General features: G+C 64.1%; 52 protein-coding genes and 1 pseudogene (1 of these 53 cut by a window edge). 23 read left to right on the top strand and 30 right to left on the bottom strand.

The features are described 5' to 3' along the window. The 8 genes from HBA54_RS02420 to otnK form a co-directional block, all read right to left on the bottom strand. Window positions 1-2331, bottom strand: partial view of a GcvT family protein gene (locus tag HBA54_RS02420; RefSeq protein ID WP_167221012.1) — the 5' portion only. Its footprint begins 93 nt before the window's first position; 2331 of the gene's 2424 nt are visible here — the first part of the coding sequence; its start codon is at window positions 2329-2331; its stop codon lies off the left edge, out of view. A 204-nt stretch (window positions 2332-2535) separates the two neighbouring features. Continuing rightward, window positions 2536-3675: a sulfotransferase gene (locus HBA54_RS02415; RefSeq protein WP_205944370.1), complete on the bottom strand. Its 1140-nt coding sequence runs from the start codon at window positions 3673-3675 to the stop codon at window positions 2536-2538. A gap of 3 nt (window positions 3676-3678) precedes the next feature. Continuing rightward, complete coding sequence (locus tag HBA54_RS02410; protein ID WP_167221010.1) at window positions 3679-4440, bottom strand: hypothetical protein; 762 nt, start codon at window positions 4438-4440, stop codon at window positions 3679-3681. Window positions 4441-4492: 52 nt separating this feature from the next. Next, window positions 4493-4765, bottom strand: coding sequence for a hypothetical protein (locus HBA54_RS02405; RefSeq protein ID WP_167221008.1), 273 nt, complete (start codon window positions 4763-4765; stop codon window positions 4493-4495). Further along, a complete protein-coding gene (locus tag HBA54_RS02400) occupies window positions 4762-6192 on the bottom strand; it encodes an arylsulfotransferase family protein (RefSeq protein ID WP_167221006.1) in 1431 nt (476 codons plus the stop codon). Before HBA54_RS02400 ends, HBA54_RS02405 begins: the two co-directional genes overlap by 4 nt. Window positions 6193-6377: 185 nt before the next feature. Continuing rightward, window positions 6378-6662: a putative quinol monooxygenase gene (locus tag HBA54_RS02395; protein ID WP_167221004.1), complete on the bottom strand. Its 285-nt coding sequence runs from the start codon at window positions 6660-6662 to the stop codon at window positions 6378-6380. Between the two features lie 11 nt (window positions 6663-6673). Further along, window positions 6674-7186, bottom strand: coding sequence for a 3-oxo-tetronate 4-phosphate decarboxylase (gene otnC, locus HBA54_RS02390; RefSeq protein ID WP_322095963.1), 513 nt, complete (start codon window positions 7184-7186; stop codon window positions 6674-6676). Between the two features lie 120 nt (window positions 7187-7306). Continuing rightward, window positions 7307-8572: a 3-oxo-tetronate kinase gene (gene otnK, locus HBA54_RS02385; RefSeq protein WP_167221002.1), complete on the bottom strand. Its 1266-nt coding sequence runs from the start codon at window positions 8570-8572 to the stop codon at window positions 7307-7309. 351 nt (window positions 8573-8923) lie between these two features. Between otnK and HBA54_RS02380 the strand changes: the two genes are divergently transcribed. The 3 genes from HBA54_RS02380 (at window position 8924) to HBA54_RS02370 (ending at window position 11968) form a co-directional block, all read left to right on the top strand. Further along, on the top strand, window positions 8924-10045 hold the full coding sequence (locus tag HBA54_RS02380; RefSeq protein ID WP_167221000.1) for an isocitrate/isopropylmalate dehydrogenase family protein: 1122 nt from the start codon (window positions 8924-8926) through the stop codon (window positions 10043-10045). Window positions 10046-10088: 43 nt separating this feature from the next. Further along, entirely contained in the window at window positions 10089-11105 is a 1017-nt protein-coding gene (locus HBA54_RS02375; RefSeq protein ID WP_167220998.1) for a Gfo/Idh/MocA family protein, read from the top strand. A 125-nt stretch (window positions 11106-11230) separates the two neighbouring features. Next, the gene (locus HBA54_RS02370) at window positions 11231-11968 is read left to right on the top strand and encodes a GntR family transcriptional regulator (RefSeq protein WP_322095962.1); all 738 of its coding nucleotides are present in this window, start codon (window positions 11231-11233) and stop codon (window positions 11966-11968) included. Between the two features lie 11 nt (window positions 11969-11979). Here the strand turns inward: HBA54_RS02370 and tdh are convergent, their stop codons facing one another. From tdh to HBA54_RS02335, 7 genes are all read right to left on the bottom strand, one after another. Beyond that, window positions 11980-13011: an L-threonine 3-dehydrogenase gene (tdh, locus tag HBA54_RS02365; RefSeq protein WP_167220995.1), complete on the bottom strand. Its 1032-nt coding sequence runs from the start codon at window positions 13009-13011 to the stop codon at window positions 11980-11982. A gap of 46 nt (window positions 13012-13057) precedes the next feature. Further along, entirely contained in the window at window positions 13058-14242 is a 1185-nt protein-coding gene (kbl, locus tag HBA54_RS02360) for a glycine C-acetyltransferase (RefSeq protein WP_167220993.1), read from the bottom strand. Between the two features lie 114 nt (window positions 14243-14356). Beyond that, entirely contained in the window at window positions 14357-14950 is a 594-nt protein-coding gene (locus HBA54_RS02355; protein ID WP_167220991.1) for a helix-turn-helix domain-containing protein, read from the bottom strand. A 27-nt stretch (window positions 14951-14977) separates the two neighbouring features. Then, window positions 14978-16105: a Gfo/Idh/MocA family protein gene (locus HBA54_RS02350; protein WP_167220989.1), complete on the bottom strand. Its 1128-nt coding sequence runs from the start codon at window positions 16103-16105 to the stop codon at window positions 14978-14980. Window positions 16106-16184: 79 nt separating this feature from the next. After that, window positions 16185-17012, bottom strand: a complete 828-nt coding sequence (locus tag HBA54_RS02345; protein WP_167220987.1) for an ATP-binding cassette domain-containing protein — start codon at window positions 17010-17012, stop codon at window positions 16185-16187. A gap of 1 nt (window position 17013) precedes the next feature. Continuing rightward, on the bottom strand, window positions 17014-18165 hold the full coding sequence (locus HBA54_RS02340; RefSeq protein ID WP_167220985.1) for an ABC transporter permease: 1152 nt from the start codon (window positions 18163-18165) through the stop codon (window positions 17014-17016). A gap of 191 nt (window positions 18166-18356) precedes the next feature. Continuing rightward, window positions 18357-19289: a sugar ABC transporter substrate-binding protein gene (locus HBA54_RS02335; protein ID WP_167220983.1), complete on the bottom strand. Its 933-nt coding sequence runs from the start codon at window positions 19287-19289 to the stop codon at window positions 18357-18359. Between the two features lie 452 nt (window positions 19290-19741). On the opposite strand from HBA54_RS02335, the gene HBA54_RS02330 reads away from it, so the two are divergent. Then, entirely contained in the window at window positions 19742-20587 is an 846-nt protein-coding gene (locus tag HBA54_RS02330; RefSeq protein WP_167220981.1) for a MurR/RpiR family transcriptional regulator, read from the top strand. Here HBA54_RS02330 and iolG read toward each other — a convergent pair. Further along, window positions 20584-21570, bottom strand: a complete 987-nt coding sequence (gene iolG, locus HBA54_RS02325) for an inositol 2-dehydrogenase (RefSeq protein ID WP_167220979.1) — start codon at window positions 21568-21570, stop codon at window positions 20584-20586. The genes HBA54_RS02330 and iolG overlap by 4 nt on opposite strands. A 150-nt stretch (window positions 21571-21720) precedes the next feature. Here iolG and HBA54_RS02320 point away from each other — a divergent pair, with 150 nt between their 5' ends. From HBA54_RS02320 to iolB, 5 genes are read left to right on the top strand one after another with little or no spacing between them, the layout of a single operon-like run. Continuing rightward, window positions 21721-23637, top strand: coding sequence for a bifunctional 5-dehydro-2-deoxygluconokinase/5-dehydro-2-deoxyphosphogluconate aldolase (locus HBA54_RS02320; RefSeq protein WP_167220977.1), 1917 nt, complete (start codon window positions 21721-21723; stop codon window positions 23635-23637). 44 nt (window positions 23638-23681) lie between these two features. After that, window positions 23682-25529, top strand: a complete 1848-nt coding sequence (iolD, locus tag HBA54_RS02315; RefSeq protein ID WP_167220975.1) for a 3D-(3,5/4)-trihydroxycyclohexane-1,2-dione acylhydrolase (decyclizing) — start codon at window positions 23682-23684, stop codon at window positions 25527-25529. Between the two features lie 21 nt (window positions 25530-25550). Then, the gene (gene iolE, locus HBA54_RS02310; protein ID WP_167220973.1) at window positions 25551-26441 is read left to right on the top strand and encodes a myo-inosose-2 dehydratase; all 891 of its coding nucleotides are present in this window, start codon (window positions 25551-25553) and stop codon (window positions 26439-26441) included. Beyond that, a complete protein-coding gene (locus HBA54_RS02305) occupies window positions 26441-26644 on the top strand; it encodes an ATP synthase F0 subunit B (protein WP_167220971.1) in 204 nt (67 codons plus the stop codon). Before iolE ends, HBA54_RS02305 begins: the two co-directional genes overlap by 1 nt. 37 nt (window positions 26645-26681) lie before the next feature. Further along, window positions 26682-27485 (top strand): 5-deoxy-glucuronate isomerase, encoded by an 804-nt coding sequence (iolB, locus tag HBA54_RS02300; protein ID WP_167220969.1) that lies wholly within the window; start codon window positions 26682-26684, stop codon window positions 27483-27485. On the opposite strand, the gene HBA54_RS02295 is transcribed toward iolB, so the two are convergent. Next, on the bottom strand, window positions 27445-29163 hold the full coding sequence (locus HBA54_RS02295; RefSeq protein WP_167220966.1) for a cation:proton antiporter: 1719 nt from the start codon (window positions 29161-29163) through the stop codon (window positions 27445-27447). The genes iolB and HBA54_RS02295 overlap by 41 nt on opposite strands. Before the next feature lie 248 nt (window positions 29164-29411). After that, window positions 29412-29609, bottom strand: a complete 198-nt coding sequence (locus HBA54_RS02290; RefSeq protein ID WP_167220964.1) for a helix-turn-helix domain-containing protein — start codon at window positions 29607-29609, stop codon at window positions 29412-29414. 226 nt (window positions 29610-29835) lie between these two features. Between HBA54_RS02290 and HBA54_RS02285 the strand changes: the two genes are divergently transcribed. Beyond that, window positions 29836-30804 carry a universal stress protein gene (locus HBA54_RS02285; protein ID WP_167220962.1) on the top strand — a complete coding sequence of 323 codons (969 nt, stop codon included), beginning with the start codon at window positions 29836-29838 and terminating at the stop codon, window positions 30802-30804. Between the two features lie 62 nt (window positions 30805-30866). Then, a pseudogene (locus tag HBA54_RS02280) lies at window positions 30867-31043 on the top strand (5-deoxy-glucuronate isomerase); the annotation flags it as partial. Between the two features lie 56 nt (window positions 31044-31099). Here the strand turns inward: HBA54_RS02280 and HBA54_RS02275 are convergent. Beyond that, window positions 31100-31459: an MmcQ/YjbR family DNA-binding protein gene (locus tag HBA54_RS02275; RefSeq protein WP_167220960.1), complete on the bottom strand. Its 360-nt coding sequence runs from the start codon at window positions 31457-31459 to the stop codon at window positions 31100-31102. Window positions 31460-31686: 227 nt separating this feature from the next. Between HBA54_RS02275 and HBA54_RS02270 the strand changes: the two genes are divergently transcribed. From HBA54_RS02270 to HBA54_RS02245, 6 genes are read left to right on the top strand one after another with little or no spacing between them, the layout of a single operon-like run. Further along, entirely contained in the window at window positions 31687-32946 is a 1260-nt protein-coding gene (locus HBA54_RS02270; protein ID WP_167220958.1) for a sarcosine oxidase subunit beta family protein, read from the top strand. Window positions 32947-32965: 19 nt separating this feature from the next. Further along, on the top strand, window positions 32966-33274 hold the full coding sequence (locus HBA54_RS02265) for a sarcosine oxidase subunit delta (RefSeq protein WP_167220956.1): 309 nt from the start codon (window positions 32966-32968) through the stop codon (window positions 33272-33274). Further along, a complete protein-coding gene (locus tag HBA54_RS02260) occupies window positions 33271-36264 on the top strand; it encodes a sarcosine oxidase subunit alpha family protein (protein WP_167220954.1) in 2994 nt (997 codons plus the stop codon). The genes HBA54_RS02265 and HBA54_RS02260 overlap by 4 nt, the downstream gene beginning before the upstream one ends. After that, window positions 36257-36859: a sarcosine oxidase subunit gamma gene (locus HBA54_RS02255; protein ID WP_167220952.1), complete on the top strand. Its 603-nt coding sequence runs from the start codon at window positions 36257-36259 to the stop codon at window positions 36857-36859. The genes HBA54_RS02260 and HBA54_RS02255 overlap by 8 nt, the downstream gene beginning before the upstream one ends. Window positions 36860-36879: 20 nt before the next feature. Next, window positions 36880-37635: an SDR family NAD(P)-dependent oxidoreductase gene (locus tag HBA54_RS02250; RefSeq protein ID WP_167220950.1), complete on the top strand. Its 756-nt coding sequence runs from the start codon at window positions 36880-36882 to the stop codon at window positions 37633-37635. A 24-nt stretch (window positions 37636-37659) separates the two neighbouring features. Continuing rightward, window positions 37660-38031: a glyoxalase superfamily protein gene (locus tag HBA54_RS02245; RefSeq protein ID WP_240932473.1), complete on the top strand. Its 372-nt coding sequence runs from the start codon at window positions 37660-37662 to the stop codon at window positions 38029-38031. Between the two features lie 150 nt (window positions 38032-38181). On the opposite strand, the gene pgi is transcribed toward HBA54_RS02245, so the two are convergent. From pgi to zwf, 5 genes are read right to left on the bottom strand one after another with little or no spacing between them, the layout of a single operon-like run. Continuing rightward, window positions 38182-39822 carry a glucose-6-phosphate isomerase gene (gene pgi, locus HBA54_RS02240; RefSeq protein ID WP_167220948.1) on the bottom strand — a complete coding sequence of 547 codons (1641 nt, stop codon included), beginning with the start codon at window positions 39820-39822 and terminating at the stop codon, window positions 38182-38184. Between the two features lie 14 nt (window positions 39823-39836). Beyond that, a complete protein-coding gene (locus tag HBA54_RS02235) occupies window positions 39837-40475 on the bottom strand; it encodes a bifunctional 4-hydroxy-2-oxoglutarate aldolase/2-dehydro-3-deoxy-phosphogluconate aldolase (protein WP_167220946.1) in 639 nt (212 codons plus the stop codon). Continuing rightward, window positions 40472-42301 carry a phosphogluconate dehydratase gene (gene edd, locus HBA54_RS02230; protein WP_167220944.1) on the bottom strand — a complete coding sequence of 610 codons (1830 nt, stop codon included), beginning with the start codon at window positions 42299-42301 and terminating at the stop codon, window positions 40472-40474. Before edd ends, HBA54_RS02235 begins: the two co-directional genes overlap by 4 nt. 43 nt (window positions 42302-42344) lie before the next feature. Beyond that, on the bottom strand, window positions 42345-43064 hold the full coding sequence (pgl, locus tag HBA54_RS02225; protein ID WP_167220942.1) for a 6-phosphogluconolactonase: 720 nt from the start codon (window positions 43062-43064) through the stop codon (window positions 42345-42347). Beyond that, window positions 43061-44539 carry a glucose-6-phosphate dehydrogenase gene (gene zwf / locus HBA54_RS02220; RefSeq protein WP_167220940.1) on the bottom strand — a complete coding sequence of 493 codons (1479 nt, stop codon included), beginning with the start codon at window positions 44537-44539 and terminating at the stop codon, window positions 43061-43063. Before zwf ends, pgl begins: the two co-directional genes overlap by 4 nt. A gap of 271 nt (window positions 44540-44810) precedes the next feature. Between zwf and HBA54_RS02215 the strand changes: the two genes are divergently transcribed. From HBA54_RS02215 to HBA54_RS02205, 3 genes are all read left to right on the top strand, one after another. Next, window positions 44811-45971: a PQQ-dependent sugar dehydrogenase gene (locus tag HBA54_RS02215; protein WP_240932472.1), complete on the top strand. Its 1161-nt coding sequence runs from the start codon at window positions 44811-44813 to the stop codon at window positions 45969-45971. 178 nt (window positions 45972-46149) lie between these two features. After that, window positions 46150-47400 carry a hypothetical protein gene (locus tag HBA54_RS02210; protein ID WP_167220938.1) on the top strand — a complete coding sequence of 417 codons (1251 nt, stop codon included), beginning with the start codon at window positions 46150-46152 and terminating at the stop codon, window positions 47398-47400. A 176-nt stretch (window positions 47401-47576) separates the two neighbouring features. After that, entirely contained in the window at window positions 47577-48806 is a 1230-nt protein-coding gene (locus HBA54_RS02205; protein WP_322095973.1) for a Bcr/CflA family efflux MFS transporter, read from the top strand. Between the two features lie 249 nt (window positions 48807-49055). On the opposite strand, the gene HBA54_RS02200 is transcribed toward HBA54_RS02205, so the two are convergent. From HBA54_RS02200 to HBA54_RS02180, 5 genes are all read right to left on the bottom strand, one after another. After that, window positions 49056-49412 (bottom strand): hypothetical protein, encoded by a 357-nt coding sequence (locus HBA54_RS02200; RefSeq protein ID WP_167220934.1) that lies wholly within the window; start codon window positions 49410-49412, stop codon window positions 49056-49058. Between the two features lie 20 nt (window positions 49413-49432). Further along, on the bottom strand, window positions 49433-49564 hold the full coding sequence (locus HBA54_RS29810; RefSeq protein WP_167220932.1) for a hypothetical protein: 132 nt from the start codon (window positions 49562-49564) through the stop codon (window positions 49433-49435). 88 nt (window positions 49565-49652) lie between these two features. Next, on the bottom strand, window positions 49653-50204 hold the full coding sequence (locus HBA54_RS02190; RefSeq protein ID WP_167220930.1) for a hypothetical protein: 552 nt from the start codon (window positions 50202-50204) through the stop codon (window positions 49653-49655). Between the two features lie 212 nt (window positions 50205-50416). Beyond that, on the bottom strand, window positions 50417-50842 hold the full coding sequence (locus tag HBA54_RS02185; RefSeq protein ID WP_167220928.1) for a hypothetical protein: 426 nt from the start codon (window positions 50840-50842) through the stop codon (window positions 50417-50419). 120 nt (window positions 50843-50962) lie between these two features. Beyond that, complete coding sequence (locus HBA54_RS02180) at window positions 50963-51982, bottom strand: histone deacetylase family protein (RefSeq protein ID WP_167220926.1); 1020 nt, start codon at window positions 51980-51982, stop codon at window positions 50963-50965. Window positions 51983-52124: 142 nt separating this feature from the next. Between HBA54_RS02180 and HBA54_RS02175 the strand changes: the two genes are divergently transcribed. The 3 genes from HBA54_RS02175 to HBA54_RS02165 all read left to right on the top strand — a co-directional run bounded on the left by HBA54_RS02175 (window position 52125) and on the right by HBA54_RS02165 (window position 55452). Next, window positions 52125-52973: a GNAT family N-acetyltransferase gene (locus HBA54_RS02175; RefSeq protein WP_205944369.1), complete on the top strand. Its 849-nt coding sequence runs from the start codon at window positions 52125-52127 to the stop codon at window positions 52971-52973. 139 nt (window positions 52974-53112) lie between these two features. Further along, the gene (locus HBA54_RS02170) at window positions 53113-54306 is read left to right on the top strand and encodes an iron-containing alcohol dehydrogenase (protein WP_167220924.1); all 1194 of its coding nucleotides are present in this window, start codon (window positions 53113-53115) and stop codon (window positions 54304-54306) included. 36 nt (window positions 54307-54342) lie between these two features. Next, entirely contained in the window at window positions 54343-55452 is a 1110-nt protein-coding gene (locus HBA54_RS02165) for a mandelate racemase/muconate lactonizing enzyme family protein (protein ID WP_167220922.1), read from the top strand. On the opposite strand, the gene HBA54_RS02160 is transcribed toward HBA54_RS02165, so the two are convergent. Beyond that, entirely contained in the window at window positions 55444-56280 is an 837-nt protein-coding gene (locus tag HBA54_RS02160) for an AraC family transcriptional regulator (RefSeq protein WP_167220920.1), read from the bottom strand. The genes HBA54_RS02165 and HBA54_RS02160 overlap by 9 nt on opposite strands. Window positions 56281-56638: the final 358 nt, after the last annotated feature.

Raw genomic sequence — 56638 nt, 5'->3', positions numbered from 1 at the left:
GCCGTTGCCGCCGTTCCGGCCGGCAAGCTCGCTCGGGACATAGGCCAGGGCAACCGACCGCTCCGCGAAGTGGGCATAACCGCCGGAGGTGACCCAGCCGATGACCTCACCGTCGTGCCAGACCGTCTCGTCGCCGCTGACATCGGCACCCTTGGCGTCGACAGTCAGCGTCACAAGACGCACCTTGGGGCCGTTCTCCCGGTCCTGCAGGACCGCGTCGCGGCCGACGAAGGCGTTCTTGCGCAGATCGACGAAGCGATCGAGCCCCGCTTCGACCGGCGTATAGATCGGCCGGAATTCGCGCGCCCAGGTCCCGAAGCCCTTTTCCAGGCGCAGGGAATCGAGGGCGCGGAGCCCGAACTGGCGCAGACCCAAGTCACCACCGGCCGCCAGGATTTGGTCGTAGAGCCCGATCTGGTAGTCCGGCGAAATCCAGATCTCATAGCCCAGATCGCCGGTGAAGGAGATCCGCCCGACCCAGGCCGGCACCATTCCCAGGTCCATCCGGCGGAAAGACATGAAGGGAAAAGCAGCATTCGATACGTCATCGTCGGTCAGCCGGGCCAGCAATTCGCGGGATCGGGGGCCAGCGATTGAGAAACCGACCATCTCGTTGCGCAGCGACCTCAGGCTCACGCCGCTGTCCGGCAGATACTGTTCAAACCAGCGCAGGTGATAATCTTCGGCAATACCGGAGCCGAAGATGAAAAAGTGCTCAGGCCCGGCCTTGGCCACGGTGAAGTCGCCGATCAGCTTGCCGAAGTGGTTCAACATGGGCGAGAGCACGATGCGCCCCTGACGCGGCATGCGATTGGCCAGGATCTCACCCAGCCAGGCCTCGGCACCCGCACCGGTCACCTCATACTTGGCAAAGCCCGAAGTCTCTATGAGACCAACGGCTTCGCGCACCGCCTTGCATTCCGCCTTCACCGGCGCGAAGGCATTGGAGCGGCGATAGCTCGGCTCCTCGACCGGCTCCGCCCCTTCCGGCGCGAACCACAGCGCGGACTCCAGGCCATAACCGGCACCGAAGACCGCATTCTCCGCCTTCAGCCGCTCATAAACAGGTGTCGTGCGCAGCGGCCGGGCGGCGGGCAGTTCCTCATTGGGAAAGGTGATCTTGAAGCGCCGGCCATAGTTCTCGCGCACCTTGGCATTGGTGTAAGCCATGGTGGCGAAGTCGCCATAGCGCGCCACATCCATCGCGAAGATGTCCAGGCCCGGATCGCCGTCCGTCATCCAGCTCGTCAGGGCCAGGCCCACACCGCCGCCCTGGCTGAAGCCCGCCATCACGCCGCAGGCGACCCAGAAGTTCTTCAGGCCGCGCACCGGGCCCACCAGGGGGTTGCCGTCGGGCGCGAAGGTGAAGGGGCCGTTGATCACCTGCTTGATGCCGGCGCTCTCCAGCGCCGGGAAGTGATCGAAGGCGACCGCCAGGTTGTCGGAAATGCGGTCGAGATCCGGCTGCAGCAGTTCATGCCCGAAATTCCAGGGCGTCTGCTTTTCCGACCAAGGCACGCCGCCCTGCTCGTAGGTGCCCATGACCAGGCCGCCGCGCTCCTGGCGCATATAGATCTCGCCGCCGAAATCGATGCAGTGCGGCAGCTCGGTTTCGCGGCTCGCCACCTCCGGCATCTCGTCGGTCACCAGATACTGGTGTTCCATCGCCAGGATCGGCAGTTCCAGGCCGACCATGCGGCCCACCTCCCGCGCCCAGAGCCCGCCGGCATTCACCACGTGTTCGGCCTGAATATTGCCCTTGTCGGTGATCACGTCCCAGCCGCCGTCTGGCCGTGGCTGCAGGTCGGTAACCCGGGTAAAGCGCTCGATCTCCGCACCGCCGATGCGGGCCGATTTGGCGTAGGCGTGGGTGACGCCGGAGGGGTCGATATGCCCCTCCAGGGGGTCATAGAGCGCGCCGACGAAACATTTCTCATTCAGCAGCGGGTGTTTTTCCTTGGCTTCGGCGACGGACACGAACTCGCTGTGCAGCCCCAGCACCCGGGAGCGCCCCTGGGCAACCTTCAGGTAGTCCAGCCAACCCTGGGAATCCGCCAGCATGAAGCCGCCGGTCATGTGGACGCCGCAGGACTGGCCGGAGATCTCCTCGATCTCTTTATAAAGATCGATGGTGTAGCGCTGCAGCTTGGCGACGTTCGGATCGCCGTTCAGGGTGTGCATCCCGCCCGCGGCGTGCCAGGTGGAACCGGAGGTAAGCTCATCGCGCTCCAGCAGGACGACGTCTTTCCAGCCCGCCTTCGTCAGGTGATAGAGCACGCTGCAACCGACAACGCCGCCGCCGATCACGACGACCTGAGCATGAGATTTCATCAGCTTGTCCCTGTACCAAGAAAACCGTCTAAGCACCGTGGGCTCTTGCGGCCCTTCCGCGATACTGGTTTGAGACTTAGCGGGCTAAGCGGTGAGTTTCAGGCCCGCCAGCGACAAGCAATGACGCCGGGTGACCGATTCACCGGCAGACGGGGACCGGACTGGGATGCTGGCTGGGATTTTGGGCGGAGATCAGCGCCGTGACTAGAGCCCCACCGCATCGGCATAGCCGAAACGCCGGGCCACCGGGGCGGCAAGCGTGTCGATCCGGGCAAGTTCGGCCTCGGTGAAATCCGGGCGGTAGTAGCTGGGCATACGCATCAGCTCCGCTGCCTCAGCCACGAGATGGGCGGAGTCCGGCAGGCGGCAGTGGGCACAGACCTCCCCCAGCACCTCGAAAGGGCTGTTGCAGAGGTCTTCGAAGCGCACGACCTTAACCGCAGCCGCCAATGCCGGATTGGCCGCGAGGCGATCTGCCAGATAGCCATGCAGGCTCGCCCAATAGATTGCCCAGCCTTCCGCTTCCGCACCACGGTCCCAGGCCGCGAGCACCTGGTCCATCGCACCGTCGCCCACGTTCACCGGCCGCCGGTCGAGGCCGAATTCGAAATGGCCGATGCGGCGCATATGGTCGAGCGCGCGCGGATGCCGCCGCTCGCCCTCGCAGAACAAGCGGTGCTGCTTGACCAGCGAAGCAATCTGCCCGACCGGTGCGCGCAGGGGCAGGACGAAGCGCGCGTCCGGAAACACCTTCAGCAGATACTCAAGCCGCGTCACGTTGTAGTTGGCTTTCGCCAGGTAGCGGGCGCGGCTGCGCACCGTGAGCAGCTTGCGAATGTGATCACCGTAGAAGCGCTCAAAGGCGGGATTGTCAGTCGCGGCATCCAGAACGTTGCGAACTGCGGGGTCGTGCAGCCCTTCGAAGAAAGCCATCCAGAGCACCTCCTCAAAGGCCTCCGGGCTGTCGGGGGAAACGGCGATACCGTCGGCATGACTGCGCTCGACGGCGACCCCGCGTTTCTGCGGCATGTACTTTAAAAAGCGGTTCCACAGAAAGGGCGTAAAGAGGAACGGATAGTCCTTGTAGCGGTGGCTGGCCACGTCCCGGTGCCGGGCCAGAACCTCCAGAAGGATGGTGGTGCCGGACCGCGCCAGACCGGAAACGAAGATCGGCCGGTCGATCGTCGTTTCGGCGATGTCGTCCGCTCTGAGGCGCGTTTCCCCTTCGCCCAGCCGGATCCAGAAGTCACGGTGCCGGGCCACGAAACGTCCGCAGTGATGGACCCAGGGGGTCACCCGGAAGCCGGCATAGCGATCCTCTGTCGCCGCGCTTCTCATGCTCATGATCTAAACCAACCGGAAGATAAACTTGATCGCCAGGGAGGCGGCAAGCAGGGCGGCGAAGAAAACAGCTTCCCAACCGCGCATCCAGCCGGGCAACCAATCGGACCCGAGGCTCAACACCTCCTGGCGTGGCAGATCGATGTCGATCCGCTCCAACACGCCCTCCGCCGGCAGGTAGCCGAGCGGGTTGGCGATGAGGCTGTTCCACCACTGCCGCTTGTGAAGACTGGTAACCGCCGCATCGATCTCGACCGTCTCAATCACCTGATCGGCCGCATCGATGACCTGAATACGCGGCGCCGTGGACGGCGGGTTACCAACTTCGCCACCCTCCTCCGGCAGCCAGCGTGCCGCAAGGCCACTCGGCTCGACACGAAGATCGACAGCGGTGATGCTGTCAGGAAGAAAATGGCCGTAAGTGCCGCTCAACCAGACGATCATGAAAAGAACCGGCAGGGACGCCAGAACCGCAGGGCCCAGGACCAGCCCAAGCTGCGCCAGGGCGCTGCGGAACATACGGCCGATCAACGGCATCGCCTCGGCAACGCCGCCTTCATGATCGTCCAGCGCCTGCCTCGCCTCCGCCGCTGCGGCCTTCACGCCCCGCAGGCGCCTTTGCGGGGAAAGCAATGCATAGAGCGCCATGGAGAGCGAGGCCGCAACCAGACCCCAGACAGCCAAACGGCCGGCGGCCGGCAGAAGCGCCGCGAGCGGTTGGTCCAAGGTCGACAGAAAGGGCGATGTGAGATCAAGCAGGCCGGTCATCGAACCTCAAGCGCCGTAGACTGCCATCCACCTTGAGATACCTGCTCCGCCATCAATCGATCCGAGGGTTCTTGGATCCCTGCCCCAGCTCTGTCTCGACGCTTTGCTGCCGGGCAATCGGGGCCTGGCGATTGCGGCGCAGCAGTCGCCGGAGAGGCCAGATCAACAGGAACAGCAGCGCGGCGAAAATGGCGGCGAAAACGCCCCAGAGCGCGCCGAGCAGGGAAAGCCCCGCACCCGGCCCGATATAGGCAGCGGCCGGGGCCACCCAGGCAAAGGTCAGCACCAGTCCCAGCCCGGCAACGAGCCGTTTCTTTCCAGTCATTGCACGCTCCTCTCTTGTTCTTGTCGCGACAGGTCTTCACGGAAGTCCGTATCCAGGCCATCGGCAGCAATCCGCTGCCCCCAGGAAACCACGGGGACGATGACCTCGTCGGGCCTTTCCGGGTGGCGTGCCCGGATCGGATTGATGAACTCCCAAACGATGCGCCCGTCGTCGGTGACCTCGAAAAGACGCCCACCGGTCGACTCGGTGATCAGGGTGTTGCCGTTGGGAAGCCTTTGCTGGGCGGCCCTTACGTTGCTTTCGAAGGGCTGCTCGGCGCTGCCGGCGTAACGCCAGACTTCCTCTGCGCTCAGCGGATCGATCTCGATCACCCGCGAACGCCCGCCGGGGCCGAAGTTGCCGACGTTGTCGAACAGCAGAATGTTGCCATTGGGCAGCACATCGGGATCGTGCTGGCCCAACCAGGTGCCGCGCAGGGCCCAGACGATCTTTTCCTGTTCCAGGTCCAGCACGGCGATGGTGTCGATATCGCGGAACGACAGCAGCACCTGGCCTTCCTTCGCGAACGGCAGGACAGCGGCGTCCTGGGCGTCGATCACGTCGATATTGTTGGTATGAATAAAGTCGTGCTTGTTGAACCAGGTTACCCGGTCGAGCAGACGCGCGTAGTCCGAATTCACCAGTGCATCCAGGATCGAAACCCGCTTCTCTTCTTTTCCATCGGGCGAAAGAACCACGACGAAGTCGTCGAGCCGCGGCACCGTCAGCTGCGGAAAACCGTCGAAGGTCTTGTTCCGCATCTGATGGATCAGGGTATAGACGCGGCCATCAGCAGCCACGTCCAGGTCGTGATGGGTCTGGCCGAGGTAGGACCAGATCACATTGGAATCGCGATCCAGCTTGACCATGCCGTAACCCCAGGGCGTGTCGCCGGTGGCAACGAAGATCGCCAGCAGATCGCCGTTCGGCAACATCATCGCCTTGCGCCAGTACTGGAACTCGTCGGGCTGCGGTTTCTCTACCGGCGATTCCTCCGACCAGATTGCGCTGTAGGGCAACTGCCAGGAATGCACCAGAAGGCCATCCATGGAGAACAGCAGGGCTTCACTGCCGTGGCCCGAGGTGTAAAGCGTGTAACCGGGATAGGCCTCCGCCGGATTATGGATCGTCACGCCCTCTTCCGGGCGGCGTTCCGGGGCCCAGAAATCCGACGCAAGGGGATTGCGCGACTGCTGCATCTTGGCGACCAGCGCCTCACCCCCACGGTAGGCATCGCTCAACTTGCCGGCCGGGAATACGTTGCTCAGCATGACGAAAGCGCCGCCCAGGAAACTGAGGAAGAGCAGCGCAACGATAAAGGCCGGAAAGGCGATCCGGTCGATCAGCGACGACGGCTCCGGCCGATGGGGATAGGCCGAGCCCGGCGTTTTTCTATCTTGCGGTTGCGTTGCGGTCTGCGAAGACAAGCCAATAGCCAAAGCGTCGGCCTTTCCAGTCTTGAGATGGAAAAGTTACGTAGAGGGCTGTCGGCCCGAAGGCGAGAGTCAAGAATGGGCCTGCCCTGGGGAATAGACGGTCCGATCACCGGCTTTATTCCCGCTGCGGTGGGGTACCGTGCTCTCTGCGCTTAGGCCTGCAAACGCGGGGCAACCTAGCTTTGAACCCAGGTATTGACCGTCTTGTCGACCACCCAGGGGGCAACCCGCCGGTCGAAGTCGGCAAAATGGTCGCTGGCGAGATGTTCGTCGAAAGCCGCCCGGTCGTCGTAAATCTCGTAGAGGAAAACGCGCTCCGGACGTTGGGGATCGAAACAGACGTCGAATCGGCTGCAGGCTTTCTCCCGCGTCAGGGAGTTCTCCGCCTGCTGAAGGACGGCAGAGCGGAACGCGTCAGCGGCAGACGCCTGCACTTCGAAAATCACTGTGACGACAAACATGGCGAGTCCCCCTATCCAAAACGTTTGCGCAGTTCTGCAACCTGTTGGGCGGTCAGACAACGCACCGCAGCCCCCTGCAGCATGAGAAAGAGCTTGGCCGTCTCTTCCAGCTCTTCGGTCGCATAGAGGGCGGTTTCCAGGCTGTTGCCGGCCACCACCGGCCCATGGTTGGCCAGCAGAACCGCATGGTGCTTACCCGCCAGCTTGCCGACCGCCTTGGCCAAGGCCTCGTCACCCGGCGGGAAGTACGGCACCAGCGGCAGCCGCCCGACCCGCATCACATAGTAGGCAGTCATCGGCGGCAGAACATCCGCCGCATCGATCCCGTCCAGGCAGCTCACCGCAACCGAGTGGGTCGAATGCAGGTGGACCACCGCCCGTGCGTCCTGGCGTTCGCGGTACATGGCGATGTGGAGAAAAGTCTCCTTGGTCGGTTTGTCACCGGACAGCCAGGCTCCCTCTGCGTCCAGGCGCGACAGCCGCGCCGGATCCAGCGTCCCCAAAGAAGCGTTGGTCGGCGTCATCAGCCACCCCCCCGTCCTCCAGGCGCTGGCTGATGTTGCCGGTGCTGCCGAAGGTCAGGCCGCGGTCATAGAGCGAACGCCCGGTCGCGCAGATGGCATCACGCAGTTGGTTTTCAGCACTCATAACAGAAGGTCCCAGGCTTTGACGAAGAAGTCCGGCGCGCCGAAATTGCCCGACTTCAACGCCAGGGCCAGCGGTGTCTCGCCGCCGCTGCGGGTCCAGGGCACGCCGGGATCGATTTCCGGCCCGATTTCCAAGGCCTGCAGCTTCAGGCCGTTGACCACGGCGCCGGAGGTTTCGCCGCCGGCCACGATGAAGCGGCGCACACCCTGCCCGACCAGTCCGGCCGCCACCTCGGCCAGCGCATCCTCGACCAGGCTGCCCGCCTTGTCCCTGCCCAAGGCGTCCTGCACCTGGCGAATGCTGTCCGGCGTCGCCGTCGAGAAGATCATGAAGGGCCGCTCGCCGTCCTGTTGGCTTGCCCAATCCAGCATGGTCCGCGGCGAAACCACGCCGCTCGACAGTTCCAGGGGGTCGATCTGGTAGGCAGGAATACCCGCCGCCCTGGCCTGCGCCACCTGGCCGCGCGTTGCCGCCGAACAGCTGCCTGCCAGGATCGCCGCCTTACCCGGTGGCGCGGCAAAGCCCGCCAGCGGATCGCTCTCGGTGAGCAGGCCTTGGCGGCGAAAGTTCTCCGGCAGGCCAATGGCCACGCCGGAGCCCCCGGTGACCAGCGGCAGGTCCGCCGCCGCCGCACCGATGGCAAAGAGGTGCCGGTCGCTGACCGCATCGACGATGGCAATCCCGGCCCCCTCGGCCCGGGCGCGGTCGAAGCCCTCGGCGATGCTCTCCGGCCCGGCTTCGACGGTCTCGAAGGGCACCAGGCTCACTTTATGCCTTGTCTGCCGGCTGAGGACCGAGACCAGATTGGAATCATGCATCGGCGTCAGGGGATGATCTTTCAGGGGACTGTCGGACAGCAATGTAGAACCAACGAAAAGATGCCCCTGGTAGACAGTCCGCTGATTGCCCGGAAAGGCCGGGCAGGCCAGCGTAAAGGCACAGCCCAGACGCTCCATCAGCGCATCGGTGACCGGGCCTATGTTGCCGCGGTCAGTCGAATCAAAGGTTGAGCAGTACTTGAAAAAGAGCTGCCTGGCGCCGGCGGCCAGCAAGGCTTCCGCGCTGGCCAGAGACTCGGCAACAGCCTCCTCCGGCGGCGTGGTGCGCGACTTCAGGGCGACCACGATTGCATCAGCTTCCGGCAGGCGCGCCGGATCTTCGGGCACACCGACAACCTGGACCGTACGCATACCGCCGCGCACCAGCATCAGGGCAAGATCGGTTGCCCCCGTCAAATCATCCGCAATACATCCCAGCAGCATCGTCCCTCACCCTCGTCACCTGTCATCACGTTCGACGCGAAGCTACGCAGGATCGCAAAGCCGGACAAGCAGACTGACCGCCAATGCGCCGCCCGCCCCTCAACTCGTCCCAAACCGCCGGAAACCCAAATCGCCAAAAAAGAGGTGCAGGAAACCGGCCGGGCAGAGAGCGATTGGCACTGGCCAAAATGCATTCATTAATGTATACGTTCAAGTCTATTCAATTGGCAGCGAATGATAAAATCGCTTGGCCCCGCCTCCCCCCGGCTGACGCTCCTGTTAAAAGAGGATGTCTGCCGGAAAGGCCAGGTGGATCGGCCAGTGCCTGCAAAGGACCTGCGAGGAACCGCAATGAGCAATCTGCCCAAGCTCGACATCGCCGTGTTCGAGGGCGACGGCATCGGCAACGAGATCACCGAACCCAGCCTTGATCTGCTGAGTGCCGCCAGCGAACAAACCGGCGGCTTCGAGCTGACTTTCAAACGGCTGCCCGCAGGGGCCGGTACCTACCGCCAGGAAGGTATTGCCCTTCCCAAAGAATCTCTCAATGCCGCCCGCGCTGCCGACGCGATCTTTCTGGCGGCCATGGGCCTGCCCGATGTGCGCTATCCCGACGGTACCGAGGTGGCGCCACAGTTGGATCTGCGGTTCGAATTCAACCTCTATGCCGGGGTCCGCCCGGTGCGCAGCGTCGCGGGCCTGCCGCCGGTCCTGGCCGATCCACGTGCCGCCGCCCTGGATTTCGTTCTGATCCGCGAGTCGACCGAAGGACTCTTCGCCTCCCGCGGCAAGGGAGTCGTGGAAAATGATCAGGAGGCGCGCGATACCCAGGTCATCACCCGCCCAGTCTGCGAGCGCCTCTTCGACTTCGCTTTCGACCTGGCGGCCAAGCGCCGGGCTGCGGGCCGGCCAGGCGGTGTGACCTGCGTCGACAAAGCGAACGTCTTTACCTCTTTTGCCTTCTTCCGGCAGATTTTCGACGAGCGCGCCGCCCTGCACAGCGATATCGACGCTGACCGCGCCTACGTCGACGCCACCGCGCTCAACATGATCAGACGGCCCTGGGATCTTGATGTGCTGGTCACCGAGAACATGTTCGGCGACATCCTCTCCGACCTCGCTGCCGGCCTGATCGGCGGCATGGGCTTGGCCCCCTCCGCCGACATCGGCGACGAGCACGCGGTCTTTCAGCCCTGTCACGGCAGTGCCCCCGACATCGTCGGGCAAGGCAAAGCCAACCCCACCGCCATGTTCCTCTCGGCGGCGATGATGCTGGAGTGGCTTGCCGAGCGGCATTCGATCGCCGACTGCGCCCGTGCCGGCGCGGCGATCCGCAGCGCGGTCGATCAGGCCTTTGGCGACGGCGGGCTGATCCCGGCGGATCTGGGCGGTTCGGCCGGCACCGTGCAGGTCACCCAGGCGGTGATGACCGCCTTGCGGACCCCCCGGGTACCGGTGGCCACAGCGATCTGAGCGCAGGAATCCAAGCAACGATGATTCAGAGAGCCCAGCAGCGATGAGAGTGGGAACTGTCGGAACCGGTTATTTCAGCCAGTTCCAATACGAAGCCTGGAGCCGCATGGCGGACGTCGATCTCGTCGCCCTGTGCAACCGTGGCGCCGAGGGCGCCCGCCGCACGGCTGAAGCCTACAGCGTACCGGCGACCTATAGCGATCTTGCCGAGATGCTGGCGGCGGAGAAGCTGGATCTCCTGGATATCATCACCCCGCCGGTCACCCACCTTGAGATGATCCGCACGGCCGCGACCCAAAAGGTCGCAATCATCTGCCAGAAGCCCTTCTGCCAATCGCTGGAAGAAGCCGAAGAAGCGGTGGCGCTCTGCGAACAGGCCGGCGTCCTGCTGGTGGTGCATGAGAACTTCCGCTTCCAGCCCTGGCATCAAAGGACCAAGGCCCTGCTGGATGACGGCACGTTGGGCGAAGTCTATCAGGCAAGCTTTCGTCTGCGGCCCGGCGACGGCCAGGGGCCACAAGCTTACCTGGACCGCCAGCCGTACTTTCAGAAGATGGAACGCTTCCTGGTCCACGAAACGGCGATCCATCTGATTGATGTTTTCCGCTTCCTCCTGGGCGAAGCAACCGAGGTCTATGCCCGCTTGAACCGCCTCAATCCGGCCATTGCCGGCGAGGATGCCGGCTTCATCCTACTGGACTTCGAGAACGGCGCCCGCGGCCTGTTCGACGGCAACCGCCTTGCCGACCACGCAGCGGAGAACCGCCGCCTGACCATGGGCGAGATGCTGATCGACGGCTCCAAGGCGACACTGCGGCTGGACGGCGACGGGCGGTTGTTCCTGCGCCCCCACGGCGGCAACGACGAGCGGGAAGTAGCCTATGACTGGGAAAATCGTGGATTTGGCGGCGACTGCGTCTTCAAGCTGCAGCGCCACGTCGTCGACCACCTGCAGGGCCATGGCCCAATTATGAACCAAGCCAGCGACTATCTGGCCAATCTGAGGATTGAGAAGGCCGTCTATGAGTCCAACAGCCAGGGACGCCGCCTATTCCTGTGAGCCTTTCCGGGGCTTGTACCGTCTTCGCGCCGGTCGTTCCACGGCGCCTGCCAGCCGTGTGGTGTTCTGCCTTAGGACTGGGTTAGAATTCCGCCCAGCATCAAAGGCCGACAGGTGGAGACATAGTGACGGAGATCGATCGGGCCGGCGAAGCGGCCCCGGTGGCTGCCTTGCCTGAGAACAAAACCGCCGGTCGCGGCAACCCGCGCCTCTCTCAGTCGGAGCGGGCCTACCAGGATCTGAAAAAACGAATCCTGGACAACGAGATGCCGGCCGGCTTTCAGGCCCTGGAGCAGGAGCTTGCCGAGCTGCTGGGCATGAGCCGCACGCCGGTGCGCGAAGCGCTGATACGCCTTGCCGACGAAGGCATCGTGGAAATCCGGCCGCGCCACGGCATGCGCATTCTACCGATCTCGGTGGCTGACATGCGCGAGATTTACGAGATCCTGACCGGGCTCGAATCCACTGCGGCAGAGATCGTGGCAACACGCGGCGTGAACCAGCAGCAGCTCGCCGCCCTGCACGCGGCGGTCAGCGATATGGATATCGCCCTGGCAGAAGACGACCTGCCGGGCTGGGCCGGCGCGGACGAACGCTTTCACAACCTGCTGGTCGAGTTCAGCGGTAACGAGCGGCTGCGCACCTGGGTGAACACCTGCCGCGATCAGGCGCATCGGGCGCGCATGGCGACGCTGCGCCTGCGGCCCAAGCCGGTCGACTCAAACAAGGACCATGCGGCCGTCGTCGAAGCCATCGAGAAGCGCGATGCGGAAGCTGCCCGCCGCATCCACCATCAGCACCGCGTGCGCGCCGGTGCCATGCTGGTCGAGATCCTGGAACTGCACGGCATCACCCAGCTCTAGTAAATGGGTGGTCACGCGGCGGCCCAGTCCAGCACGACCTTTCCGCTTTCTCCGGAGCGCATGACGGCGAAAGCCTGCTCATAGTCGTCGACCGCGAAACGATGGGTGACGATAGGCTCCACCGCCAGGCCTGATTCCAGCATGGCGATCATCTTGTACCAGGTCTCGAACATCTCCCGGCCATAGATCGCCTTCAGGGTCAGGGCCTTGAAGATGATCCGGCTCCAATCAAAAGGCCGTGCCTCGGCGGGGATGCCAAGCAGGGCGATGCGTCCGCCCATGATCATGGCATCGACCATCTGGTCGAAGGCGCTGGGCACCCCGGACATCTCAAACCCGATGTCGAAACCCTCGTTCATCTTCAGCTCGGCCATGACGTCGCGCAGGTCTTCCTTGGCAACGTTGACCGTCCGCAGGTCGGTGATCTGCTCCGCCAGGGCAAGGCGGTAGTCGTTCACGTCCGTCAGGACCACATGGCGCGCACCGATATGACGGGCTACCGCAGCCGCCATGATGCCGATCGGGCCGGCGCCGGTGATCAGGACATCCTCGCCGACCAGATCGAAAGCCAGCGCCGTGTGCACCGCATTGCCCAGGGGATCGAGGATCGCCCCGATATCGTCCGAGAGATGATCGGGCAGCGGCACCACGTTGAAGGCGGGTATGACAAGATACTCGGCAAAGGCGCCCGGCAGGTTCACGCCGACGCCACGGGTATCCGGGTCCAGGTGATAACGCCCCGCCCTGGCCATCCGGCTCTTGCCGCCAACGATGTGGCCTTCACCGGTGACCCGCTGGCCAAGCGCAAGATGACGGACATTGCCGCCAAGCTCGGCAATCTCGCCACAGTACTCGTGACCGATGGTCAGCGGTGTCGGCACCGTCTTCGCCGCCCAGGCATCCCAATTGAAGATATGAACATCGGTTCCGCAGATCGCCGTCTTGCGGATCTTGATCAGCACGTCGTCGGGGCCCACCGCCGGCAGCGGCTGATCGCCCAGCCAGATGCCGGGCTGCGGCTTTTCCTTAATCAGGGCCTTCATGGAATCAGGACCTTCATAGCAACTTCCTCTCTCAAAAGAGCGGCGTTCAGATCACACCCAGTTCGCGACCGGTCCGGGTAAAGGCATCGATTGCCTGATCGATTTGTTCCGGCGTATGCGCCGCAGACATCTGCGTGCGGATGCGCGCCTGCCCCTGGGGCACGACGGGAAAGAAAAAGCCGGTCACATAGACTCCGCGCTGGTAAAGCCTTGCGGCCATCTCCTGCGCGATACCCGCTTCGCCCAGCATCACCGGAATGATGGGATGTTCGCCGTCCAGCAGGTTGAAGCCCGCGGCCGTCAAACCGGCGCGAAAACGTGTGGCATTGTCGCGCAGGCGGGCGCGCAGATCGTCGCCGGCCCGGACCAGTTCAAGGGCCCTGCGCGCCGCGCCGACGATCGGCGGCGGCAGGGAATTGGAGAAGAGATAGGGCCGGGAGCGCTGGCGCAGCAGCTCGACGACAGGCCCGGCCGCTGCGACGTAACCGCCGGCAGAGCCGCCGAGGGCCTTGCCCAGGGTGCCGGTGAGGATGTCGACCTCGACACCGAAATGCGCACCAGTGCCCCTGCCCTCCGGTCCCAGAACACCGGTGGCGTGGCAGTCGTCAACTAGGAGGAAAGCCTCGTAGCGATCCGCCAGGCGCCGGATGGCCGGCAGGTCGGCCAGATAGCCATCCATCGAGAAAACGCCGTCGGTCGCGATGACGATGCGCCGTGCGCCGGCTTCCCGCGCTTCGCGGAGCCGGTCCTCCAGCTCCGCCATGTCGCCGTTGGCATAACGATAGCGCCGCGCCTTGCAAAGACGGATGCCGTCGATGATCGAGGCGTGATTGAGGGCATCGGAGATGACCGCATCTTCGGCGCCGAGCAACGGCTCGAAAACCCCGCCGTTCGCGTCGAAACAGGCGGCATAGAGGATCGCGTCCTCCTGGCCCAGAAAGGCCGCGATCTCCTGCTCCAGCAGGCGGTGCTGGTCCTGGGTGCCGCAGATGAAGCGCACGGAGGCCATGCCGAGGCCATAGTGATCCAACGCCTCCTTGGCCGCAGCAACAAGGGCCGGATGATCGGCCAGGCCGAGATAGTTGTTGGCGCAGAGATTGAGTTCGGCACGCTCCCCGCCGTCCTCCGCAACGCGGATCGCGGCGCTTTGCGGCGAGGTGATCGGCCGCTCGACCTTGTAGAGATGAGCCGCCCGAATGCCGTCGAGCTCCTTGCGAATGTCGTCCAGCATAATGCCGCCGCCTCACCATTATTATGTGATAATGGACCGTATTCCGTTATTACGGATTTTTCAACCGATTTCCGGCCAGCACTTACCCGGGAAGCCGATCAGCCCGAAAGCCGATTAATCCGTGAGAACGATCAGCAGGGCCTTCGCCGGTTCCCCGGCCAGGGCGGCAATACGATGGGCGACATCGGCCCGGTAGCGCAGTGTATCCCCCGCGCCGCCCTCTTCTTCGCGCAGGCCGGACTGCACGCCGATCCGCCCTTCCAGAACCGTCAGGTGTTCCATGCTGCCCGGCGCATGGGCATCGCTGACCAGGGCGCCACCGGCTTCGAGCTGAAGCTCGTACCACTCGACCTTCCCGGCGAGGTCCGGCGGGCTTAGGATTCTAAGGCGACAACGCTCCCCCCGGCTATCGATGGTGGGGGTGCGCTGGGCCGGCAGCCGCTCTACCTGACCGCTGCTCGGCTCGGCGGCGGGCTCACTGCCCAACAGGCCGGCGAAGTCGACCCCCAGGGCCTGGGTGAGGTTCCAGAGCGTGGCCAGGGTCGGATTGCTCTCGCCACGCTCGATCTGGGACAGCATGGAGCGCGACACGCCAGAACGCTGGGCGAGATCATCCAGCGTCAGTTGCTGCTGCTTGCGCACCGAGCGCAGCATTTCGGCAACCTTGGAGACGATACTTTCAGCATCAATAGGACTTTGTTTGATCATTTCTCCATTATAACGGAGAATTTTCCTCTAATCCAGACTGACCCACTGCCCCTCTTTGGCGGAGCGCAGCATGGCATGCATGACCCGCTCCGTATCCAGGGCATCGGTAAAATTCGGATACAGCGTCTCCTCACCCGCCAGCCCGCGCATCAGGTGGGCGACTTCCACCGTCTTGATATCGTTGTAGCCGAGACTGTGACCGGGCGCCGGTACGAAGTTCCCGTAGGGCGGATGGGCCGGGCCGCTCAAAATCGTCTTGAAGCCCTGCTCGGCCTTTGGGCCCTTCGCCTGATAGAGCTGCAGTTCGTTCATGCGTTCCTGGTCGAAGGCAATCATGCCGGCACTGCCATGCAGTTCCCAGGCAAAGCGGGACTTGCGGCCCCAGGCAATTCTGCTTGAATCCAGACTGCCTGAAAAACCGGCGCGAAACCGCACCAGGGCAGAGACGGTATCGTCGTTTTCCACCCGCCCCGTCGCGGCGTGGGAGCCGTCATTTATCGGGCGCTCGGCATGCATGGTGGTCAGGTCCGCCATCACGGCACCGATGGGCCCGCAGAGGTGCTGGGCCATATGGATCAGATGGCTCGCCATATCGGCGAGGGCACCGGCGCCGGCTTTTTCCTTCTGCATGCGCCAACTGTGGGGCAGCGCCGGATCGGCAAGATAGTCCTCGTCGAAACAGCCGCGAAAATGCAGCAAGCGCCCGATAGCCCCCTGCTCGACCAGGCGTTTGGCGTGGGAAACCGCCGGGTTCTTTGTGTAGTTGTAGCCGACCAGCGACTTGACACCGGCTTCGCGCACCGCCGCCGCCATGGCTTCCGCCTTCTCCAGGGTCAGCGCCAGCGGCTTCTCACAGTAGACGTGTTTGCCGTTGCGCGCCGCCTCGATGGCCATGGCCGGGTGCAGGCCATTGGGCGTGGTGATGGAGACAACATCGACCGCCGGGTCGCTTACCAGTTTGTGCCAGTCGTCAGTCGAGCGGGCAAAACCGAAAGCCGCCGCCGCGGCCGCCGCCTGCTCGGCGCCGAGGTCGCAAAGCAACTCGAGCCGCGGCCGCGTCGAGAGCCCGAAAACGGTCGCCACCGCGCTATAGGCGATGGCGTGGCACTTTCCCATGTAGCCCGTGCCGATCAGGCCTACCCCAACTGAGTCCAAGCACATCTTCCTTCACATCGGCCCAGACCAGCCGGGACCAGCCGGGGGCGGCATCAAGACAGCGGGCGGTTCGGGAAACCTAAACCGTGCCGCCGAGCGAGGCGGAGAGCTGCTGCAGTTCCTTGCCGCCGGCCATCAGGTTCTGCAGCTCGTCCATGTTAATCTCATCCCTGGCGAAGTTACCCAGGGTCTTGCCGCGGTTCAACACCGTGAAACGATCCCCCACAGCCATGGCATGGCGAACGTTATGGGTGATGAAGATCACCCCCAAGCCCTTATTGCGAACCTGATCGACATATTTCAGCACCATGGAGGTCTGCGCGACACCAAGCGCCGAGGTCGGCTCGTCCAGGATCAGGACCTTGGCGCCGAAGTAAACCGCCCTTGCGATGGCGACGCACTGACGTTCGCCGCCCGACAGCGTACCGACCGCCTGCTGGGGATCGCGCACGTCGATACCGATCTTCTGCATTTCTTCGCGGGTCGTCTTGTCCGCCTCGTCGAAATTGATGAAGCGAAACGGGCCAAGTCTTTTGACCGGTTCGCGCCCCATGAAGAAATTGCGGGTCACCGACATCAGCGGGATCATCGCCAGGTCCTGGTAGACCGTGGCGATGCCCGCGTCCAGGGCATCGCGAGGACTGTTGAAGTCGACCGCCCTGCCTTCGACCCGGAATTCGCCGGCGGTCGGTTTATGGACCCCCGCCAGGGTTTTGATCAGGGTCGACTTGCCCGCCCCGTTATCGCCGAGAAGGCAAAGGACCTGGCCACGGTTGACCGCCATGGAAACGCCGTTCAGGGCGATCACCGATCCGAAATGCTTGACGACATCGCGAACATCGATCAGCACGTCCGATCCATTCGCGGCCCCATTGGACGCGCCATTCGTAGAGCTGTTATCGGTCATCTCACCGCTCCCCCGTTGCGCGCTTGCGAATGAAGTTATTGAACAACACGGCAGTCAGCAACATGCCGCCCAGGAACACAAGATACCAGTCCTGGTCGATGGTGGTGTAGGTCAGGCCGATCAACACCATGCCGAAGATGACCGCACCGATGGCCGCGCCGATGGCCGAGCCGTAACCGCCGGTCAGCAGGCAGCCGCCGATGACCGCGGCAATGATCGCCTCGAACTCTTTCTGAAAGCCGCGGCGCGCATCGGTCGAGCCGGCGTCGAGCACGGTCAGGATCGCCACCAGGGCCGCGCAACAGGCCGTCAGTATGAACAGAATGGTCTTCACCCGGTTTACCGCAACACCGGAATTCCGGGCGGCATTGGCATCGCCGCCGGCAGCGAAGATCCAGTTGCCGAAGCGCGTGCGCACCAGAACCCAAGTGGCAACCGCGGCGAAAATCACGAACCAGATCACCTCGACCGGAACGCCCTGGACCTTCGGCAGGCCGTTTTTGAAGGTATCGACCCAGCCCATGGAGGCAAACCAGGCAAAGAGCCCCTCAAGCGCATCACCGGAAAAGAACCCGGCAAGCCAGGAGCCTTCCACGGCTTCCTTCACACCGCGCAGCTGGGTCGATCCGCCGGTCGCCCACTTCAAGCCGACCAGTGTCATGCCGCGCAGAATGAACAGGAATGCCAGGGTAACGATGAAGGACGGCAGCCCGGTGCGCAGCACAATCTGGCCGTTGAGCGCGCCCATGGCCCCAGCCACGATGAAGGTGATGACAATGGCACCCGGCAGCGGGATACCCAGCACCACCAGACAGGTCCCGAAAACCAGACCCGCGAAGGCGACCATCGACCCGACGGAGAGGTCGAACTCCCCGCCGACCATCAGCAGGGCCGCCCCAATCGCCAGGATGCCCAGCTGCGCTGCCGGCGCCATGAAGTTCATGATGCCCGCCAGTGTGAACATATTGGCATTGGCCGTTATAAGGAAAAACACGGTGACCAGGATCAAGCCGGCGATGGCACCCAATTCGGGCCGCCGCAGAATCTTGGTCATCGCCGAGACTTCGCGAATCCGCTCGTCGGCCTGGGCAGGTGTCGTGTCTGGGGGTTCGGCAGCGGCCTCACCGCCGCTTTGGGCTGTCTTATCGACCATTGTTGCTCCTCCCTAGCAGATTTTCCTGCTAGTCATAGCCGCTCTTGCGCCGGCTTCTTTGCACCGAGTTCCACGGTATCAAAAGGGGCAAGCGGCTTCGCCTGCCCTGCTGCTGATCGGGGCCAAAACCCCGGGCCGGGGACCGGCGCCGCGCAAGAAACAGCACCGGTACCCCTGTCTTGGTTCTATCTCTAGCGAATGCCCTTGGCTGACAGGTCGACGACCTGCGCCGCCTTGTCCTGGGTGATGAGGTTCGGACCCGAGGGAACGTTGCCGCCCGGAATGAGGCCGAACTTCGCATGGTTCGCCAGGAACACGACCGGCAGATAGCCTTGCAGGTACTGCTGCTGGTCAATGGCGAAGGCCGCCTTGCCGGAGGCGATTGCCTTCAGGAAATCGGAAGAAAGATCGAAAGTTCCGATCTGGACCGAATCACCTTTGCCGACTTCGTCGGCCGCAGCCAGAGCCGGCTCGCCCGCCGTGCCGGCGCCCAGCGCCATCACGGTATCGACGGAGTCATCGGATTCCAGCGCCGCCTTGACCTTTGCCTTTATCTCAGAAGGATCCTGCGAGACCGGCAACACGACAACCTTGCCGCCAAATCCGTCGGAAAAGCCCTGACAACGTTGATCCAGCGCCACATTGCCGACCTCCTGGTTGATGCAGATGGCCGAAGAGCCGCCGAGAGACGCCATCTTCTCGCCCGCCGCCTTGCCGGCGTCGTATTCTTCCTGACCCACATGCAGCAATGCGCCCAGCTTCTTGGAAACATCCGACCCGGAGTTCATCGAGATCACCGGAATTCCGGCGGCGACGGCCTTTTCAATCGATGGGCCCAAAGCATCGGCATCGGGGATGGAGACGATCAATCCGTCGGGCTCCTGATTGACGGCCGCGTCGATCAACTGCGACATGACCACCATGTCAAAGGTCTCCGGCGCGCGGTAGTCGACGTTCACCGCCATATCCTTGGCAGCGGCATCGACCCCGTTCTTGACCACCGACCAGAATGGGTCGTTGGCCTGGCCATGGCTGACGACGATAATGTTGACGTCCTGCGCCTGGGCCGCCGTGGCTGCACCCAGGAACGCAGCGGCAACCGCCAAACGATGAAAAGCTTTCATTCAATCCTCCCCTTGTTGAGGTTCTCTTTGTTGAGGTTTTGTGCGCTGAGGTTCTGTGCTCTGAAAAAGCGCCCTGCCGAATTCGACCGCCAAGACCGCCGCCAGGATTGCCGCCGCACCGCTGAAAGCGAAGGCCGGCACCCGGACCACACAAGGGAAGGCCTCACAGACACTGGTGTTTTCCAGGTCTGGATGAATGGATGTCTTTGGCTTTCAGCCATCGTCCATCGCAGCATATCGCCTTCCCTAGGCAAGAATCCGGACCTTCGGCCGGGTTCGCTCTGATTATCTCAGATTGTGATAGCCAACAGAATAAACCGACCGGGCCGTTTTTTCTAGAATTTTTATTCTCCTTTTGGTTCACTTGGATCGAACCGCTAGATTTGGCCGCTTATGAGGGGCCGGTCCGGGAATGCCGGCGGTCAGGAGAAAGGCAGAAGGTGATGTCAAAAATGGAGACAGTCGCAGAGGACCTCGGCGATCCGCCGCGCGACTTTGTGGGACTGCGCAGCCTTCTGATGGAACGCCACCAGACACTGCCCAAACGCCTGGCCCAGGTGGCCCGCTTCGCGGTCGCCCATCCCGACGAAATGGCCTTCGGAACCGCCGCCAGCATCGCCGAGCAAGCCTCGGTGCAACCCTCGACCCTGGTCCGCTTCGCCCAGACCATCGGCTACCAGGGGTTCTCCGATCTCCAGGAAATCTTCCGCGCGCGTCTTCGGGATCGCTGGCCTGACTACGAAGAGCGGTTGGAAAGCCTCAGTCATCAGGACCGGGATCGCGAAGGCCTGCCCGGTCTGCTGGACGGCTTTGCCCAGGCCGGTGTCACGTCGCTGATGCGCCTGCGCGATTCTATCGACGCAGCACAGTTGGACAAAGCCGCGGCACTGCTCGCCGCCGCCGATACCATCTACCTGCTCGGCCAGCGCCGGGCCTTTCCGATCACGGCCTATATGGCCTACGCCCTTGGAAAGCTGGGGGTGAAGAGCATTCTCATCGACAATGTCGGCACGCTGGGCCAGGAGCAGTCGGCCTTCGCCGGCAAAAAGGACGCGCTGATCTCCATAAGCTTTACGCCCTATGCCCCGGCCACCATTGAGCTGACCAAGGCGACGGCCGCCCGCGGCGTTCCGCTGGTCGCCATTACCGACAGTCCTTTCAGCCCGCTGACAGAACTGGCCGACGCCTGGTTCGAAGTGGTCGAAGCCGATTTCGCCGCCTTCCGATCCCTCTCCGCCTGCTTCTGCCTTGCCATGGCGCTCTCCGTTTCCATTGCCGAAAAGAGGCGGGGTGGCTAGAGCCTGACCGGCTTGTCGCTTTCCCAGGACAGGGTCGCCGCATCGGCCAGGATCTGCGCCTTCAGGCCGTCCTCCCCCGAAGGTGTCAACGCACGGCCTTCCACCACACCCTCGATGAAGACCGAGAGTTCGGCCTGGTAGGCCTCGCGATAGCGGTCCAGGAAAAACGCGAGCGCAGGGTCGCGGCTGTAGCCGGTCGCCGTTGCCGCCTCCACCGTCGTAGTGTGATGGTTGCCGGCGCGCAGCATCCCCTTTTCGCCGTGCACCTCCACCCGCTGGTCATAGCCATAAGGCGCGCGGCGGGAATTGGAGATCTGCACGATCCGCCCGCCCCCGGTCTTCAGCACGACAGCCGCGGTATCCACATCGCCAGCCTCGCCGATTGCCGGATCGACCAGTGAGGAGCCCAGCGCGTAGACTTCAACCGGTTCCTCGCCAAGAAGAAAGCGCGCCATGTCGAAATCGTGGATCATCATGTCGCGGAACAGACCGCCGGAACGCTCGATATAGGAAAGCGGTGGCGGCGCGGGGTCGCGCGACAGAATCGTCACCATCTCCAGCGCCCCGATCTCCCCGGCGTCGAGACGGGCCTTCAGCGCCGCGAAGCTGGGATCGAAGCGCCGGTTGAAACCGATCATCAGCGGCACGCCCGCTTCGGCCACAACGGCCAGGCAGGCGCGAATGCGCGCCGCGTCCAGATCCACCGGCTTCTCACAGAACACCGCTTTGCCGGACCGCACGGCGGCCTCGATCAGATCCGCATGGGTGTCGGTCGGCGTTGCGATCACCACCGCATCGATGCTGCGATCCTCGAGAATCTCTTCGATCGACGCGACGGCGGCGCCGGTCTCGGCCGCCAGCGCCGCTGCCGCCGCGGGCAGGGCATCGGCAATCGCAACCAGCCCGGCCGCGGGCTGCGCGGCGATGTTGCCTCCGTGGATCTGGCCGATACGGCCCGCCCCCAACAATCCGATCCGCAGCATGCGAGAATCCTTCTGCCAAGTTGAAATGGAATTCGAATTCCATATTGACCCATTAATAGATGTTATGTTTCATTCTTCCAAGCGATTGCAAAGCGCGGCCTTCAATAAAAATACGACCTCAGGTCAGCAGATACGGGAGACGGCCGAACCATGGGCAATGCTGCTGCGCTCGACCTCATCACCATCGGACGCTGTTCGGTGGATCTCTATGGCCAACAGGTCGGCGGACGCCTGGAAGACATGGGCAGCTTTGCCAAGTACATTGGCGGCTGTCCAGCCAACATTGCCGTGGGCTCGGCCCGCCTGGGTTTGAAAGCCGGTTTCCTGAGCCGTGTCGGCGACGAGCACATGGGCCGTTTCGTCCGCGAGATCCTTATCGACGAAGGGGTCGATACCAGCCGGTTGAAGACCGACCCGGAGCGCCTGACGGCACTGGTCATTCTCGGCATCCGCGACGAGGACAGTTTTCCGCTGATCTTCTATCGCGAAAACTGCGCCGACATGGCGATCTGCGAGGACGACATCGACCCGGACTACATCGCCTCGGCCAAAGCGGTGGTGGTGACCGGCACCCACTTCACGACGCCGGGGGTCGAGGCAGCCTCCCGCAAGGCCGCCCGCCTGGCCCGCGAAGCCGGCCGCAAGGTCGTATTGGATATCGACTACCGCCCGGTCCTCTGGGGCCTGACCGGCCACGGCCTGGGCGAGGAACGCTTCATCGAGAACGACGCCGTCTCCAAACACCTGCAGACCATCCTGCCGCTCTGCGATCTGATCGTCGGCACTGAAGAAGAGTTGCACATCGCCGGCGGCACCACCGACACCCTGGCGGCGATCCGCAAGGTCCGCGAACTGAGCGAGGCCACGATCGTCTGCAAACGCGGCCCCATGGGCTGTGTGGTCTTCCCCGGCGAAGTTCCAGCCTCCATCGAAGACGGGATCAAGGGCCCTGGCTTCCCGGTCGAAGTCTATAACGTGCTGGGTGCCGGCGATGCCTTCATGAGCGGCTTCCTGCGCGGCTGGCTGCGCGACGAGCCGCTGGAGACCTGCTGCAAGTTTGCCAACGCCTGCGGCGCCTTTGCGGTGTCGCGTCACGGCTGCGCGCCCGCCGTCCCCTCCTGGACCGAGCTGACTTACTACCTGGAAAACAGCAGCGATCACCATGCGCTGCGCGAGGACCCGGACCTGAACCGCATCCATTGGTCGACAACCCGGCGGCGGCACTACGACAGCCTGCGCATTCTCGCCTTCGATCACCGCAGCCAGTTCGAGGAGTTGGCGCGGGACTGCGGCGCTGACATCGCCCGGGTCGGCTATTTCAAGGCCCTGGCCCTGACCGCCGCCCGCAAGGTAGCGGCGGGCCGCGAGGGCTTCGGCGTTCTGGTCGACGACCGCCTGGGCCGCGACTCCCTCCATGCCGCCGCCGACGGCGACCTCTGGATCGGCCGGCCCATCGAACTGCCCGGCTCACGCCCCCTCGCCTTCGAGGAAGGCCCGGATCTGGGCGGTGCCCTGGCCGAATGGCCTCTGACCAACTGCGTCAAATGCCTGGTGTTCTACCATCCCGACGATCCGGAAGACCTGCGGCGGACGCAGGAGAGCCAGGTGCTGCGTCTTTACGACGCCTGCCGCCGGACCGGCCACGAGTTGCTGCTGGAAATCATCGCCAGCCGCCACGGGCCGGTCGACCAGAACACCCTCGCCAAGGCCATCGCGCGTTTCTATGACCTGGGGGTCGCACCGGACTGGTGGAAGCTGGAACCCCTGGCAGACGAGGCCGCCTGGCAGGCCGTCTGCACAACCATTGAGGCACGCGATCCGCATTGCCGGGGGATCCTGCTGCTGGGCCTGGAGCGGCCGTTGGAGGAACTGAACGCCTCTTTCGTTCTTGCCGCGCGTCATCCCCTGGTGAAAGGTTTCGCGGTCGGCCGCAGCATCTTCGCCGAGCCGGCCCGCGCCTGGCTGAAAGGCGAGATCGACGACACGGAAGCAACCGAGCAGATGGCAAAGCGCTTCAGCGAGCTGGTTTCGGGCTGGGAACATGCTGCGGCAGTGAAAGCCGCCTGAAAAAGAAAACCCGTGAAGCGTTACGACGGATCGAGAGCAAGACCATGTCCACCCTTCGTTTGACCATGGCCCAGGCGCTGGTGCGCTACCTCGCGGCGCAGAAGATCGAAATCGATGGGCAGCAGCGACCGCTCTTCGGCGGTGTCTGGGCGATTTTCGGCCACGGCAATGTCGCCGGCCTGGGCGAAGCGCTCTACGGCGTTCAGGACCGCCTGCCGACCTATCGCGGCCACAACGAGCAAGCCATGGCCCACGCCGCCATCGCCTACGCCAAGGCCAGCAACCGCCAGCGGGTCATGGCCTGCACCACCTCCATCGGACCCGGCGCCACCAACATGGTGACAGCGGCGGCGGTCGCCCACGTGAACCGCCTGCCCTTGTTGCTGCTGCCCGGCGACGTCTTTGCCACCCGGCGGCCCGACCCCGTGCTGCAGCAGATCGAGAGCTTCCAGGATGCGACCGTCAGCGCCAATGACTGCTTCCGGCCGGTCTCGCGCTATTGGGACCGCATCACCCGGCCAGAGCAGATCCTGGTGGCCCTGCCCCGTGCCATGGCGGTGCTGACCGATCCGGCGGACTGCGGCCCGGTCACCCTGGCACTCTGCCAGGACGTGCAGGCCGAGGCCTGCGACTATCCGGAGAGCTTTTTCGCGGAAAAGGTCTGGCGGTTCCGCCGCCCCCGCCCGGACCAGCAGGAACTGGCGAAGGCCGCGGCGCTGCTGTCCCAGGCCCAAAAACCGATGATCGTGGCCGGCGGCGGCGTCCACTACAGTCTGGCGACCGACAGCCTGCGCGCCTTTGCCGAGCGCCACGGCGTGCCGGTGGCGGAAACCCAGGCCGGCAAGAGCGCCCTGCCCTGGGATCATCCATTGAACCTCGGCGCCCTCGGCGTGACCGGAACCTCGGCAGCCAATGAAACCGCTGAGGAAGCCGACGTGATCCTCGCCGCCGGCACTCGATTGCAGGATTTCACCACCGGCTCCCGGGCGCTGTTCAAGAACCCGGTGCGCAGGATCATTCAGCTGAACACGGCCGCCTTCGATGCCGGCAAGCACCAGGCAGAACCGCTGGTCGCCGATGCCCGCGAGGGTCTGGACACCCTCTCCGCCCAGCTGTCCCAATACCGCAGCCCGGCTGAGTGGCAGGACAGCGCCCGGGCCCGGGTCGGCGGCTGGACCCAGGCGGCGGAAGCCGTGCGTGCGCCTGAAGGGGCCGGCCCGCCCAGCGACGCCCAGGTGATCGGCGCCGTCAACCGGGCCGCCGACGCGCAGGCCATCGTCGTCGGCGCCGCCGGCGGTCTGCCCGGTGAGCTGCACAAGCTCTGGCGCAACGGCGAGACCGGGGGCTACCACATGGAGTACGGCTATTCCTGCATGGGCTATGAAATCGCCGGCGGCATCGGCGTGAAACTGGCCCAGCCGGAACGCGATGTGATCGTCATGCTCGGCGACGGCAGTTACCTGATGATGAATTCCGAGATCGCCACCGCTGCCATGCTGGGCGTGAAGCTCACCATCGTGGTGCTGGACAACAGGGGTTTCGGCTGCATCAACCGTCTGCAGCGCGGCACCGGCGGCGAGTCCTTCAACAACCTGTTGCAGCACACGCGCCATGAAAGCCTGCCTGATATCGACTTCCGCGCCCATGCCGAAAGCCTGGGCGCCAAGGCGGTGAAGGCCGAGACGCTGGCAGCGCTGGAAAGCGCGCTTGCCGAACCCTACGAAACCGCCGGGCCGCGGGTCATCGTGATCGACACCGACCCCTTGATTTCCACCGAAGCCGGTGGAACCTGGTGGGATGTGGCGGTGCCGGAGGTTTCAGAGCGCGGCGCGGTGCGCGAGGCTCACGAAACCTATGTCGCCGCCAAGGCCGCGCAGCGCCTGGCCGACTGAATGAACTGAAGAGTAAAAGCAATGACCGTAAAACTCGGCACCAACCCCATCGCCTGGTCGAACGACGACCTTGAAAGCCTGGGCGGCGAGACACCCCTGGAAACCTGCCTGCGCGAGGCCCGCGCCGCCGGCTTCGTCGGCATTGAGATGGGCAACAAGTTTCCCCGCGATGCCGCGACCCTGGGCGCGCTGTTGAAGGACTTCGATCTCTCTCTGGTATCCGGCTGGTACTCCAGCCACCTGCTGACCCGTGACGCCGAGGCGGAAATCGAGGCCCTGGCGCCGCACATGGCGCTGCTGAAGGAAATGGGCTGCGATCAGTTGATCTTCGCTGAAACCAGCAATGCCATTCACGGGCGCCAGGAGGTACCGCTATCGCAGAGCCCGAGCATCGGCGCGGCGGAAATGGAAACCTTCGCCCGGCGGGTCACCGAAGTAGCCGAGCACGTCCGCGCCGCCGGGCTGCAGTTGGCCTATCACCACCACGCCGGCACGGTGGTGGAAACCGGCGTCGAGATCGAAGCCTTCATGGCCGCCGCCGGCGATGCCGTGGGCCTGCTGCTCGACACCGGCCATGCGGTTCTGGCCGGGGCCGACCCGGCCGCCATCGCCCGCCGCTACGGGCCGCGCATCACCCATGTGCACTGCAAGGACCTGCGCGCCGACGTAAGGGATCAGGTCCGCGCCCAGAACATGAGCTTCCTGGACGCCGTGATCGCGGGCATTTTCACCGTACCGGGTGACGGCTGCATCGATTTCGCCGCGGTGCTGGACGCCCTCAGCGAGCCGAGATACCAGGGCTGGCTGGTAGTCGAGGCCGAACAGGACCCGAAGAAAGCCAACCCCGGCATCTATGCCGCCATGGGCCACCAGAATCTGGCGCGCTTCGCGGCAGAGGCGGGGCTGGCCTGATGTTCGATAACAAGCACCCCTGGTTCGTACCGCTCTACCGCCGGGTGCTGATCATCGCGGTCTGCTTCCTCTGGCTGGTGGTGGAGAGCATCGCCAACCAGCCGTTCTGGCAGATCATCTCTTTTGCCGTCCTGATCTACGCCATCTGGACCTTCCTCTACACTTACGAACCGCCGGAAAATACCAGCGGTAAACAAGATTGACGCCCAACCGTACGACCCCGACGAAGAGAGACCGAGCATGCCAAACCTTCTGGTGAAACCGCGAACCCCCGATGCCGACGGCGAGGTGCTTTCCGTCTCTCCCGAGAGTGCCGGCTGGCGTCATGTCGGCTTCAAGGTCTTCAAGCTGAAGCCGGGCCAGAGCCTCGCCCGCGAGACCGGCTCGGAAGAGGTCTGCCTGGTGCTGGTGACCGGCAAGGCGGACATCGAGGCCGCCGGCCAGAGCTTCCCCGATCTCGGCGAGCGCATGTCGGTCTTCGAGGACAAGGCCCCCTACTCCGTCTATGTGCCCAACGGCGAGACCTACAGCGTCACCGCGACGACCGAGGTGGAACTGGCGGTCTGTTCAGCGCCCGGCAAGGGCGGCCATCCGGTCCGCCTCATCGCGCCGGAGGATGTCGGCTTCGAGGAGCGCGGCAGCGGCACCAACCGACGCCTCATCTACAACATTCTGCCGGAGACCGAGCCCGCCGACAGTCTCTTGGTCGTGGAGGTCATCACCCCCAACGGCAACTGGTCGAGTTATCCCCCGCACAAGCACGACAGCGACAACATTCCGACGGAATCGAGCCTGGAGGAAACCTACTACCACCACCTGAACCCGCCCCAGGGCTTCGCCTTCCAGCGGGTCTACACCGACGACCGCTCCCTCGACGAAACCATGGCGGTGGAGGACGGCACCTGCGTGATGGTACCGCGCGGCTACCACCCGGTCGGGGCGCCCCACGGCTACGACCTCTACTACCTCAACGTCATGGCCGGCCCCGTCCGCCAGTGGTATTTCAAGAACGATCCGGCCCACGACTGGATTGTGAAGAGGTAGGCTTTGCGGGCGGGCCCTCGTCGAGAATAAGCCGGGCGGCCTGATCGGCGGCATCGCGGAAGGGCTGCAGAATCAGGTCGGCGCCACGGGTTGCCAACGGCTCGGTGTCCGATCCGCGTTGCACCGTTACCGCAACGCGGCCGGCAAAACCGGCGACCCGCAGCCCATCGATCAGTCCCAGGCGCGCGTCCTCGTGGGTCACCCCGGTTTCATGTTCCGGCACGGCGGACACCGCCCAGCTTGCACCCTTGAGGGGCAGACTGGCAACGAACTCAGGATCGGTGGCGTCACCGTAGGCAACATCCAGCCCCTGCTGCCGCCACTCCTTCACCACGGCCGGATTGAAGTCGACGCCAAGCACAAGAAGGCCGCGGTGGCGGAGACGGTGCGCGATGGCGCTGCCGTATCGGCCGAGACCGAACAGCAGGACATCGTAGCGCCCGGATGCCTCGCCCAGGTCGGCGACAGCCTCACGCGGCGTGTTGCGGCGTTCGAAGACGCCCAGAAAGGGCTCCAGCAAGGCAAAGAGGTGGTGCGAGTAGGTGATCATGTAGGTCGAAAGCGAAATCGTGATCAGCCCGACCAACGTCACCAGGCCGAGAGTCTCGGCCCCGATATGCCCAAGCGACACACCAACCGCCGCGAAGATCAACGAGAACTCGCTGATCTGGGCAACCGTGAGGCCGGCGAGGAAACCGGTGCGCTTGCGGTATCCCATGGCCCCCATGATCACGAGGACGATCAGAGGGTTGCCGATCAGGACAAACAGCGAGAGCATCAGCGCCGCCGGGATCTGCTCGTCCAGGAGGGAGAGGTCGAGCCCCGCCCCCAGGGCAATGAAGAAGAACAGCAGCAGGAAATCGCGCAGCGGCGCCAGCCGCGCCGCCAGCGCCTCGCGAAACTGAGTCGAAGCCAGCGAGACGCCGGCGAGCAGCCCGCCGAGTTCCTTGCTGAAACCGAGATAGTCGCCCGCCGCGGCGAACAGGGCGGCCCAGCCGATCGCAAAGCAGACCATAAGTTCCGGGGCCCGGGCAAGGCGCTCCACCAGACGCTCGGCAGCAAAGCGGATAAAGAGACCCACGGCCAGCAGCATGAGCGCCCCATAGCCGAAGACCAGCGCCACGTCCGTGATCGCCGAATCGCTCTGGGCGCCGGCGCCGATCCCCGACATCACGAGCATGGCCAACACCACAACCAGATCCTGAACGATCAGAAAGCCGAGCGCCACACGCCCGTGGAGCGAATCGATCTCCCGTTTATCGGAGAGCAGCTTGACGATGATGATGGTGCTGGAGAAGGTCAGGGCGACGGCTACGTAGAGGCTGGTAACGACGCCAAGCCCGAGCGCCAGGCCGAGACCGAACCCGACTACCGAGGTGAAGGCAACCTGCCCGAGCCCAGTGGTGAGCGCCACCGCCCCCAGGGTCCGCACCAGCTTCACGTCGAGCTTGAGGCCGACCAGGAACAGCAGCACCGCGATCCCCAATTCCGCCAACAGATTTATCTGCTCGTCCGAACGCGCGATGTCGAGCAGCGACGGTCCGGCGAGAATGCCCACGGCAATGAAGCTCACGATCAGCGGCTGCCTCAGCAGGACACCGACCAGACCCACCGCCGCCGCCAGGACGAGAAGCGCGGCGACCTCGTAGAAAACGGAAATGGAAACGATTTCCAGCATCAAACACCGCGCCGGTCAGCCGGCGCCCTCTCTCGCGTCGCGCCTGGCGTGGCACTGTTGGAACCGCTCTCCCGGCCGGCCGGGGTCTCATCGGCGTTCAGAGCGTGGCAGGGATGTGTCCCGGTCTGTTGGATCGCCGGTGCGGCCGGCAGGTTCTGATGTTCGATAGCTGACATGACGTCGCGCCCTCTCAAGTTCGCGATCCAGGGGCCGGCTTACGAAGTCGGGCCCCGACACTGTCAGCTCGATCAGTCTTTTTGGTCCGGCGCCGGCTGCGTTGCGTGCGCGTTCACGAAGGCCTCAAGGTCCGTGGCGGCCACCCGGAAATCGCGGCCGAACCTGACGGCCCGCAACTCACCCTCATGAATCCAGTTGCGGACGGTCGCTTCGCTGACCTTCAGAAGCTCCGCAATCTCATGAGTGGTGAAGAACGGTCTGCTTAGCATTCCTAAGCGCCTTATAGTTCAAGCTGACGCTTTTAAGCATCGTTGAATGCCATCTAAGCGTCTTTGACCCAAATCAATGCCATTAATCCATGTTGGGCGCAAGCTAACCAAAGTTGCGACATCGCCCTTCGATGATCGGATAGGCCGAAGCCGAGAAGCCCGACGATGAGCCTTCGGATGGCAAATGACATCGGGAAACTGGTTCCGGCCAGAGGGAAAGCACTGAATGAAGCGGTTCAAGAACATTCTCTACGTAGCCGATTCTTCTGGGATCGTCCTGCAGGCGTTTCATCATGCCGTCGGCCTCGCGGAGCGGAACAAAGCGCGGCTGACGGTGATCCTGGTGATGGAAAGGATCCCCGCCTATCTGACCCGGCTGACCTCCCCGACGCTAAGGGAGGCCCAGGTCAAGGAACTGCAGGCCACCGTGGAACGGCTAGCCGCATGGGCGGCGGGTCGGGTGGAGATTGAGTCCAGGATCATTGAGGGAACGCCCTTCCTGGAGGTCATTCGCGCGGTGCTGCGGAACCGCCACGACCTGGTCATCAAGTCGGTGGGCAGCGACGCCGGCGCCGTGGACTGGCTTTTTGGCTCTCTTGACATGAATCTGCTGCGCAAGTGCCCCTGCCCGGTGTGGCTCATCAAGGCGAACGGCCCGCTGCCGATCCGGCGGGTGATGGCCTGTGTCGACTTCAGCGATCTCGATCACGCCGGCGCCGATACAGCCGAACCTCTGAACCGGATGGTCCTGGAGATGGCCGGGTCGCTCGCCTTTGTCGAGCAAAGCGAGTTCCATGTTGTTCATGCCTGGGATGCCATCGGCGAAGCGCTCATGAGAGGTACGCGGGCCGGCGCCGACGAGGAAGAGGTGGACCGCTACATCAACGAAGTGCGCCTGGAGCATCGTCATTGGCTCTGCCAGCTGCTGCACAAGGCGAGAGAGTGGATCGGACTCGAGACCTACGACGCCGTTGATCCGAAGACGCATGTGCCCAAAGGCCGGGCCAGCGACATCATTCCCAGACTGGCGCATGAGCTGCGCATCGATGTCCTCGTCATGGGAACGGTGGCCCGCACCGGTATCCCGGGCTTGATCATCGGCAACACAGCCGAAAACGTGCTCTACCGGATCAACTGTTCGGTGCTGGCGATCAAGCCGCCGGGCTTCGTGACCCCGGTGACCCTGGACGACTGATCGCGCCGGAGGATGAACCCGCCCAGGGCTTCGCCTTCCAGCGGGTCTAAACCGACGACCGCTCCCTCGACGAGACCATGGCGGTAGAGGACGGCACCTGCGTTATGGTGCCGCGTGGCTATCACCCCGTCGGGGCGCCCCACGGCTACGACCTCTACTATCTCAAAGTCATGGCCGGCCCTGTTCGACAGTGGCACTTCAACAACGACCCGGCCCACGAGTGGATCGTGAAGAAGTAGAAGTCATGACCGGCCAATCCCGCGCTAGCGCCGAATGAACGGCGGAAGACGCGGGCCTACTGGTGCAGGCCCAGCTCCCGCTGCTTCTTCTTGGAGAGGCCGAGCGAGACTATGTAATGGGACTGGCGCAGATAGTCTCTCAGGTCGCCGTCCGACAAGCCCGGCCGCGCGTAGTGCTGGATCCACTTCATGCCCCGTGACGCGAGATAGGGTGCCGGGCGCAGGCCGGGCTGATCCTTCAGGATCTCATAGGAAAGCTCGCTCACTTTGAAGGTATAGGCCGGCTCGGTGTCCGCCCAACCGCCGATGGCGAAGACCTTGCCGCCCACTTTCCAGACGTGCGATCCGCCCCACTGAACCACGTAGCTCGTGGCCAGAAGTTTCCGGCAGAAGGCGTTGAATTCGTCGTAGGTCATCTGGGACGTTCCGCAATGCGCCAAGTGGGGCAAACCGCCCGCCTCCCCTTCGGCCTAAAGGCTTGTCATAGCTGTTTACCTTTGGCCCGGCAACGCCCGGCCCAGCCCAAAAAAGGGATCTTTCATCAATGGTCCCGCTTGAATTCCGGTCCCCCGCAGACGTTTTCTGGACTGTGGCTGTCGTATCGGCATAAATAGGGCTGGTTCAACCGCCCTAAAGTCCCGTCATGGCCCGTTATTCGATCTTTTCCCTGCTCAGCAACGCGCTGACCGGCAACCGCAACTGGGCGCGGGTCTGGCGCTCCCCGGAGCCCAAGCCCGCCTATGACGTGATCATCGTCGGCGGCGGCGGGCATGGCCTCGCGACGGCCTATTACCTGGCCAAGGAACACGGCATCACCAATGTGGCGGTGCTGGAAAAGGGCTGGCTGGGCAGCGGCAACATCGGGCGCAACACCACCATCGTGCGCTCCAACTACCTGCTGCCGCCGAATGCTCATTTCTACGAGCATTCCATGAAACTCTGGGAGGGCCTCTCCCAGGATCTGAACTACAACGTCATGTTCTCCTCGCGCGGTGTCCTCAACCTGGCCCATACGCCCGGCCAGATGGACAGCTACGCCCGGCGCGGCAACGCCATGCGCCTGCACGGCATCGACGCCGAACTGCTGGACAACCGCGAGGTGGCCAAGTTCGTGCCCGGCCTGGATACCTCGCGCAAGGCACGCTTTCCCGTCGAGGGCGGCCTGTTGCAGCCGCGCGGCGGCACCGCGCGCCACGATGCCGTGGTCTGGGGCTATGCTTACGGCGCCGACAGCCGCGGCGTCGACATCATCGAGAACTGCGAGGTCACCGGCTTCCTGCGCGAGGGTGGCGCCGTCACCGGGGTCGAGACCAGCCGCGGCACGATCCGGGCCGGCAAGGTCGGGGTCGCCGTGGCCGGCAGTTCCTCCGTGGTGCTGGCAAAAGCCGGGCTGCGCGACCTGCCGATCGAGAGCCATGTGCTGCAGGCCTTCGTCTCCGAACCCCTGAAACCGCTGATCGACACCGTTGTCACCTTCGGGGCCGGGCATCTCTACATCTCCCAGTCCGACAAGGGCGGGCTGGTCTTCGGCGGCGATCTCGACGGCTACAACTCCTACGCCCAGCGTGGCAACCTGCCGATCATCAAGCACGTCGCCGCCGAGGCCCTGGCCATGTTCCCCAATCTGGCGCGCCTGCGTCTGGTGCGTCATTGGGGCGGTGTCATGGACATGTCCATGGACGGCAGCCCGATCATCTGCAAGGGACCCGTCGAAGGACTCTACATCAACGCCGGCTGGTGCTACGGCGGCTTCAAGGCGACCCCGGCCTCGGGCTGGTGTTTCGCCTCCACCATCGCCAACGACCGGGCCCACGCGCTGAACGCCGCCTTCACCCTGGAGCGCTTCTGCCAAGGCCGCGTCATCGACGAGCGCGGCGCCGGCCCGCAGCCGCGCCTGCACTAACGGGCAAAGGAAAAGAACCATGCTGATCCCCTGCCCCCACTGCGGCCCGCGCGACGTCGGCGAATTCACTTACGGCGGCGACGCCACCAAGGAGCGGCCGGACCCCGGCAGCGCCGCCGCCGCCGACTGGTGCGACTACGTCTTCCAGCGCGAAAACCCGCGCGGGCCCCATCTTGAATACTGGCACCACGCCCAGGGCTGCCGGCTCTGGCTGAAGGTGCGCCGTGACACCGCCACCCACAGGATCGAGGGGGCAGAGATCGCCGGCCCCTGGGCTGGAGCGGAAGCGCGCGAAAGCGACAGCGGCGAAGGACAGGACGTGGCATGAGCGGCTTTCGCCTCCCCTCCTGCGGCCTGATCGACCGCAGCCGGCCCCTGCACTTCACCTTTGACGGAAAGCGTTACCAGGGCTTCGCCGGCGACAGTCTGGCCTCTGCGCTGCTGGCGAACGGCGTCGACATCCTGGGCCGCAGCTTCAAGTACCACCGCCCGCGCGGCCTGTTCTCCGCCGGGGTGGAGGAACCCAACGCCATGGTCACCCTGCGCAGCAGCGCCCGGACCGAGCCCAACTGCAAGGCGCCCATGGTGGAGCTTTTTGAAGGACTGGAGGCTAAGAGCCAGAACCGCTGGCCCTCCCTCGGCCTCGACATCATGGCCCTGAACGGCCTGGCCGGCCCGCTGTTATCCGCCGGCTTCTACTACAAGACCTTCATGGGACCGACCCGTAAGGCCTGGATGTTCTACGAACACTTCATCCGCAAGGCGGCGGGCATGGGCGCCGGCACCCAACTGCGGGACCCGGACCGCTACGAGGAAACCAACGCCTTCTGCGATGTGCTGATCGCCGGGGCCGGGCCCACAGGCCTTATGGCGGCCCTGGCGGCGGCACAGAGCGGTGCGCGGATTGTCCTGGTCGACGACCAGGCCGAGATGGGCGGCAGCCTGCGCGGCACGAGCCTGACGGTGGGCGAAGCCGCCGGCGATATCTGGTGCCGCTCAGCGCTGGCGGTTCTCTCGGCCCTGCCCAACGTGACGCTGCTGCCCCGCACCACGGTCTACGGCTACTACGACGACAACACCTTCGGTGCTGTCGAGCGGGTGTCCGACCATCTGCCGGTACCGCCGGAGGCAACGCCACGCCAGCGCCACTGGACCATCCGCGCCAAACAACTGGTGATCGCCGCCGGCGCCATCGAACGCCCGCTGATCTTCGCCGGCAACGATACACCCGGCGTGATGCTGGCCGATGCGATCAGGATCTATGTCGAACGCTATGGTGTTTCGCCGGGCCAGCGGATCGCGCTCTTCGCCAACAACGACGGCGCCTACCGTACTGTCGCCGCCCTGGCCAAAGCCGGGGTCACCGTGGTGGCGGTGGTCGATCCGCGCCCGGAGATCGGCGCCGAGGCCCGTTCGGTGGTCGAGGGCTGCGGCGCCGAACTGCTGACCGGTCATGTCGTGACCCGCGCCCGCGGCGGGCGGCGGCTCGCCGCTATTGAAGTGACGCCCTACGATCCGGCCAACGGCGTGCAGGACCGTTTGCACCGCAGTATCCCGGTTGACTGCCTGGCGGTCAGCGGCGGCTGGACCCCGACGATACACCTGGCCAGCCAGGCCAGCGGCCCGGCGCGCTGGGACGAGGCCCTGGCCGCTTTCCTGCCGGGCGAACCGACACAGCCCTGGCAGGCCGCCGGGGCCTGCAGCGGTGAACTGTCCACCGCCGCCTGCCTCACCGCCGGCATCCAGGCCGGCGCGGAGGCGGCCCGCGCCTGCGGCTTCGCGCCCAGCCCGATCTCGGTTCCGGCCGTCGGGCCGGAGATCACCTGCGATGCCATCCTGCCGCTTTGGGACGCGCGGCCTGCCGGCGGCAAAGGCAAGGCCTTCGTCGACCTGCAGCACGACGTGACGGCATCAGACGTCAGCCTCGCCCACCGTGAGGGCTTTCGCTCCGTCGAGCATCTGAAACGCTACACCACCCTCGGCATGGCGACCGACCAGGGCAAGACTTCCAACATGGCCGGCCTCGCCCTCATGGCGCAGGAGCGCGGTTTGTCGATCCCCGAGGTCGGCACCACCCGCTTCCGCCCGCCCTATACGCCGATCGCCCTGGGCGCCCTGGCCGGGCAGGCCCGCGGCGCCCACTTCCGCCCCCTCAGGCGCACCCCGATGCACGACTGGCACGTCGCTGAGGGTGCCGACATGATGGAGGTCGGGCTCTGGCAGCGCCCGCGCGTCTACCGACGCGACGGCGAAACCGTCGAACAAGCTTACATTCGAGAAGCACGTCAGGTGCGCCAAAGCGTCGGCATCGTCGATGTCTCGACCCTCGGCAAGATCGACGTCCAAGGCCCCGATGCAGCCGAGTTCCTGAACCGGGTCTACTCGAACGGCTTCCTGAAGCTACCGGAGGGCAAAGCGCGCTACGGCCTGATGCTGCGCGAGGACGGTTTCCTCTGGGACGACGGCACCACCTGGCGCCTCGGCGAACACCGTTTCCTGATGACCACCACGACCGCCAATGCGGCCCCGGTGCTGGCGCAGCTCGAGTTCCTGCTGGCGGCGGTCTGGCCCGAGATGAAGGTGGCCGTGACCTCGGTCAGCGATCAATGGGCCGCCATGGCGGTCTCCGGGCCCAAGGCGCGCGACCTGCTGGCGGCGGTGCTCGACGATATCGGCATGTCGAACGAGGCCTTCCCTTTCATGGGCGTGCGCGAAGGGCATCTGGACGGCGTCCCGGTACTGGTCGCCCGCCTCAGTTTCTCCGGCGAACTGGCCTACGAGGTCTACGCCGGGGCGCATAGCGGCGAGGCCGTCTGGCGCCGGATCATGGCGGCGGGCGAAGCCTTCGACGTCGTCGCCTATGGCCTGGAAGCGCTGGGCACCCTGCGCATCGAAAAGGGCCATGTGGCGGGTCCGGAACTCGACGGCCGCACGACGGCGGAAGACCTGGGCCTCGGCGGCATGACATCGCGCAGGAAAGACTACATCGGCAGCGCCATGATGGACCGCGAGGGTCTGGTCGACGACAACAGGATGAAGCTGGTCGGCCTGATCTCCCGTGACGGACAACCGGTACGCTCCGGCTCCCACCTCATCGTTCCCAACGGCGAGAGCCCGCCGCGCAGCCTTGGCCATGTCACCTCCTCGACCTACAGCCCGGCGCTGGAGAAATACATCGCCCTCGGCCTGCTGGAAGACGGACGCAACCGCATCGGCGAGGCGCTGGTGGCAACCTACCCGCTGAAGGGACACAACGTCGATGTCGAGGTGGTGTCCTCCCACTTCTTCGATCCGGAGGGGAGCCGCATGCATGTCTGATCTTCTCTCACCGCTTCAGGGCCACAGCGAGCCCCGGGTCGCCGTCGCTGCTCAGGGCGAAGCCGGCGTGGCCCTTACAGAACGCCGGATCGTCAGCCTGGTGCAGGTCGCGGCCTGGTCCGATAGGCTGGCGCAGGTCGAAGACGCCGTCGCCGCCGTGACCCACTGCACGCCGCCGCAGCGCCCGCGTGGCTCCAGCCTGCGTGAAACCACCACCATCATGGCCATCGGGCCCGGGCGCTATCTTGTGGAGAGTGCCGACCCGGAGCTGGCAAAGAAGCTGACGGCGGTCATCGGCCCCGATCTGGGCGCGGTGACCAACCTGAGTCAGGCCCGCAGCGTTGTTCGAATCAATGGTCCCAAAGCGACCTGGGTGCTGTCCAAGGGTCTCGCCATCGATCTGGACCCGGCAGCCTTTCCGCCGCTGGACGTGGCACAGACCGCGATCCACGAGGTCGGCGTGCTGGTGCGGCGTATCGCTGAAGACAGCTTCGACCTTTATGTCTTCCGCGGCTTCGCGCTATCCTTCTGGGCGTGGCTTACCGAAGCTGCCGCCGAAACCGGCTACCGTGTCGACCCGCCCGGTAGCGCCTGAACACGACCGAGGAAGCCAGCATGGGACGACTGGAAGGAAAGCGCGCCATCATCACCGGTGGCGGCAACGGGATCGGCGCGGCAGCCGCGCTGCGCTTCGCGCAGGAAGGCGCCAAGGTCACTATCCTGGAAATCAAGAAGGACGCCGGGGAACGCAGCGCCGCCGCCGTGGAAGCCGCCGGGGGCGCGTGTCTGTTCCTGGAATGCGACATCACCAAGCCCGAAGCAGTGGAGGCCGCCGTCACCAGATCCGTCAATCACTTCGGCGGGCTGGAAGTGCTCTACAACAACGCCGGCGGGGCCACAGCGCAAGACGGCAGTTTCCTCGATATCCCGCTGGACGAATTCTGGCGCACCATCTCCGTCGATCTCTACGGCACCTTCCTGACCAGCCGTTTCGCCGTGCCGCACATCCGCGATGCCGGCGGCGGCTCGGTGATCAACACCTCCTCGATCCGTGCCATGAAAGGCACCCGCGGCGCCGATGCCTATACCTCGGCCAAGGGCGGCATTATCACCCTGACCAAGGCCATGGCGCTGCAGTGTGCGGCGATGAAGATCCGCGTGAATGCAATCTCACCCGGCGCGGTGCTGACCGAACGCACCCGTTCCGTCTTCGGCATGACCGGCGACGACGACGGCACCAACCCGGCGCGCCCGATCCGTACCGGACGGCCCATCGAAGTGGCGGAGATGGCGCTGTTCCTGGCTTCCGACCAGGCCAGCCTGGTGAACGGCGCAATCATCCCCGTCGACAGCGGCGCCTGCGCGTTCTAGCCGACCGGCAAAGGAACCGATAGCTTGACCAGACTTTCCCACCCGATCCCGGTCCTGCGGATCTTCGACGAGGCCAAGGCGCGGGAATTCTATGTCGACTGGCTTGGTTTCTCCGTCGACTGGGAGCATCGCTTCGGCGACGACTTTCCGATCTATCTGCAAGTTTCCCGGGGCGACTGCGTGATCCATCTTTCCGAGCACCACGGCGACGCCACGCCGGGCGGCCACCTGCGTACTGAATGCGACGATATCGACGGCTTGGCCGCCGCGCTGCGGGCCAAGGACTATAAGTACGCCAAGCCCGGAGAGCCGGAGGACAAACCCTGGGGCACGCGGGAAATCGCTCTGACCGATCCCTTCGGCAACCGCCTCACCTTCTCCAGCCCGGCTGCGTAACAACACACAGATCAAGACAACGCACACTCGTCATGCTCGGGCTCGTCGCGAGCATCCATGGCTGTGGCAGGCACCACAGTCTTCCAGGAGATACCACCCGTCGGATAGATGGACCCTCGGGACAAGCCCGAGGGTGACAAGTAAAAAATCTCAGCCGTCGCGCAGCCGGGTGATTTCCGTGAGCAGGCCCAGCGTCGAAGCATCGCGGCCTTCGATGGCGGCTTCGTCCTTCACCATCGGCAGCAATTCGCCGGCCAGTTGCTTGCCCAGTTCCACGCCCCACTGGTCGAAGGAATTGATGTTCCAGATGCGGCCCTGGACGAAGACCTTGTGCTCGTAGAGGGCGATCAGGCGGCCCAGCGTGCCGGGGTCGAGGCGGCGATAGAGCAGGGTGTTGCTGGGGCGGTTGCCGGGGAAAACCTTGTGCGGCGTTAAGGCCGCGACTTCCGCCGCAGACTTGCCGGCAGCGACCAGTTCTGCACCGGCCTCCTCCGCCGTCTTGCCGCGCATCAACGCCTCGCTCTGGGCCAAGCAGTTGGCCAGCAGGATTGGATGATGATCGCCCATCTGTTCCTGCGGCTGCGCCGCCGCCAGAAAGTCGCAGGGGATGACGTCGCTGCCCTGGTGGATCAGCTGATAGAAGGCGTGCTGGCCGTTGGTCCCCGGCTCGCCCCAGACCAGGGGGCCGGTAGCGCCCGCCGCCGGCTCGCCGAAAAGGGTCACGCCCTTGCCGTTGGACTCCATGTCGAGCTGCTGCAGATAGGCGGCAAAGCGTTCCAGTCGCTGATCGTAGGGCAGTACCGCGTGCGACCCAAAGCCCCAGACGTTGCGATACCAGACCCCCAGCAGGGCCAGGATCACCGGCATATTCGCGGCCAGGGGCGCGGAGCGGAAATGCTCGTCCATCGCGTGAGCGCCCTGCAGGAACTCGGTGAAGCGCGCGCCACCGATGGCGATCATCACCGGCAGACCGATGGCCGACCAGACGGAGTAGCGCCCGCCGACCCAATCCCAGAACCCGAAGGTCCGCTCCGCAGCGATGCCAAAGGCCGCCACGGCTTCCAGGTTGGTGGAGATCGCCGCGAAATGCGCCCCCACCGCCGCCTCGCCCAGGGCCGCGACCAGCCAGGCCCGCGCCGAGCGGGCATTGGTCATGGTCTCCTGGGTCGTGAAGGTCTTGGAGGCGACAAGAAACAGCGTCGTCCGCGGATCGAGACCCTTCAGCGTGTCGTGCAGGTGGGCGCCGTCGACGTTGGAAACGAAGTGGCAGCGCAAGCCTTTCTGGATGTAGGGGCTCAGCGCGCGGGTCACCATCGCCGGCCCCAGGTCCGAGCCGCCGATACCGATGTTCACGATGTCGGTGAAACGCTCCCCACCCGCACCAACAATAGCACCGGACCGTACGCCCTCGGCAAAGGCCGCCATGGCATCCAGCACGCCCCGGACATCGGGCATCACGTCGCGCCCGTCGACCAGGACCGGACGGTCGGAGCGGTTGCGCAGAGCCGTGTGCAGCACCGCACGACCCTCGGTGACATTGATCTTCTCGCCCGCGAACATGGCGTCGCGCGCAGCCTCCACGCCCGCCGCCCGCGCCAGCGCAACTAACTTCTCCAGGGTCTCCGCGACAATGCGGTTCTTTGAATAGTCGAGCAGCAGGTCGTCGAGGCGCAGCGAGAAACGCTCGAAGCGCCCGGCATCCTCGGCAAAGAGATCGCGCAGGGGCCGATCCTCGATCTCTGTCCGATGAGCACGGAGAGCCTTAAATGCTGACTTAACTGATGCCGCCATAACGCTGCTTTTCCTTATACTTTCATCGTCGCCGCATCGCGCGCCAGATCTTCGATCCCGGCCCAGTCACCCGCCGCGACCTTATCGCCCGGCGCCACCCAGGACCCGCCGACGCAGACCACGTTGGGCAGGGCGAGATAGCGCCCGGCGCTGTCCCGGCTGATGCCCCCGGTCGGGCAGAACCGGATCGCCGCCAGGGGCGAAGCCAGCGACTTCAGATAGGCCGCGCCGCCGGCGGGCTCGGCCGGAAAGAACTTCTGGAAGCGGTAGCCCTGCTCCAGCAGCGTCATGGCCTCGGAAGCGGAGGCCGATCCGGGCAGCAGCGGCACCGGGCAATCGGCAACGGCGGCCAGCAGACCCGGCGACGCGCCGGGCGAGACCATGAAACGGCAACCGGCGTCCACGGCCTGGGAGACCTGATCGGACGTCAGCACCGTGCCGGCCCCGACAACCGCCCCCTCGACCTCGGCAGCAATCGCGCGGATCGATTCCAGCGCCGCAGCTGTGCGGAAAGTGACTTCGATGGCTTTCAGCCCACCGGCGACCAGGGCGCGGGCCAGCGGCACCGCGGTCGCCACGTCATCGATCACCAGCACCGGCACCACCGGCGCCAGTTCGAGGACCGCTTCGATCCCCGCCTGCTTCTCATTCATAAACCAGCTCCAAAAACATGGGCGCCCAGATCGGCTGTTCCCGCCGCCGCCCGGAAGGGTGCGAAGAGTTCGCGCCCCAAACCAAAATGACTTGCCGAAAGGTCCTCGGTCACGACCTCGCGCGCCTGCCAGACCTCCGGCGGAACACCCACCACGCTCAGGCGGCCCGCCACCGCATCGAGGCGCAGCATGTCGCCGTCGCGCAGCCTGGCAATCGGACCGCCCGCTGCCGCTTCCGGCGTCACGTGGATCGCCGCCGGCACTTTGCCCGAAGCACCGGACATGCGCCCGTCGGTCACCAGGGCGACCTTGAAGCCGCGATCCTGCAGCACGCCCAGCGGCGGCGTCAGCTTGTGCAACTCCGGCATGCCGATAGCCTGCGGCCCCTGAAAGCGCACGACGGCGATGAAGTCCTTCTCCAACTGCCCGGCCTTGAAGGCATCCATAAGGGCGTCCTGGGAATGAAAGATCACGGCGGGCGCTTCGATCACATGGCGCTCCGGCTTCACGGCGGAAACCTTGATCACAGCCTGGCCAAGATCGCCGGTCAGCATCTTCAGTCCGCCGTTCGGCGAAAAGGCCTGAGCCACCGGCGCCAGCACAGCCTCATCGTGGCTTTTCGACGCCCCCGCCTGCCAAGTGACTGCGCCGTCGTCGCCCAGCTTGGGTTCCTGGCGATAGAGATCGAGCCCCTGCCCCCAGACCGTGGTCACGTCACCGTGCAGGAAACCGGCGTCCAGAAGTTCGGAAATCAGAAAGCCCATGCCGCCGGCCGCCTGGAAGTGGTTCACGTCGGCCAGGCCATTGGGATAGATGCGGCAGAGCAGCGGCACCACATCGGAAAGATCCGAAAGATCCTGCCAGGTCAGGTCGATCCCCGCCGCCGCGGCCATCGCCACCAGATGCATGGCGTGATTGGTGGAACCGCCCGTGGCGTGCAGGCCGACCACGCCGTTCACGATGGCGCGCTCGTCGATCATCTCCCCAATCGGCGTGTAGGCATTGCCCAGGGCGGTGATCGCCAGGGCACGCTTGGTCGCCTCCACCGTCAGGGCGTCGCGCAGCGGCGTGTTGGGATTGACGAAGGAGGCGCCGGGCAGATGCAGCCCCATGATCTCCATCAGCATCTGGTTCGAATTCGCGGTGCCGTAGAAAGTGCAGGTACCGGGGCCGTGATAGGACTGGGACTCCGCCTCCAGCAGTTCGTCGCGGCCGATCTTGCCTTCGGCGTAGAGCTGGCGGATGCGCGCCTTCTCGTCGTTGGCCATGCCCGATGTCATGGGGCCGGCAGGCACGAAGATCGCCGGCAGATGCCCGAAGGACAGCGCCGCGATCATCAGACCCGGCACGATCTTGTCGCAGACCCCCAGGAACACAACGGCATCGAACATATTGTGCGACAGGCCGACGGCCGCCGACATGGCGATCACGTCACGCGAAAAGAGCGAGAGCTCCATGCCCGGCTGGCCCTGGGTGACGCCGTCGCACATCGCCGGCACCCCGGCCGCGACCTGGGCCACGCCACCGGCATCGCGGGCCGCCTGCTTGATGACCTCGGGGAAACGCTCGAAGGGCTGATGGGCGGAGAGCATGTCGTTGTAGGCGGTGACGATGGCCAGATTGGCGACCTCGCCGCCTTTCAGCGCCGCCTTGTCGGACAGGCCGCAGGCGGCAAAGCCGTGGGCGAGATTGCCGCAGGAAAGTGTGGAGCGGCGTGGCCCCTCCTCGCCTGCGCGCCGGATCCGCTCGAGATAGACGGACCGCTTTGCCTTGCTGCGCTGTTGCAGGCGCCCGGTCACCTCGGCCACGCGATCGTGCAGGGTCATCGCACCTCTCCTTACCTTTCGGTTGTTCCGGACCGTCGTGAACTCACGGGCACCAGAATACTTGCAGATTGACGTCGGGGTGCCGCAGCACGGCACGGATCGGCAGCGTTTCGGCATCTCCGGCCTCAAGAGCCTCGGCCAGGACCCCGGCTTTCTCGTCGCCCTCGATATGAAGATAGGCGGCCCGCGCCCCGGCCACCACGGGCAAAGTCAGGGTTATTCGCGGTTCCCCGGCGCCGGCGGCCCGCATCGGCAGCACCAGCGCATCGCCTGCAGGGTCCAGCGCCTCCTTCAGGCGATCTCCAGCGGGGAAGAAAGAGGCCGTGTGACCGTCCGCCCCCATCCCCAGGACGACCGCATCCAGGGGCCGTGGCAGGGCCGCAACCCGCGAGGCAACGGCGGCGAGGCCCGCCTCCGGGGTTTCCTCCAGGGTTTCCGGGTCGCTGACCAGCCCAACGAAGCCGGCCACAGCCGCCTTGTCCTGCAACAGACCGCGCCGGACGAAACCCTCGTTGGACCGCTGATCGTCCGCCCTCACCCAGCGCTCGTCCACCAGGGTGACCGTGACCTTGGCCCAGTCGAGATCCTGAATGGCCAGCGCGGCGAAGAAACGGCCCGGCGTGCGCCCTCCGGAAACCGCAAGGGATGCCGCCCCCCGCGCCGCAATCCCGGCACGCAGTCTTTCGGCAACGGTCTCGGCCAGACCCGCGGCCAAGCTGTCCCCATCGGCAAAGTCGGTTCGTCGGAGCGTCGCCGTGTTCACAGGGCTTCCTCGTGCCAGGTCCGCCCGTCCCGTTCGATCAGCGCGACCGAGGCGCTGGGCCCCCAGGTGCCGGAGGTATAGGACTTCGGCATATCCCCGCCCGCCCGCCAGGTCGACAGGATCGGGTCGATCCAACCCCAGGCGGCATCGACCTCGTCGCGGCGCATGAATAGAGTGGGATTGCCGCGGATCACGTCCATCAAAAGGCGCTCATAAGCATCGGGATTACGCGCGGCGAAAGTCTGGGCAAAGCTCATATCCAGGGGGACGTGCTTCAGGCGCATACCGCCGGGCCCCGGGTCCTTGATCATCAGCCAGAGCTTCACGCCCTCGTCGGGCTGCAGGCGGATCACCAGATGATTGGCCACGATGCTGCCCGCCCCACCGCCGAAGATCGAATGGGGAATGGGGCGGAAGGCGATCACGATCTCCGACACACGTTCGGCCAGGCGTTTGCCGGTGCGCAGATAAAAGGGCACGCCGGCCCAGCGCCAGTTGGCGATCTCGGCCTTGAGGGCGACGAAGGTCTCGGTTGTCGAGCTTTCGCCCTTGATCTCATCGGCATAGGCATTCACGGCCCCACCGGCAGAGGCGCCGGCGGCGTACTGGCCGCGCACCGTCATGCGGTCGATGTTGTGGCTGTCGATCGGCACCAGCGCCTTCAGGACCTTCAGCTTCTCGTCGCGCACGGCATCGGCATCCATCGACATCGGTGCCTCCATGGCGACGAGGCAGAGCAACTGCAGAATATGATTCTGCACCATGTCGCGCAGGGCGCCGGCGGTGTCGTAGTAGCCCCCCCGCCCCTCGACACCGATACTCTCGGCCACCGTGATCTGCACGTGATCGATGTGGGCGGCGTTCCACAGCGGCTCGAAGAGCGCGTTGGCGAAACGCAGCGCCATCAGGTTCTGGACCGTTTCCTTCCCCAGGTAATGGTCGATGCGATAGATCTGATGTTCATCGAATACGGCACCGACCGCCTCGTTGACGGTCTGGGCGGTGGCGAAATCCTTGCCGATCGGCTTTTCGATGACGACCCGGCTTTCGTCGGTGATCAGACCGTGACGGCCGGCACCGGCACAGATCGGCCCGAAAAGCTCCGGGTTCACTGCCAGATAGAAGGCCCGTACGAAGTCGCTGTCCTTCGACAGCTTATCCTTCAGGTCGGTCCAGCCCGCATCGCCGTTGCCGTCGACGGCGGTATAACAGACGCGCTTCAAGAACGCCTCCACACCGCCGGGGTCCCGATCCGCCGGCGCGACGAAGCGCTCGATGGCATCTCGGGTTGCGTTGCGGAAGGCATCTTCCGACAGGTCACGGCGGGAAACCGCCAGAATCCGGCTTGGCCCGACGATCTGGCCGGCCCGATCGCGTTGAAACAGCGCCGGCAGCAGCTTGCGGTAGGACAGGTCGCCGGTACCACCGAAGACGACCAGCTCAAAGGGATCGACGGGAATGGTCTGTGCGGTCAAAACAGGATTCCGGATTAGACAAAGGAAAGCGGCTGGCCAGCCTGACGATGAGTGCCTCAAGGGCCTCTATAGGATTTCCAGAGGATTCGCGCCAGCCACGGCCACTAACTCAATCTTGTTGATGAAACCGCCCTTTCATACCCGATTGAGGCGCCGCTTGCCAACGATGGTTTTCGCAACGCACAAAAAAAGAAACCGGCTGTTGATGCAAAGCCCGCGAGGAACCATGTCCTTTTCAACAGGTTAGACAGGCAAGCCAAGGGCGGGTGACATGCAAAAACAAGCGACGGTTTTGCGGCGGACAATGATGGCCGTCCTCTCAGGCGGACTTCTTTATGCGTATGCAGATGATCTGGCGGCCCCGGCCAAGGCCGCCGATCCGGTGGAACGCTCGGCCCAGGCCGATTTCCGCATCGTCACCCTGGCCGACGGCCTGGACCATCCCTGGGGGATGGCGTTCCTGCCGGACGGCGGCATCCTGATCACGGAGCGCAGCGGCACGCTTCGCCTGTTCACAGACGGCAAACTACAAGACGGCCCGATTGACGGCACGCCCGCGGTTGCCGCCCGCGGCCAGGGCGGCCTGCTCGACGTGGCGGTTCATCCCGGCTTCGCGGAAAACCGCCTCGTCTATCTCTCCTACGCCGGGCCCGGCGAGGGCGGCGCCAGCACCGAGGTTGCGCGCGGTCGACTCGACGGAATGGCGCTTCAGGATGTCGAAGTCCTTTTCCGCGCCGTTCCGAAGTCAGGCGGCACCGGCCATTTCGGTTCGCGCCTCGTGTTCGACGGAGACGGCAAACTGTTCATCAGCCTCGGCGACCGCCGTCAGATCCGCGAACCCCAGAACCTGGGCAATCATATCGGCACCGTGGTCCGGCTGAACGACGATGGCAGCGTGCCGGAAGACAATCCCTTCGTCGGGCAGGCGGATGCACTTCCGGAGATCTTCTCCTACGGTCATCGCAACGTGCAGGGCATGACGCTGCACCCGGAGAGCGGCCAGCTCTGGGCCCATGAGCACGGTCCGCGCGGCGGCGACGAGCTGAACCTTCTGAAAGCCGCGGCCAACTACGGCTGGCCGGTCATCACCCATGGCATCGACTACAGCGGTGCGATCATCTCCGACAAGACAGAGGCCGAGGGCATGGAACAGCCGGTGGTCTACTGGGACCCCTCCATCGCGCCCAGCGGCATGGCCTTCTACGACGGCGAGATGTTCCCGCAGTGGCAGGGTGATCTCTTCGTCGGCGCCCTGGCCCACCTTCACCTGCGCCGGCTTGAGATGGAGGGCGACAAGGTCGTTGGGCAGGAATCCCTGCTGGTCGATCTGGGAGAGCGCATCCGCGACGTGCGCTCCGGCCCCGATGGCTATCTCTATGTCCTGACCGACAGCAGCGACGGCATGCTGATAAGGCTGGAACCGGCCGGTTAAGGGATGCCTCTCGGCCTCAGCAAACCCTGAGTTTCCAGACTCAAAGCATTGGAATACATCAACTTTAATTCTACCCTGACTACTCTTTGAACCTTCCGCTATGGTGCTGCGACTGATGGGGGATGGGCCGCTGTGGGCGGCCTGAAGCTTAATCAGACATCAGTGTGGGGAGTATGTCATGCAACCGTTTAAAACCCTTTCCTTGGGCGCAAGCGCCCTTTGCCTTGGACTCTGCGCCGTGGCCTCGTCTGCCCTTGCAGACGACAGTCAGCTTTATGGCGTCGCCGATATCGACGTCCACGCAACCCCGCCCGGACCGCAGATCGTCGTGCGCAATTTCGCCGGCAACCATCACATCGACAATCTGAACCTCGCCGTGCAAGGTAACAGCTTCGCCGTCGGCGTTGGAGGCTACGTCGAGTGCACCGGCGTACAAGTTGAGAACTGGACCTTCCGGGAAGGGCACTTCCTATCAGGGGGCGCTTTCGGGATCGGACGTACCAGCCTATTGATGTCGGAAAACCTGCCGAACTCCAGCGATATCAATCATGTGAGCGATATGGACGCGCATACCTTCCAGGTGCCGGTCGCCTTGCTCGCCAATCCGCAGATCAACATCGACCCGGCCGCCATCGTCATGGCCGCAGCCGAGCAAGCACCCAGCAAAGTCGGCTACCTGCGCCAAGACCATGACATTGTAGTGAAGATCCCCATTCGCTGGGAAGCCGACTGTGCCCCATACATCCGCAACAAGGTCATCAAGAACACGATCGTCGAAGCGGCGGAGACATCATACCTGACCAAGGACGTGTCCCTTAAAATCAAGTATCAAGGGGATCCGCAGCTCTTTGAAGTCAACGTCAACGCGCAGTTGGCCCAGGGCGGCGGCATGGCGAACCAAATCCAGGTCGGCGACCAGCCCTTCAAGATTACCGACATGGACTTCCAGCCCAACATGCCGCACCACGTCGGCGGCTGCCCGGCTGAAACCACGATCCGCGTGAACTACCAGGGCCAGGGCAAGGGCGAGATTAGAATCCGCGTGAACGACGGTGGCCTGACCATCTACAACTCGCCGAAGATCGCCTTCGATGCCAAGAACGGCAAACAGCACCACGACTTCGAAATCGCCGTGCCGAAGCCGCCCCAGCACCAGCTGAACCAGACCAAGAACCACAATCTGAAGGTCTATGTCCGCGGCAAAGGCGAGGAGGACCAGGTCTGGCCGGGGAACTATCAGCAAATGGACTCGGCGCTCTGGAAGCATCGCTGCACCCCGACCCTCAATCCGGTCCTCGGCGGTAACGTCGGCGGTAAGGCCGGCGGCTACCAGCAGGGCGGCCAACAGGCCAAGCCGGCGGTAGCGCCGAAGCTGAGGCTCAAAGCAGCACCCGTGGAGCCCAGACCGGCCCGGCGGGCACCCAACTAATCCCGCTTCAGCCTTCTTGTTCAGGCCCTCAGGCCGGCAAAACGCCCCATCGATGATGGGGCGTTTTTGCTGACTGGCCAGCCCCTATCGAGTAGCCACCAGAGGCCAAATCTTGGGTGGCCAAGCCAGCGTGAAGCTGCGACTGTGCCCCGGCTGCACTCGCAGCCCCACACACAATCGCATCCCGACTGGCTTCCCGAATGTCGAAATCGCCGCTGAGCCGGACAGAATTCGTCGCCCTGCTCTCGCTCACCACCTCGCTGACCGCCCTCAGCATCGATGCCATTCTGCCGGCCCTGCAAGCCATCGGGCAGGCCTTTACGGTCGCCAACGCCAACGACACCCAGTTCATCGTCACCCTGTTCATCCTGGGCATGGTTTTCGGCGAAATCCTTTTCGGCCCACTTTCCGATGCCATCGGCCGCAAGCGCGCGATCCTCGCCGGCCTGCTGATCTACTGCATCGGCACCCTGGTCGCGATGGCGGCCTTCTCCTTCGAGCAGGTGATCATCGGCCGGATCATCCAGGGGATCGGGGTCTCCGGCCCCAAGATCGCCTCGCGCGCGTTGATCCGCGATCTCTATGAGGGCCGTGCCATGGCCCGGATCATGTCCTTCATCTTCATGGTGTTCATTCTGGTCCCCATGCTGGCGCCCGCCCTGGGCCAGGGCGTCATGCTCGTCGCCGGCTGGCGCGCGATTTTTATTCTCTTCCTGGTCCTGGCCGCGGTGGTTGCCCTTTGGTTGGGCCTGCGGCAGCCGGAGACCCTGACGCCGGAGCGCCGGATACGCCTGTCTCCATCAACTCTTTTCAGCAACGCGGTTCTGATCGTCAGGCATGCCAAGGTGATGGCCTACACCCTTTCAGCCGGCCTCATCTTCGGGGCGTTGCTGCTTTACGTCAGCACCGCGCAGGCGATCTTCATCGACCTCTACGACGCCGGCGACCGCTTTCCCCTCTATTTCGCGATGCTGGCATCGGGTGTCGGCGTGGCCTCCTTCTCAAACGGACAATTGGTGATGCGCTACGGCATGCACCGTCTGACGGTCATCGCCCTGGGCGGCCTGATCTTCTTTGCCGGCGCGCTGTTGGTCGTGGCCTCTCAAACCGAGGGCATACCCAGCTTTCCGGTCTTCATGGGCCTCTTTTTCCTGATGTTCTTCAACTTCGGCCTGCTCTTCGGGAACCTGAATGCCATGGCCATGGAATCCCTCGGCCGGGTCGCCGGGCTCGGCGCCTCGGTGATCGCTTCCGTCTCAAGCCTGCTGGCCGTGGCGCTGTCGGTCTCGGTCGGGCGCTTCTACGACCAGACCGTGATCCCCCTGGCTGTGGGCTTCATCCTCGCCGGGGCACTCTCGCTGGTTCTCGTTCTGGCCGCCAACCGCAGCAGCGCCGGCGAGGTCTGACGGAAGCGCCACCGGGGGACTTGGCTGAGGCACCGGCATTGCCTGCAGCTTGCGCCGCTCACCCACATCCCTTCCGCCGTCCAGATCGCGTGGACTGAACATCCGCTCACCAAAGGCGGGCTTGGTGCTCAGTTGGTAAGCGGACAGCGGCAACATTGCCTTCCCGATCAGGAGCGGCACTTCTTGTTAGGAGGCTGCGCAGTCTAGGCGCGCGATCCACTAATCAAAAAATTGGCTAAGCATAATGGCCTACTTTACGTCCGCATTCACAGTGACATTTGCACAGACAAATGACATGCGCCCGCCCGGCGCAAACTTAATGGAAACACTAAATCCGCTTTTCCCACTTTCTATGCCTATGTCATAAATCGAAAACGAATCAGATTTTATCTCGAGGCCGATATCCAACACTTCAATGCCCTCAAACACAATTTCAGCAGGCAGTGCTCCCTGGTACTCTGGCGTCCCCAAAAAATTGCTGTTTATGTCATCAATATACATGGACAGCTGATGACACTCTTTAAGCCACTTGAGTCCTTTCACACGAGCATCATGCAATCCTCCTAGATTCTCAAAATAGGACTTCGGATCATTAATTCTAGGCATCCGCCACTACTCTCGTCCTGTCAGGGAACTGCTAAATTAGTGGGTATACTCGGCCAGAACACCCGGATTAGTGAAGGAAACACTCTAACGCAACGATAAGCGACATAGGCTGCGCCGCCGACAATGACAGCCGTTGCAATTGTTCTAGCCAAAGGGCATCTGGTCGCCCCACAAGAGGATCTGCGCGCCTACCTAGTGCTCACCTCCCATCCAATGCGGGCGCTTCAAATACCGTGCGGGTTACGCGGGTCGAGAAAATCGCAGCGGGTTTTCCGCAATCTGCTGAAGCGTCGCATCGGCGGCATCGATCAGCTTCGCCTCACCGATGAAGTACACCACGCCATCCTGCAACCCCAGGCGTTGGCCAGGAGTCGCTTTCTCACAAGTCAGATACACATGCCACTCGAACATCAGCGAAAAGAAGATCAACAAAATAAGTTGATGTCGATCAATATCGAACTCGTCTTCCGATGAATCGCCAAACAGGAACGACCTTTGTGTGTCAATATCCCAGCGCTGCTTAGCAGCGAAAGCTAGCCGCTCAAAAACTCCAGTCTCATCATCCGAAGGCCACGTCGAATTGTCGACCTGCAAAAGGACCCAACCCTCGGGCGCGAACCAGTCCAGCAGATATCCAGCAAGGACGTAGAGCTCCCGCGTGTCGCGTGAGGGATGATACACCTTGTATGGGACATCATCCGATGCCAGGTCATTCAACCTGTTCCACTCACCGATCTTCAGTTGGAGCGGCCGCAACAATTCATCGGCCTCTACTTGCGACAATATACGCATCGTCAACTCTCCAAATCGCATTCATCGGCACGGGCTTGGCCGGGCCGCATCAGCATGCTCACGCCTTAATCGAACGGGGTCCGACCCTATCTCGCTTGAAACAAAAAACGTTGCGGCGGCAGAGCTGTGAAGTGCCGTTCAGGTACGTTGCTTGTGAAAGGTGAAAGGCATAGCAAGCAAGCCAGTGTGTAGAACAAACCTCTACTCTACATTTATCCGCGCACCGTCGGATACATGGTGCTTAGTTCTTTAGGCTGCTGCCACGCTGCCAGAACACAGACAAGACGCTTGTCAGGGTCACGAAAAGCAGTACCTGCGCAACAAAACGACCCCAGAAATATAGAGGTTGTCAGAGGATCGCTCATTTGAACCGGACCAGTCCTCAAGAAGTAAACGATCAGCGAAACAATCTGCCCCAATGTGATTCCTGCCGTGCCCACGATATTGGCGTACAAAACACCCCTCTGCGTACCCCAATACCAAACACACATGAAGCTGATAGAGATCGGAAACAGAAATTGAATAATAACAATCGATACTTCGCCGTACCTAAAATCTGGAAATACAATCCCTCTAAAAAAGCAAAAAATTACTATCATAAATATCGAGTTACCTATTAGAGCGCGCTCCTCTTTCATCTCATTCTCGCCTAATCACGCCAAATTCACTCATGGGGCAGATAGTTCTCAAACCCAGTTCGCTCAACCTATCATCGAAATTCTTAAAAATTCTTTCGCGCTGATGGTCGGTCGTATGGCTCAGTCAAAAGCGCCCAGCACCGCCGCCAGGTTCGGGCCCAGCGCGGGTGAGAGGTAGCCGCCTTCCTGCACCAGCACGCTGGGAAAGCCCAGGCTGTCGATGGCCGCGCCGATCCGCGCGAAACCGCTGGTGGTGATCGCCAAGCCTTTAAGCGGGTCTTGCTCCGACGCATCGAGGCCGAGGGCGACGATCAGGGCCTTCGGTTGGAAGGCACGCAGAGCCTCCGCCGCCACTTCCAATGCCGTCAGGAAATCCTCGTCGCCGGCGCCGAGAGGCAGCGGCAGGTTAAGGTTGGCGCCCTCCCCCTCGCCACCGCCGCGCTCGCCCGCATGGCCCCAGAAAAACGGATAGAAGTTGGCCGGATCGGCATGGATCGAGACGGTCAACACATCCCCGCGCTGCCAGAAAATCCCCTGATTGCCATTGCCGTGGTGCACATCGACGTCGAGAATGGCGACCGGCCCCACACGTTTGCGGAGATACTGCGCCGCAATCGCCGCGTTGTTCAGGAAGCAGAACCCGCCCGCCATATCGGCATAGGCATGATGGCCCGGCGGACGGCAGAGCGCATAGGCAGCGCGTTCGCCGCCCAGCACCGCATCGGCGGCAGAGAGCGCAACATTCGCCGCGGCCAACGCCGCCTCAAACGTGTTCGGCCCGATGGGACAAGCTGTGTCGGCCATGTGCCAGCCGGCACGGCCCACGATGCTCTCCGGGTAACCGCCGGCTTCATAGCGGTTGGGATGGACGTTGGCGACGATCTCGGCGGAGGTCTCCCCCAAGGCGGCCCAGGCCGCCGGGGCCTCTTCCAGGAAACGAAGACAATCCCCGCTGTGCACTGCCGCGACCGGATCGCGGCCAAAGCGCCGGGGCGCAAGGATCTCATGACCGGCTTGCTTAAGGGCTTCGTGGAACACCGCGGCACGCTCCGGCACCTCGGTGCTGTCCCGGCGTTCGCCGCGCACCAGAAAGAACTGCGGGTGGTGCAGGCTGTGTTGCGGATCGTAATAGGCCTTCATGACACTGCCCCCCGTTTATCGCCGCCAAGACTGCCGCTTGCGTTATGGTTGTTGCCCGACGTAAGGACTGTGTTCGTCCGCCCGGCGGCCCGTCAAGCCGAAACAGGCCGGGCGAACCGGCCCAGGAATTCAGAGAGGCTGTATGCGCGACGACGTGGAGATCCGGCCGATGACCCGGGCCGAACTGGACACCGCAATCGGCTGGGCCGGCGACGAAGGTTGGAACCCGGGGTTGGCCGATGCCGATTGTTTCCACGGGAGCGATCCCGGCGGCTTCCTCATGGCATTCCAGGATGGCCGTCCCGTCGCTTCCATTTCGGTAGTCGCCTACGGGGCGGACTTCGGCTTTCTCGGCTTCTACATCTGCCACCGGGATGTTCGTGGCCGGGGTATCGGCTACCGCCTCTGGCAGGCCGGCCTGACCCGCCTGGGTGCGCGCTGCATCGGCCTGGACGGCGTCGTCGAACAACAATCAAACTATCAGAAAGAAGGCTTCGTGCTGGCCCACCGCAACATCCGCTACGGCGGAACCGTGGCTTGCGAGGCACCTGAAGATCCGCGTCTGCGGCGCATTACAGCGGATCAGTTGGCGGCAATCCTGGCCTACGACCGCCCGTTCTTTCCCGGGCCCCGGGCGGCCTTTCTCCGCTGCTGGCTGCAAGCGCGTGAGAACCGGATGGGCTTCGCCCTGGTCGATCAGGGCGCGGTTGCCGGCTACGGCGTCCTGCGGCGCTGTCGGGAGGGTTACAAGATCGGTCCGCTCTTCGCCGATACCCCGCAGGACGCCGACCTGTTGTTCCGTGCTCTTGTCGCGCGCACCAGAGGCGCCAAGGTCTTTCTCGACCCGCCGGCCCCCAACCGGGAAGCGAATGCCCTGGCGGAGCGTTACGGCCTGCAGCCGGTTTTCGAAACCGCCCGGATGTACCGGGGCGCGGCACCCGACCTGCCGCTCCAGTGCATTTTCGGCATCACCACCTTCGAGCTTGGCTGAGGGGTCTTCCCAATCCGCCGGTCAGCGCCCCGGCAGGGCGCGGATTGGCTTGCCGCCGGGGCTCCGGTGCGGTAAGGCCCCTGCTCGGTTTTCCATGCCCTGATCATCAGGCCGTGACTATCAGAATGAGCGGAACACTATGACCGTACTGGCGGAGATCGCCGATCCCGAGAAAGCCGCGTCTTTCTCTCTGAATGCCGTGCCGGAGATCCATTTCGGTGCCGGCCGGGCCCAGGGCCTGGCGGCTGACATCAAAGCCATTTCCAAGGGTCGCCGGGTGCTGCTGGTCGCCGATGCCGCGCTGGTCGATCTCGGTATCGTCGCGCCACTGCGCCGGGATCTGGAAGCAGCCGGCGCCGTCACCGACCTTTTCGCCGATATTGCCGGTGAGCCCAAGGCTTCCCAGATCGACGCCGCGGCCGAGGCCGCCCGGCTGCTGCACGCCGATGCGCTGGTCTGTATCGGCGGCGGCTCCGCGCTCGATATCGGCAAGCTGACAAGCTGCATCGCCGGCGATCAGGCCGACGCCATGGCCTATGCACTCGGCGCCCGGCCCCTGCCCGCTGCAGGCCTGCCGAAGATCTGCATACCGACCACAGCGGGAACCGGTTCGGAACTCTCCGCCACCAATATCTTCTCCAACAACGCCGGGAAGAAGGTATGGATCTGGGGGCAGGAAACCAAACCCGACCGGGTTCTGCTGGACCCCCTGCTCACCCTATCGTTGCCGCCGCATCTGACCGCCTGGACTGGCCTTGATGCCCTTGTTCATGCCTTGGAGGCCTGCACCAGCAACCGGGCCCATGCCGGCAATACCCCGATCTGCCATCAGGCACTGCGCCTCATCGCCGGCGCCCTGGCGGAAGCGGTCGAGCAGCCCGGAAGCGTCGAAGCCCGAGGCGCCATGCTGCTCGGCTCGGCCTATGCCGGTATCGGCATCGACAACTGCGGCACCGCCATGGCCCACAACATTTCCCACGCCCTGGCGGCGCTCGCGCCCGTCCACCACGGGTTGGCCACGGCGCTGGCACTGGAAGTGACCCTGAGCTGGTCGGTTGAGGATGGCGCTGAAGCATCACAGCAGGCCTTCGCCGCGGCGGCGCAATCTTGCGGCTTGGCGGCGGCAGCAGAACTGCCGGACTGGTTCTCGACCCTGATGAGCCGCTGCGGGGTGGAGCGCCGCCTGCCGGCAGCCTTCGCCGACTACGCCGCCGCCGATCTGGCCCGCGAGATGCGCCGCGAGGAGAACCAGCCCATGCGGACGGCGACAGCAAGGGCGGTGGGCGAAGACGACATCGACCGCTTCGCCGCGGCCACCATAGCCCTGGCCTGACCGATAGACCCCGAAAATTCCCGAAAGCGCCGAGACATGAGCCTCATCGAGAAGATCGACGTCACCCACCACCGCCTGCCGTTGGACCCGCCCTTCGTCGCCTCTTGGGACGGCCGCCCGCGGCAGAATTTTGACGTTACGGTGGTGCGGGTCACCGACAGCGAGGGCCGCGTCGGTTTCGGTTCCGGCGACCTCATGCTGGGCCTGGAAGGCCACGAGGACCTCTTCATCGGTCAGGACCCACGCCACCTGGAGCGCCACTACGAGGTACTGTCCCACATTCAGTTCCACTACGGCCGCTGCTGGCCGCTGGATCTGGCGCTCTGGGACCTGACCGGAAAGATCATGGGGGAGCCGGTCTGGCGGCTGCTCGGCGGGCGTTGCGACCGGGTTCGCGCCTATGCCTCCTCCGGCGTGCTGCGCGACCCCGGCGCCATGGCCGAAACGGCCGAGCGCTTTGCCGAGGCCGGCTTTGCCGCCATGAAGATCCGCTTTCACCGCGGCGATTGGCGCGACGACATCCGCGCGCTGGAGGCGGTACGCGAAAGGATCGGTCATCGTCTGGAACTGATGGTTGACTGCAATCAGGGCTGGCGCATGCCCTGGGACACCGAAGCGCCCTGGTCGCTGAAGGATGCTGTGACCGTGGCGCGGGAGCTGGAGCGCCTGAACGTCTATTGGATGGAAGAGCCGCTGCACCGTGCCGACCGTGACGGCATGCGGCGTCTGCGCGACCGGGTCGATGTCCGCGTTGCCGGCGGCGAGATGACCCGCGAACTCTACGAGTTCCGCGACCTCATCGCCGAAGGCTGCCTGGATGTGGTGCAGCCGGACTGCGCCCTGGTCGGCGGCATCACCGGTCTGCGCCGCATCGCCGTCATGGCCCGCGAATTCGGTCTGGTCTTCACACCCCATACCTGGTCCAACGGCTTCGGCGTGATCGCCAATACGCACCTCACCGCCGGGATCGGCGAAGCACCGTTCATCGAGTTCCCCTACGACCCGCCGGAGTGGAGCCTGGAGCGCCGCGACTATCTGATGGCAACACCCTTTGAGCATCAGGACGGCTGGCTCGTTCTCGACGAACAGCCCGGTTTTGGCGTAGCGCTGGACGAAGAACGCTTGGCTGCAACCCGCCTAAGTTAGCGCCCGGGCGTACTGGCCCGGGGTCACTCCGTAGACCCGCTTGAAATGGCGGTTGAGGGCGGACTGGTCGTAAAAGCCGACGGCGCTGGCGGTTTCAGCCAAGCTCATTCCCTCCGCCAGGAACCGGCGCGCCTGCTGCAGACGCACCTGGGTCAGATAGACATGGGGCGGCAGGCCACGCTCCTTCTTGAAAGAGCGGACAAGGTGAAAGGCGCTCATCTCGGCCAGCTCGGACAACTGGGCAAGGCTGACCGCCTCGGCGTAGTGGGTTTCCAGGTAAGCCGCCACCCGGCCGATGCGGCTGCGTTCGTTCCCAAGCCTGCCGGCTGCCGGGCGCGGACTGCCATGCCGGCTGTAGAGCGCCGCCATGCTATCCAGAAAGCCGGCTTCCCGCGCCAATTGAGAGGTATCGCCCTGCGATGCTTCATGCAGGCGATGAAGGGTGGAAAACAGCTCCGGGTCCTGAAGTTTGTTGGTCAGAAAAGCAGAGCCCGCCGCGCCCGGCATCTCCAGACCTTCGGAGATGCGGGCGAGCGCCTGTTGATCGAGATAAAAGGCGCGGTAACGCCAGCGGTCGCTGCGCCCCAGGCGTCCGGCATGGGGTTCGCCGGGATTGAAAACCAGTACCGTGCCCTCTTCCGCTTGATCCGAAACGCCTCTGGAGTCGAAGACCGCACCGCCCCGTTCGGTCACCGCGATCACCAGTTCGTCGTGGACGTGGGGCGCGAACTCGTGGCTGGTGAAGTCCGCATGCATCAGCAGCATCCCCGGAATGGCGGTATCGCCCCAGAGGTCGCAGTGGTTGGCTTGCTGCTGTTGTCTTGCCATGCCTTAAGAACTCCTCCCAGCCATGCTAGAGCAGATCCGGGTTGGATGGAATCGCTGAAAGCGATCCATCAACCCGGTGAATCTGCTCTAACTACTTGATGTCGATCGGATTCACATGTTTTGTCGAAACCACGAAGTGGTTCCGTCAAAACATGATCCGATCTAACAGGCTGCTGAAAAAGTCTGACGTATAGGGTTTTGGGCCTTGGTTTGAGGTCAGCCCCCTATGAGGGTGGTTTTGGGTGCTGGTCTATCCCGGGTGATCGGCGCTTTGGTGGAGCGTTGGTCTCATGTTTGGGCCAGGAGCTTTGGTATTCGCACAAGATTGCAGGCGGTGGCGGTGAGGGTGAAGGCCCAG

It is taken from the genome of Pelagibius litoralis (assembly GCF_011683915.1).
In the GTDB taxonomy this organism is placed as follows: Bacteria; Pseudomonadota; Alphaproteobacteria; order Kiloniellales; family Kiloniellaceae; genus Pelagibius; species Pelagibius litoralis.
This window is presented reverse-complemented; position numbering and strand designations above follow the sequence as displayed.

What these genes read in the sequence shown, in the direction of transcription:
- HBA54_RS02415 (WP_205944370.1), bottom strand. Translation starts at nt 3,675, where the DNA reads ATGAGCATGAGAAGCGCGGCGACAGAGGATCGCTATGCCGGCTTCCGG.
- HBA54_RS02410 (WP_167221010.1), bottom strand. Translation starts at nt 4,440, where the DNA reads ATGACCGGCCTGCTTGATCTCACATCGCCCTTTCTGTCGACCTTGGAC.
- HBA54_RS02405 (WP_167221008.1), bottom strand. Translation starts at nt 4,765, where the DNA reads ATGACTGGAAAGAAACGGCTCGTTGCCGGGCTGGGACTGGTGCTGACC.
- HBA54_RS02395 (WP_167221004.1), bottom strand. Translation starts at nt 6,662, where the DNA reads ATGTTTGTCGTCACAGTGATTTTCGAAGTGCAGGCGTCTGCCGCTGAC.
- otnC (WP_322095963.1), bottom strand. Translation starts at nt 7,186, where the DNA reads ATGACGCCGACCAACGCTTCTTTGGGGACGCTGGATCCGGCGCGGCTG.
- otnK (WP_167221002.1), bottom strand. Translation starts at nt 8,572, where the DNA reads ATGCTGCTGGGATGTATTGCGGATGATTTGACGGGGGCAACCGATCTT.
- HBA54_RS02380 (WP_167221000.1), top strand. Translation starts at nt 8,924, where the DNA reads ATGAGCAATCTGCCCAAGCTCGACATCGCCGTGTTCGAGGGCGACGGC.
- HBA54_RS02375 (WP_167220998.1), top strand. Translation starts at nt 10,089, where the DNA reads ATGAGAGTGGGAACTGTCGGAACCGGTTATTTCAGCCAGTTCCAATAC.
- tdh (WP_167220995.1), bottom strand. Translation starts at nt 13,011, where the DNA reads ATGAAGGCCCTGATTAAGGAAAAGCCGCAGCCCGGCATCTGGCTGGGC.
- kbl (WP_167220993.1), bottom strand. Translation starts at nt 14,242, where the DNA reads ATGCTGGACGACATTCGCAAGGAGCTCGACGGCATTCGGGCGGCTCAT.
- HBA54_RS02355 (WP_167220991.1), bottom strand. Translation starts at nt 14,950, where the DNA reads ATGATCAAACAAAGTCCTATTGATGCTGAAAGTATCGTCTCCAAGGTT.
- HBA54_RS02345 (WP_167220987.1), bottom strand. Translation starts at nt 17,012, where the DNA reads ATGACCGATAACAGCTCTACGAATGGCGCGTCCAATGGGGCCGCGAAT.
- HBA54_RS02340 (WP_167220985.1), bottom strand. Translation starts at nt 18,165, where the DNA reads ATGGTCGATAAGACAGCCCAAAGCGGCGGTGAGGCCGCTGCCGAACCC.
- HBA54_RS02335 (WP_167220983.1), bottom strand. Translation starts at nt 19,289, where the DNA reads ATGAAAGCTTTTCATCGTTTGGCGGTTGCCGCTGCGTTCCTGGGTGCA.
- HBA54_RS02330 (WP_167220981.1), top strand. Translation starts at nt 19,742, where the DNA reads ATGGAGACAGTCGCAGAGGACCTCGGCGATCCGCCGCGCGACTTTGTG.
- iolG (WP_167220979.1), bottom strand. Translation starts at nt 21,570, where the DNA reads ATGCTGCGGATCGGATTGTTGGGGGCGGGCCGTATCGGCCAGATCCAC.
- HBA54_RS02320 (WP_167220977.1), top strand. Translation starts at nt 21,721, where the DNA reads ATGGGCAATGCTGCTGCGCTCGACCTCATCACCATCGGACGCTGTTCG.
- iolD (WP_167220975.1), top strand. Translation starts at nt 23,682, where the DNA reads ATGTCCACCCTTCGTTTGACCATGGCCCAGGCGCTGGTGCGCTACCTC.
- iolE (WP_167220973.1), top strand. Translation starts at nt 25,551, where the DNA reads ATGACCGTAAAACTCGGCACCAACCCCATCGCCTGGTCGAACGACGAC.
- HBA54_RS02305 (WP_167220971.1), top strand. Translation starts at nt 26,441, where the DNA reads ATGTTCGATAACAAGCACCCCTGGTTCGTACCGCTCTACCGCCGGGTG.
- iolB (WP_167220969.1), top strand. Translation starts at nt 26,682, where the DNA reads ATGCCAAACCTTCTGGTGAAACCGCGAACCCCCGATGCCGACGGCGAG.
- HBA54_RS02295 (WP_167220966.1), bottom strand. Translation starts at nt 29,163, where the DNA reads ATGCTGGAAATCGTTTCCATTTCCGTTTTCTACGAGGTCGCCGCGCTT.
- HBA54_RS02290 (WP_167220964.1), bottom strand. Translation starts at nt 29,609, where the DNA reads ATGCTAAGCAGACCGTTCTTCACCACTCATGAGATTGCGGAGCTTCTG.
- HBA54_RS02285 (WP_167220962.1), top strand. Translation starts at nt 29,836, where the DNA reads ATGAAGCGGTTCAAGAACATTCTCTACGTAGCCGATTCTTCTGGGATC.
- HBA54_RS02275 (WP_167220960.1), bottom strand. Translation starts at nt 31,459, where the DNA reads ATGACCTACGACGAATTCAACGCCTTCTGCCGGAAACTTCTGGCCACG.
- HBA54_RS02270 (WP_167220958.1), top strand. Translation starts at nt 31,687, where the DNA reads ATGGCCCGTTATTCGATCTTTTCCCTGCTCAGCAACGCGCTGACCGGC.
- HBA54_RS02265 (WP_167220956.1), top strand. Translation starts at nt 32,966, where the DNA reads ATGCTGATCCCCTGCCCCCACTGCGGCCCGCGCGACGTCGGCGAATTC.
- HBA54_RS02260 (WP_167220954.1), top strand. Translation starts at nt 33,271, where the DNA reads ATGAGCGGCTTTCGCCTCCCCTCCTGCGGCCTGATCGACCGCAGCCGG.
- HBA54_RS02255 (WP_167220952.1), top strand. Translation starts at nt 36,257, where the DNA reads ATGTCTGATCTTCTCTCACCGCTTCAGGGCCACAGCGAGCCCCGGGTC.
- HBA54_RS02250 (WP_167220950.1), top strand. Translation starts at nt 36,880, where the DNA reads ATGGGACGACTGGAAGGAAAGCGCGCCATCATCACCGGTGGCGGCAAC.
- pgi (WP_167220948.1), bottom strand. Translation starts at nt 39,822, where the DNA reads ATGGCGGCATCAGTTAAGTCAGCATTTAAGGCTCTCCGTGCTCATCGG.
- HBA54_RS02235 (WP_167220946.1), bottom strand. Translation starts at nt 40,475, where the DNA reads ATGAATGAGAAGCAGGCGGGGATCGAAGCGGTCCTCGAACTGGCGCCG.
- edd (WP_167220944.1), bottom strand. Translation starts at nt 42,301, where the DNA reads ATGACCCTGCACGATCGCGTGGCCGAGGTGACCGGGCGCCTGCAACAG.
- HBA54_RS02215 (WP_240932472.1), top strand. Translation starts at nt 44,811, where the DNA reads ATGCAAAAACAAGCGACGGTTTTGCGGCGGACAATGATGGCCGTCCTC.
- HBA54_RS02210 (WP_167220938.1), top strand. Translation starts at nt 46,150, where the DNA reads ATGCAACCGTTTAAAACCCTTTCCTTGGGCGCAAGCGCCCTTTGCCTT.
- HBA54_RS02200 (WP_167220934.1), bottom strand. Translation starts at nt 49,412, where the DNA reads ATGCCTAGAATTAATGATCCGAAGTCCTATTTTGAGAATCTAGGAGGA.
- HBA54_RS02190 (WP_167220930.1), bottom strand. Translation starts at nt 50,204, where the DNA reads ATGCGTATATTGTCGCAAGTAGAGGCCGATGAATTGTTGCGGCCGCTC.
- HBA54_RS02185 (WP_167220928.1), bottom strand. Translation starts at nt 50,842, where the DNA reads ATGAAAGAGGAGCGCGCTCTAATAGGTAACTCGATATTTATGATAGTA.
- HBA54_RS02180 (WP_167220926.1), bottom strand. Translation starts at nt 51,982, where the DNA reads ATGAAGGCCTATTACGATCCGCAACACAGCCTGCACCACCCGCAGTTC.
- HBA54_RS02175 (WP_205944369.1), top strand. Translation starts at nt 52,125, where the DNA reads ATGCGCGACGACGTGGAGATCCGGCCGATGACCCGGGCCGAACTGGAC.
- HBA54_RS02170 (WP_167220924.1), top strand. Translation starts at nt 53,113, where the DNA reads ATGACCGTACTGGCGGAGATCGCCGATCCCGAGAAAGCCGCGTCTTTC.
- HBA54_RS02165 (WP_167220922.1), top strand. Translation starts at nt 54,343, where the DNA reads ATGAGCCTCATCGAGAAGATCGACGTCACCCACCACCGCCTGCCGTTG.
- HBA54_RS02160 (WP_167220920.1), bottom strand. Translation starts at nt 56,280, where the DNA reads ATGGCAAGACAACAGCAGCAAGCCAACCACTGCGACCTCTGGGGCGAT.